The organism is Massilia sp. X63 (assembly GCF_041023745.1).
Taxonomy (GTDB): domain Bacteria; phylum Pseudomonadota; class Gammaproteobacteria; order Burkholderiales; family Burkholderiaceae_D; genus Telluria.
Map to the genome: position 1 here is coordinate 1 of NZ_JBFTEF010000007.1, position 56,109 is coordinate 56,109.

The 56,109-nt window shown below is 67.4% G+C and carries 50 protein-coding genes, 9 tRNA genes and 1 pseudogene (1 of these 60 only partly in view); 22 read left to right on the forward strand and 38 right to left on the reverse strand.

Annotation, left to right across the window (positions count from 1 at the left end):
* The 7 genes and pseudogenes from AB3347_RS14910 to AB3347_RS14940 all read right to left on the reverse strand — a co-directional run.
* Positions 1-490: Clp protease N-terminal domain-containing protein (locus tag AB3347_RS14910; protein ID WP_369092594.1), on the reverse strand; the 490-nt coding region annotated here is incomplete at its 3' end.
* Between the two features lie 157 nt (positions 491-647).
* A pseudogene (locus tag AB3347_RS14915) lies at positions 648-836 on the reverse strand (YiaA/YiaB family inner membrane protein); the annotation flags it as partial.
* A gap of 94 nt (positions 837-930) precedes the next feature.
* Positions 931-1,305: a fluoride efflux transporter CrcB gene (gene crcB, locus AB3347_RS14920; protein ID WP_369092595.1), complete on the reverse strand. Its 375-nt coding sequence runs from the start codon at positions 1,303-1,305 to the stop codon at positions 931-933.
* A complete protein-coding gene (gene moaE, locus AB3347_RS14925) occupies positions 1,302-1,796 on the reverse strand; it encodes a molybdopterin synthase catalytic subunit MoaE (protein ID WP_369092596.1) in 495 nt (164 codons plus the stop codon). Before moaE ends, crcB begins: the two co-directional genes overlap by 4 nt.
* Complete coding sequence (locus AB3347_RS14930; protein ID WP_369092597.1) at positions 1,793-4,552, reverse strand: DUF349 domain-containing protein; 2,760 nt, start codon at positions 4,550-4,552, stop codon at positions 1,793-1,795. The genes moaE and AB3347_RS14930 overlap by 4 nt, the downstream gene beginning before the upstream one ends.
* Before the next feature lie 65 nt (positions 4,553-4,617).
* Positions 4,618-5,199 carry a hypothetical protein gene (locus AB3347_RS14935; protein WP_369092598.1) on the reverse strand — a complete coding sequence of 194 codons (582 nt, stop codon included), beginning with the start codon at positions 5,197-5,199 and terminating at the stop codon, positions 4,618-4,620.
* Positions 5,200-5,424: 225 nt separating this feature from the next.
* A complete protein-coding gene (locus AB3347_RS14940; protein ID WP_369092599.1) occupies positions 5,425-6,681 on the reverse strand; it encodes a winged helix-turn-helix domain-containing protein in 1,257 nt (418 codons plus the stop codon).
* Between the two features lie 111 nt (positions 6,682-6,792).
* Here AB3347_RS14940 and AB3347_RS14945 point away from each other — a divergent pair, with 111 nt between their 5' ends.
* The 10 genes from AB3347_RS14945 to AB3347_RS14990 all read left to right on the forward strand — a co-directional run bounded on the left by AB3347_RS14945 (position 6,793) and on the right by AB3347_RS14990 (position 17,499).
* The gene (locus AB3347_RS14945) at positions 6,793-8,046 is read left to right on the forward strand and encodes an exonuclease SbcCD subunit D C-terminal domain-containing protein (protein ID WP_369092600.1); all 1,254 of its coding nucleotides are present in this window, start codon (positions 6,793-6,795) and stop codon (positions 8,044-8,046) included.
* A complete protein-coding gene (locus AB3347_RS14950; RefSeq protein ID WP_369092601.1) occupies positions 8,043-11,828 on the forward strand; it encodes an AAA family ATPase in 3,786 nt (1,261 codons plus the stop codon). The genes AB3347_RS14945 and AB3347_RS14950 overlap by 4 nt, the downstream gene beginning before the upstream one ends.
* 118 nt (positions 11,829-11,946) lie before the next feature.
* Positions 11,947-12,279 (forward strand): energy transducer TonB, encoded by a 333-nt coding sequence (locus AB3347_RS14955; RefSeq protein ID WP_369092602.1) that lies wholly within the window; start codon positions 11,947-11,949, stop codon positions 12,277-12,279.
* Between the two features lie 66 nt (positions 12,280-12,345).
* On the forward strand, positions 12,346-12,555 hold the full coding sequence (locus AB3347_RS14960; RefSeq protein WP_369092603.1) for a hypothetical protein: 210 nt from the start codon (positions 12,346-12,348) through the stop codon (positions 12,553-12,555).
* Positions 12,555-13,703 (forward strand): methyltransferase, encoded by a 1,149-nt coding sequence (locus tag AB3347_RS14965; RefSeq protein ID WP_369092604.1) that lies wholly within the window; start codon positions 12,555-12,557, stop codon positions 13,701-13,703. The genes AB3347_RS14960 and AB3347_RS14965 overlap by 1 nt, the downstream gene beginning before the upstream one ends.
* Before the next feature lie 76 nt (positions 13,704-13,779).
* A tRNA-Met gene (locus AB3347_RS14970) sits at positions 13,780-13,856 on the forward strand.
* Positions 13,857-13,933: 77 nt separating this feature from the next.
* Positions 13,934-14,176, forward strand: a complete 243-nt coding sequence (locus AB3347_RS14975; protein ID WP_369092605.1) for a hypothetical protein — start codon at positions 13,934-13,936, stop codon at positions 14,174-14,176.
* A gap of 34 nt (positions 14,177-14,210) precedes the next feature.
* A complete protein-coding gene (dbpA, locus tag AB3347_RS14980) occupies positions 14,211-15,620 on the forward strand; it encodes an ATP-dependent RNA helicase DbpA (RefSeq protein ID WP_369092606.1) in 1,410 nt (469 codons plus the stop codon).
* A gap of 167 nt (positions 15,621-15,787) precedes the next feature.
* Positions 15,788-16,936 carry a PEGA domain-containing protein gene (locus tag AB3347_RS14985; protein WP_369092607.1) on the forward strand — a complete coding sequence of 383 codons (1,149 nt, stop codon included), beginning with the start codon at positions 15,788-15,790 and terminating at the stop codon, positions 16,934-16,936.
* Positions 16,933-17,499: a TssQ family T6SS-associated lipoprotein gene (locus AB3347_RS14990; RefSeq protein ID WP_369092608.1), complete on the forward strand. Its 567-nt coding sequence runs from the start codon at positions 16,933-16,935 to the stop codon at positions 17,497-17,499. Before AB3347_RS14985 ends, AB3347_RS14990 begins: the two co-directional genes overlap by 4 nt.
* Positions 17,500-17,504: 5 nt before the next feature.
* On the opposite strand, the gene AB3347_RS14995 is transcribed toward AB3347_RS14990, so the two are convergent.
* The 3 genes from AB3347_RS14995 to earP form a co-directional block, all read right to left on the reverse strand.
* A complete protein-coding gene (locus AB3347_RS14995; RefSeq protein WP_369092609.1) occupies positions 17,505-19,103 on the reverse strand; it encodes an amidase in 1,599 nt (532 codons plus the stop codon).
* 135 nt (positions 19,104-19,238) lie between these two features.
* The gene (locus AB3347_RS15000) at positions 19,239-19,814 is read right to left on the reverse strand and encodes an elongation factor P (protein WP_369092610.1); all 576 of its coding nucleotides are present in this window, start codon (positions 19,812-19,814) and stop codon (positions 19,239-19,241) included.
* A 109-nt stretch (positions 19,815-19,923) separates the two neighbouring features.
* Positions 19,924-21,120, reverse strand: a complete 1,197-nt coding sequence (earP, locus tag AB3347_RS15005; protein WP_369092611.1) for an elongation factor P maturation arginine rhamnosyltransferase EarP — start codon at positions 21,118-21,120, stop codon at positions 19,924-19,926.
* A gap of 392 nt (positions 21,121-21,512) precedes the next feature.
* On the opposite strand from earP, the gene AB3347_RS15010 reads away from it, so the two are divergent.
* The 3 genes from AB3347_RS15010 to AB3347_RS15020 all read left to right on the forward strand — a co-directional run bounded on the left by AB3347_RS15010 (position 21,513) and on the right by AB3347_RS15020 (position 24,643).
* A complete protein-coding gene (locus AB3347_RS15010) occupies positions 21,513-22,340 on the forward strand; it encodes a hypothetical protein (protein ID WP_369092612.1) in 828 nt (275 codons plus the stop codon).
* Positions 22,341-22,407: 67 nt separating this feature from the next.
* Positions 22,408-22,677, forward strand: a complete 270-nt coding sequence (locus AB3347_RS15015; protein ID WP_369092613.1) for a hypothetical protein — start codon at positions 22,408-22,410, stop codon at positions 22,675-22,677.
* A gap of 31 nt (positions 22,678-22,708) precedes the next feature.
* Entirely contained in the window at positions 22,709-24,643 is a 1,935-nt protein-coding gene (locus AB3347_RS15020) for a S8 family serine peptidase (protein WP_369092614.1), read from the forward strand.
* 77 nt (positions 24,644-24,720) lie between these two features.
* On the opposite strand, the gene AB3347_RS15025 is transcribed toward AB3347_RS15020, so the two are convergent.
* The 13 genes from AB3347_RS15025 to apbC all read right to left on the reverse strand — a co-directional run bounded on the left by AB3347_RS15025 (position 24,721) and on the right by apbC (position 33,584).
* Positions 24,721-24,796 (reverse strand) — tRNA-Glu (locus AB3347_RS15025).
* A 93-nt stretch (positions 24,797-24,889) separates the two neighbouring features.
* Positions 24,890-24,965, reverse strand: a tRNA-Glu gene (locus AB3347_RS15030).
* Positions 24,966-25,033: 68 nt separating this feature from the next.
* A tRNA-Glu gene (locus AB3347_RS15035) sits at positions 25,034-25,109 on the reverse strand.
* A 37-nt stretch (positions 25,110-25,146) separates the two neighbouring features.
* A tRNA-Ala gene (locus AB3347_RS15040) sits at positions 25,147-25,222 on the reverse strand.
* An 85-nt stretch (positions 25,223-25,307) separates the two neighbouring features.
* A tRNA-Glu gene (locus tag AB3347_RS15045) sits at positions 25,308-25,383 on the reverse strand.
* Between the two features lie 25 nt (positions 25,384-25,408).
* Positions 25,409-25,484 (reverse strand) — tRNA-Ala (locus AB3347_RS15050).
* Positions 25,485-25,571: 87 nt separating this feature from the next.
* Positions 25,572-25,647, reverse strand: a tRNA-Glu gene (locus AB3347_RS15055).
* 28 nt (positions 25,648-25,675) lie between these two features.
* Positions 25,676-25,751, reverse strand: a tRNA-Ala gene (locus AB3347_RS15060).
* A gap of 90 nt (positions 25,752-25,841) precedes the next feature.
* Positions 25,842-27,233, reverse strand: a complete 1,392-nt coding sequence (gene gltX / locus AB3347_RS15065; RefSeq protein WP_369092615.1) for a glutamate--tRNA ligase — start codon at positions 27,231-27,233, stop codon at positions 25,842-25,844.
* A gap of 95 nt (positions 27,234-27,328) precedes the next feature.
* A complete protein-coding gene (locus AB3347_RS15070; RefSeq protein WP_369092616.1) occupies positions 27,329-28,684 on the reverse strand; it encodes an aminotransferase class I/II-fold pyridoxal phosphate-dependent enzyme in 1,356 nt (451 codons plus the stop codon).
* Between the two features lie 39 nt (positions 28,685-28,723).
* Complete coding sequence (locus AB3347_RS15075; RefSeq protein WP_369092617.1) at positions 28,724-31,315, reverse strand: putative bifunctional diguanylate cyclase/phosphodiesterase; 2,592 nt, start codon at positions 31,313-31,315, stop codon at positions 28,724-28,726.
* Positions 31,316-31,451: 136 nt separating this feature from the next.
* Positions 31,452-32,471 carry an RNA methyltransferase gene (locus tag AB3347_RS15080; RefSeq protein ID WP_369092618.1) on the reverse strand — a complete coding sequence of 340 codons (1,020 nt, stop codon included), beginning with the start codon at positions 32,469-32,471 and terminating at the stop codon, positions 31,452-31,454.
* Between the two features lie 24 nt (positions 32,472-32,495).
* Positions 32,496-33,584: an iron-sulfur cluster carrier protein ApbC gene (gene apbC / locus AB3347_RS15085; RefSeq protein WP_369092619.1), complete on the reverse strand. Its 1,089-nt coding sequence runs from the start codon at positions 33,582-33,584 to the stop codon at positions 32,496-32,498.
* Positions 33,585-33,740: 156 nt separating this feature from the next.
* Here apbC and metG point away from each other — a divergent pair, with 156 nt between their 5' ends.
* From metG to AB3347_RS15115, 6 genes are all read left to right on the forward strand, one after another.
* Positions 33,741-35,903 (forward strand): methionine--tRNA ligase, encoded by a 2,163-nt coding sequence (gene metG / locus AB3347_RS15090; protein WP_369092620.1) that lies wholly within the window; start codon positions 33,741-33,743, stop codon positions 35,901-35,903.
* 297 nt (positions 35,904-36,200) lie between these two features.
* Positions 36,201-37,517 (forward strand): hypothetical protein, encoded by a 1,317-nt coding sequence (locus AB3347_RS15095; RefSeq protein ID WP_369092621.1) that lies wholly within the window; start codon positions 36,201-36,203, stop codon positions 37,515-37,517.
* Between the two features lie 79 nt (positions 37,518-37,596).
* Positions 37,597-37,806 (forward strand): DUF3460 family protein, encoded by a 210-nt coding sequence (locus AB3347_RS15100; RefSeq protein WP_369092622.1) that lies wholly within the window; start codon positions 37,597-37,599, stop codon positions 37,804-37,806.
* Between the two features lie 19 nt (positions 37,807-37,825).
* Positions 37,826-38,734, forward strand: a complete 909-nt coding sequence (locus AB3347_RS15105) for a ScpA family protein (RefSeq protein WP_369092623.1) — start codon at positions 37,826-37,828, stop codon at positions 38,732-38,734.
* A 40-nt stretch (positions 38,735-38,774) separates the two neighbouring features.
* Positions 38,775-39,614 carry a pantoate--beta-alanine ligase gene (gene panC / locus AB3347_RS15110; RefSeq protein ID WP_369092624.1) on the forward strand — a complete coding sequence of 280 codons (840 nt, stop codon included), beginning with the start codon at positions 38,775-38,777 and terminating at the stop codon, positions 39,612-39,614.
* 134 nt (positions 39,615-39,748) lie between these two features.
* On the forward strand, positions 39,749-40,522 hold the full coding sequence (locus AB3347_RS15115) for a flagellar brake protein (RefSeq protein ID WP_369092625.1): 774 nt from the start codon (positions 39,749-39,751) through the stop codon (positions 40,520-40,522).
* A 25-nt stretch (positions 40,523-40,547) separates the two neighbouring features.
* Here AB3347_RS15115 and AB3347_RS15120 read toward each other — a convergent pair whose 3' ends face one another.
* The 15 genes from AB3347_RS15120 to flhD form a co-directional block, all read right to left on the reverse strand.
* Entirely contained in the window at positions 40,548-41,753 is a 1,206-nt protein-coding gene (locus tag AB3347_RS15120; RefSeq protein ID WP_369092626.1) for an EAL and HDOD domain-containing protein, read from the reverse strand.
* 57 nt (positions 41,754-41,810) lie between these two features.
* Positions 41,811-42,461, reverse strand: coding sequence for a protein phosphatase CheZ (cheZ, locus tag AB3347_RS15125; protein ID WP_369092627.1), 651 nt, complete (start codon positions 42,459-42,461; stop codon positions 41,811-41,813).
* 1 nt (position 42,462) lies between these two features.
* The gene (gene cheY, locus AB3347_RS15130) at positions 42,463-42,861 is read right to left on the reverse strand and encodes a chemotaxis response regulator CheY (RefSeq protein ID WP_005666673.1); all 399 of its coding nucleotides are present in this window, start codon (positions 42,859-42,861) and stop codon (positions 42,463-42,465) included.
* Positions 42,862-42,982: 121 nt separating this feature from the next.
* Complete coding sequence (locus tag AB3347_RS15135) at positions 42,983-44,044, reverse strand: chemotaxis response regulator protein-glutamate methylesterase (protein WP_369092628.1); 1,062 nt, start codon at positions 44,042-44,044, stop codon at positions 42,983-42,985.
* 38 nt (positions 44,045-44,082) lie between these two features.
* Positions 44,083-44,676 (reverse strand): chemoreceptor glutamine deamidase CheD, encoded by a 594-nt coding sequence (gene cheD, locus AB3347_RS15140; protein WP_369092629.1) that lies wholly within the window; start codon positions 44,674-44,676, stop codon positions 44,083-44,085.
* A gap of 10 nt (positions 44,677-44,686) precedes the next feature.
* A complete protein-coding gene (locus AB3347_RS15145) occupies positions 44,687-45,553 on the reverse strand; it encodes a CheR family methyltransferase (protein WP_369092630.1) in 867 nt (288 codons plus the stop codon).
* Between the two features lie 90 nt (positions 45,554-45,643).
* A complete protein-coding gene (locus AB3347_RS15150; protein WP_369092631.1) occupies positions 45,644-46,156 on the reverse strand; it encodes a chemotaxis protein CheW in 513 nt (170 codons plus the stop codon).
* Positions 46,157-46,184: 28 nt separating this feature from the next.
* Positions 46,185-48,353 (reverse strand): chemotaxis protein CheA, encoded by a 2,169-nt coding sequence (cheA, locus tag AB3347_RS15155; protein ID WP_369092632.1) that lies wholly within the window; start codon positions 48,351-48,353, stop codon positions 46,185-46,187.
* 36 nt (positions 48,354-48,389) lie between these two features.
* Entirely contained in the window at positions 48,390-48,755 is a 366-nt protein-coding gene (locus tag AB3347_RS15160) for a response regulator (RefSeq protein ID WP_369092633.1), read from the reverse strand.
* 100 nt (positions 48,756-48,855) lie between these two features.
* Entirely contained in the window at positions 48,856-49,404 is a 549-nt protein-coding gene (locus AB3347_RS15165; RefSeq protein ID WP_369092634.1) for a chemotaxis protein, read from the reverse strand.
* Between the two features lie 19 nt (positions 49,405-49,423).
* A complete protein-coding gene (gene motB / locus AB3347_RS15170) occupies positions 49,424-50,374 on the reverse strand; it encodes a flagellar motor protein MotB (protein ID WP_369092635.1) in 951 nt (316 codons plus the stop codon).
* A gap of 45 nt (positions 50,375-50,419) precedes the next feature.
* Entirely contained in the window at positions 50,420-51,274 is an 855-nt protein-coding gene (gene motA, locus AB3347_RS15175; protein ID WP_369092636.1) for a flagellar motor stator protein MotA, read from the reverse strand.
* Positions 51,275-51,407: 133 nt separating this feature from the next.
* A complete protein-coding gene (locus tag AB3347_RS15180; RefSeq protein ID WP_369092637.1) occupies positions 51,408-52,154 on the reverse strand; it encodes a class I SAM-dependent methyltransferase in 747 nt (248 codons plus the stop codon).
* Between the two features lie 24 nt (positions 52,155-52,178).
* Entirely contained in the window at positions 52,179-52,760 is a 582-nt protein-coding gene (gene flhC, locus AB3347_RS15185) for a flagellar transcriptional regulator FlhC (protein ID WP_369092638.1), read from the reverse strand.
* 61 nt (positions 52,761-52,821) lie between these two features.
* Positions 52,822-53,139 (reverse strand): flagellar transcriptional regulator FlhD, encoded by a 318-nt coding sequence (gene flhD, locus AB3347_RS15190; RefSeq protein WP_369092639.1) that lies wholly within the window; start codon positions 53,137-53,139, stop codon positions 52,822-52,824.
* A 594-nt stretch (positions 53,140-53,733) separates the two neighbouring features.
* Between flhD and kynB the strand changes: the two genes are divergently transcribed.
* The 3 genes in view from kynB to kynA are tightly spaced (at most 8 nt apart) and all read left to right on the forward strand, a layout consistent with a single transcriptional unit that may run on beyond the window.
* Positions 53,734-54,381: an arylformamidase gene (gene kynB, locus AB3347_RS15195; RefSeq protein WP_369092640.1), complete on the forward strand. Its 648-nt coding sequence runs from the start codon at positions 53,734-53,736 to the stop codon at positions 54,379-54,381.
* Positions 54,378-55,634: a kynureninase gene (gene kynU, locus AB3347_RS15200; RefSeq protein WP_369092641.1), complete on the forward strand. Its 1,257-nt coding sequence runs from the start codon at positions 54,378-54,380 to the stop codon at positions 55,632-55,634. The genes kynB and kynU overlap by 4 nt, the downstream gene beginning before the upstream one ends.
* Before the next feature lie 8 nt (positions 55,635-55,642).
* Positions 55,643-56,109, forward strand: partial view of a tryptophan 2,3-dioxygenase gene (kynA, locus tag AB3347_RS15205; RefSeq protein WP_369092642.1) — the 5' portion only. 376 nt of this gene lie beyond the right edge of the window; the window shows 467 of its 843 coding nt (coding positions 1-467); its start codon is at positions 55,643-55,645; the stop codon falls past the right edge of the window.

Genomic DNA, 56,109 nt, shown 5'->3' on the forward strand with positions numbered 1-56,109 from the left:
ATTTCTTGAGCGCTTCGCGCTGGCCTTCGGCATCCTGCGAGTTCACCGATTCGCCGCCGCGCACCGCCTGGATCGCCGATTCGAGGGCTTTCCTCGCCAGGCCGTGCTCGCGCGCCAGGCGGCCGGCATCCGACTTGTCCTCGGTGAGCGCCAGCAGGATCATCTCGGAGGCCAGGAACTGGTCGCCGCGCTTCTGCGACTCGCGGTCGGCCAGGTTCAGCAGGGCCACCAGTTCGCGCCCCACCTGCACGTCGCCGCCGGTACCCATCACCTTGGGCAGGCGCTCGAGCGCCGATTTCAGCGCGTTCGCCAGTCCGCCGACGTTGACGCCGGCGCGCTGCAGCAGCGAACGGGCGCCGCCGTCGTCCTGGTTCAGCAGGGCGACCAGCAGGTGCACCGGATCGATGTATTGGTTATCGTTGCCGACCGCCAGGCTCTGGGCATCCGCCAGCGCTTCTTGAAGCTTGGTCGTCAGTTTGTCTTGCCGCATGGTTTTGCTCCCTAGTGGTGTCCTTAACTGAGTAACAAGATAGGGGCCACTGTCCGCTTTTCAAGATGTGCAATGCAGCCCATTATCGGTCCCTTCCGGCGGAACGGGTCATTCCATGACGGCCTTCGACCCGGACTCGGGCGCGCAGGCTGCCGAGGTCGCGCACGGTCTTCTGCAGCGACACCGCGGCAAACAGGCCGAACAGGAGGAGCGTGAGGTAATAGCCCTTTTCGTTCAGCTGCATCCGGGCATTCCAGAGACCGATCAGGTAAGCGCTGCCGCCGATCAGGAGCGCGCCCCCGGAGGCGCCGACGAAAGCGGCGGTCGGGCGTTGAACAGTTTGCATGGCTGCTTCCTTCAAGGGTTGATCCAGCCGCAAACGTATCACGCCAGGCGCAAGCCGCAATCGCGCTATGTGCGGGTAGCGGCAGGCGATACCGCTAGCCGCGCAAGGCGCGCCATGTGGCGAAACCGGCCACGCAGAACAGGATCGAGCCCAGCAGGTGCAAGGCGGTATGCAGCAGCGCCCAGCCGTACTCGCCGCGCTGGAGCAGCAGCACCGATTCGCCGGAAAAGCTGGAGAAGGTGGTCAGGCCGCCGAGGAAGCCGGTGATCGCGAACAGGCGCCATGCGGGCGCGATGCCCGGATGGTCGGTGAAGAAACCCAGCGCCAGCCCGACCAGGTAGCCGCCGAGCAGGTTGGCCGCGAGCGTGCCGAGCTGCACGTAGGCGTGCAGGCTGCCCAGCCAGATGCTCAGCCACCAGCGCAGCCAGGCGCCGCTCGCGGCACCGAGGCCGACCGCCAGCCAGTTCAAGCGCCCCGCTCCGGGCGCGCCCACTTCAGTTTGGCGGAATCGTCGCTGCTCCGGGCGTCGACCCAGCGCGCGCCGTCCGGGGTCTGTTCTTTCTTCCAGAACGGAGCGTCGGTCTTGAGGTAGTCCATGATGAACTCGCAGGCCGCGAAGGCTTCGCCGCGATGGGCCGAACTGCAGGCCACCAGCACGATCTGGTCGAGCGGCGACAGCGGACCGACGCGGTGGATGACCAGCACGCCATACAGGGGCCAGCGCGCCCTGGCCTGGGCCACGATGTCTTCCAGCGCCCGCTCTGTCATGCCGGGATAGTGCTCCAGCTCCATCTCGGACACCTGCGCGCCCTCGTTCAGGTCGCGCACGGTGCCCACGAAGCTGACCACGGCGCCGACCCGGCCGTCGCCGGCGCGCAGGGCCGCGAGTTCGCGCGACAGGTCGAAGTCCGCCTGCTGCACGCGGATGAGGGTGGCGCCGGTGGTGGCGGGTGCATTCATCGGCCGTCCTTCGCGTGGCGCATCAAGAGGTGCTCGATGCGGGTTTCGGTGCGCGCATCGGCCAGCGCCGGCAGCGCCAGCAGCTCGCGCACGCCATTGGCGCTGCCCTCGTGCCCGGCTTTCTGTCCCGGCTTGTGTCCGGACTTGAGCGAGCTTTGCAGCACCTCAACCTGCAGCTTGAGGCGCTCGCGCGCGAATTCGGCGCCGCTGTCGATGCCGGCCGCAATCTCCAGCCGCAGCAGATCGTGCAGCAGGCGCTCGCGGTTCGCTTCCAGCCGGCGGGCGTAGTGCGCCCGGCCGTCGGAGTGGCCGCCCTCCAGCGCCGCCAGGGCCGCCTCGAAGCGGGCGTGCAGCACCGGCTCGTAGCCGCCTTCGAGCGGCAGCAGCGCCTCCCAGCGCGCGCGCCAGTCGGACGGGTTGGTGTGGGCGTCCGGGTTGACGATGGCGGCCTCCAGGGCCTGGATCAGGCGCAGCTTGTCGCGCACCGCGCCGGCCAGCGCCAGCCCGGCGGCGCGGCGCGCCACGTCGGCATGGTGCTGTACCGCCGCCACCGCGGCGTGGTAACGCTTCTCGACCCGTGCCTCGTGGGCGCGCGGCACCGGGCCGATTGCCGCCCACTCGGCGGCGGCCTCGCGCAGCAGCCTGCCGGCGGTAGCGGGCGTGGCCTCCGGCGCGGCCGCTTCCAGGCGCGCCGAAATCGCTTCTTTGGCCGCTTCGTGCGCGCGGCGCTCGGCGTCGGCCGCATGGGCGTGTTCCTTGCGGCTGGCGAACAGCGCGTCGCAGGCGGCGCGGAAACGCTGCCACAGCGCTTGTTCGGCCTTGCGCTCGAGCGGCAGCGCGCGCGCATGTTCCTGCCAGCGCGCCTGCAGCTCGCGCAAGGCGTCGACCGCATGGCGGTCGTGCGGATCGAGCGCCAGCGCTTCTTCGATCAATTGCTCGCGCACGCCCATCTCGCCCTTGCGCTGCTCTTCCAGCGGACGCTGCAGGGTATTGAGCGCATCGGTGAACAGCTGGTCGAGGCGCTTCCTGTCCTTGCGGTCGATCGCGCCCAGGTGGCTCCAGGCGGTGCGCAGGCGCTGCACGGTGCCGGACACGTGCTTCCAGTCGGCCTCGCCGGACTGCAGGCGCGCGATCTCGGCCTGGGCCTCGTCGACCAGGGCCTGGCCGCGCGCGGCGTTGGCGTGGCGTTCGTCGGCCAGATGGCGGAAATGGGCGGCAGCCGGCGCGTAGGCCGCGGTACAGGCGGCGTCGAAGCGCTCCCACAGCGCGCGCGGCGCGGCGCCGGACAGGCTGTCGAGCGCCTTCCAGCGTTCGCGCATGCTGCCCACCTTCTTGGCCAGCTCGCCCATCGCCAGGTTCTGGGCCGGCAGCGTTTCCACCGCCTTGATGAGCTCTTCGCGCGAGACGTTGCCGCCCCAGCGCGCCCAGTCGGACAGTCGCTTGAGCTCGGCGCGCACGTGGTTCAAGCGGTCCGCCTGGGCCGGACTCAGGCGCATGCCCTTGTCCTTGCTTTCCTTCAGCGACTTGTCGAGTTCGGCGGCGGTGCCGAGCGAGCCCTGCTGCAGGGCCGCTTCCATCGCGTCGAGGCGGTCGAGGAACTGCTGGTCGGCGCCCTTGGGCTGGGCCTGCTGGGCCTTCTGCGCTTTCGGCGCCGCGGCCGCGGCATGGTCGGCGCCGCCATCGGCGGCAGCATGGGCGGCAGCAGCGGCGGCAGCGGCGGGCCGGCGCGGCTCCTGCCGGGGCTTGCGGACTTCGGCAGCCGCTGGCTGCGGCAGGCCGGCCAGCAGCGCGTCGAAGCCTTGCTGCAGCGCTGCACCGGCGCCGTTGGCCGGCATGGCAGGCAGGCGCTGCCATTCCTTGCGCAACACATCGGCCTTCAGTTCCGTGATCGGCTGGGCTTCCCATTGCGCCAGCGCAGCTTCGCGCGCGCCGAGCGCCGCCCGGTCCTGTTCGATGGTGGCCAGGCTGGCGTTCAGGCGCGCCTGCTCGGTGGCGAACTCGGCCACCAGGCTGCGCGGCAGCGAAGCGTGGCCCGGTGCAACCAGGGCGGCGGCCTGCTCGCGCGACAGGGCCTCGAGGCGCTCGGCGAAGGCGGCCGGGTCGAGCCCGGCGACGTCGAGCTGGCGCAGCGCCGCCAGGCGGTCGATCATGGCGCGCTGCAGCTGCACCTGATCTTCCAGGCGTTTGCCGAGTTCGCTACGGACGGCATCGAATTCGGGCGCCAGTTCGGGCGCGGTGATGACCGCCCATTTGCGGTCGAGTTCGGCGACGTGGTTCGGGGTGAGCAGCGTGTCCTGCAGCAGCGCCCTGGCGTGCGCCAGGGCTTCCTGGCCGCGCCGCAGCTCGGCTTCGTGGTGGCGGATCGCGTCCAGGCGCGACTGCATCAGCTTGGCGACGCGGCGGTCGGTATTGCGCATCGCCGTGTGCACGCGCTCGAGCTGCGCGCGGCTGTGGACCAGCTCGGCCGCGGCCAGGCGCAGTTCGGAGAATTCGGAAGAAAGGAGAAAGGCGACGGCAGCGTCCTCGTCGCCGTTCAGTCCCTTGAGCTGTTCGGCCTGCTGCTCGCGCGGCGTCGGCGCGCCGCCGGTCCGGCCTTCCGGCGCATTGCCGGATGACCGCCCGCCCTGCGCGGACTGGGCTGGTCCGGCGTCGCGGGCGCCTGCCTGCTGCCCGCCGGACGGCCGGTCTTCCGGTTGCTCACCGGAAGCGCCGGCCGGCTTGTCGCCACCCTGCCGCTTGAAAAGGAATTCGAACATGATGAAATCGCACTTCCAAAACTCCCATCATAGCAAAGAACCATGGTGGCGCTCGTCCGGCGCGCTTAGTGCGTGGCGTAATGCGGCGCGCTTGCCGCCGTGCTTTGCCGGAGGGAATTGCCGGCCGCGGCGCCGGCCTGGACCGGCCCGGCCGGATAGCCGCGGTTCTCGTTCTGCCACGCGTCCTGGACCAGCATCCGGTTGGCGATCGCGAACCAGACTTCGCTCGGCACATGGATGCGCGCCAGCGGGAACAGCTCGCGCTCCTCGCGCTCCAGGCGCTCGAGCAGCAGGTTGCAGCAGCGCGCGATTGCGGCGCCGAAGCCGGGATCGTTCACGGCCGCTGCCGCATGGGCGTCGGCGCGCGCCCCGATCGCCGCCAGGGTCAGGCCATCGAGTTCCGCCAGCAAGCCGGCGCCGGCCCCGGCGCGCCGCAGGGCGGGCACCACGAACTTGTCCAGCTTGCGCCAGTAGCAATTGTCGAAGGCCACGCGCAAGGCATCGCAGGCCAGTTCCAGGTCGCGCGGGGTGGGAGTGGCTTGCTGCCGGATACCCGGCTGCCAGCGTTCCAGCAGGGACTGCAGGCCGATACGCGCGCTGGCCTGTTCGATGGACAAGGCGACCAGCGTATAGGTTGACGTCAGCATTGTGTCTCCTCTCAGGATGGCTTCGCCGGCGCGCGGGCCTGGCGGGGGCCGCGAAGCGTTGGCTGGGGAAGCTCTTTTGTCGGGGTCAGGCTGGCAGTTGTGTTGTTATGGCCAGCCGCTGGGACTTCGTAGTGTAGAGAGATGCCCCCACCGGGGCTTGAGGTGGCGCAAACCCGACCGGGTGGACATTGGAGACTTTTTAAGTGTTCTGATGTCAAAAAACGTTTAGGCAGGCGCGTCCGCTTCCGCTCCCCCCAGCAGCATGCCGAGCCGCTGGCCGATGCTGTCCGGCACCACATCCGACACGCTCACGCACGGGCAGCCGTGCCAGTCGGCGCAGCGCTGCACCGCGGCCGCCACGTCGGCCAGCAGGCGCTCGCTGGCGCGCACCCCTGGCTCCAGGTGCACGCTGCGCAGCGCGAAACTGCCGGCCTTGCGGTGGGCCTTGGCGTCGATGCGCCCGACCAGTGCGCCGCGGCGCAGGATCGGCAAGGTGAAGTAGCCGTAGCGCCGCTTTTCCGCCGGGGTATAGCACTCGAGCTTGTAATCGAAGCCGAACAGCTCGAGCGCGCGGCGCCGGTCCCAGACGATCGGGTCGAACGGCGACAGCAGGGTCGTCAGGCGCGGCGCCAGCCGGCCGGCCGCGGCCTGGCGCGCCAGGTCCGCATGCTCCGGGTGGATGTAGACGGGCTCGTCCCAGCCCGCGACCCGCGCGCGCAGCAGCAGGCCCTGCTCCGCCAGCTCGGCCGGGTCCGGATGCGGGCGCCGGGTGCGGTGGTAGTCGGGAATCCAGGACGCCTTGGCCAGCCCGAGGGCGCGCACCGCGTGCAGCACGAAGCTGCGCCGTACCTCGTCCAGGGGCGGCGTCAAGCCGTCGTGCCAGCCCGGGTGCACGCGCTCGGCCAGGTCATAGATGCGCTGGAAATTGTGGCGCCGCGCGATCATCAGCTCGCCGGCGGTGAACAGCACCTCCAGGCTGCGCTTCTCGGGCTTCCATTCCCACCAGCCGCCGCTTTTCCCATCGCTGCGTTCGAAATCGGACGAGCGCACCGGCCCGTTGGCGCGCACGTGCTCGCGCAGGGCCGCCACCTCGGCGGCGCGCTCGCGCATCCATGTGGCCGAATACTTCCAGCCCATGGCCTCCGGGTCGAGCATGCGATGCCGGTACAGGCCGTAATCCTCGATCGGCAGGAAGCAGGCCTCGTGCGCCCAGTATTCGAACAAATGGCCCTCGGCCAGCAGTTCGTCGAGCCAGTCGGGCCGGTAGTCGCCCAGGCGGCTCCACAGCACCAGGTAGGGGCTGCGCGCGACCACGCTGATGGTATCGATCTGCAACATGCCCATGCGCCGGATCGCGGCCAGCACGTCCAGCTTGGTGGCGCGGCGCCGGCGCGGCGCCAGCATGTCCTGCGCCGCCAGGTGCAGGGCGCGGGCCGCCCCGATGCTCAATTCGATCTCGCCGGCACGATTGATTTCGCTCATGCCTTTATTGTAATAGCAAACCAATACTACTGTAAAAAAACACAGTCATTTTCTGGGCGACACGGCCAGTCTGCGCTATAGTTGCCACCGATCCGACTTTCCATTCTTACCATGCGGCTGCTTCATACTTCCGACTGGCACCTGGGCCAGACCCTGCACAATTTCGACCGGACCTACGAGCACGCCTGCTTCCTCGAGTGGCTGGTGGAAACGCTCGCGGCGGAGAGCATCGACGTGCTCCTGATCGCCGGCGACATCTTCGACAACGCCAACCCCTCGGCCGCCGCACACCGCCAGCTGTACCGCTTCCTGCAGCAGGCCCGCAGCCGGGTGCCGCACCTGCAGGTGGTCGTGATCGCCGGCAACCACGATTCGCCGGGCCGGCTGGAAGCGCCCACGCCCCTGCTCGAGGCGCACGGCACCATCGTGGTCGGCAACGTCGCACGCACGCAAGACGGCGGCATCGACCTCGATCGCCTCCTGGTGCCGCTGCGCGGGCGCGACGGCAAGGTGGAAGCCTGGTGCCTGGCGGTCCCCTTCCTGCGCCCGGGCGACGTGCCGCGCGCGCTGCTCGACGACGCCGACGCGGGGCTCGATCCCTACCTGCACGGCACCGCCCTGCTCTACCGCCAGGCCTTCGCGCTGGCGCAGTCGCGCTGCACCGGCAGCGAAGCCATCATCGCCATGGGCCACTGCCACATGGTCGGCGGCGAGTCCTCGCAAGATTCCGAGCGCCGCATCGTGATCGGCGGCACCGAAGCCCTGCCGGCCTCGATGTTCGACCCGCAAGTGGCCTACGTGGCGCTCGGCCACCTGCACCTGGCGCAGCGCGTCGGCGGCCACGAACACCGGCGCTATTGCGGCAGTCCGCTGCCACTGTCCTTCTCCGAAGTCGGCTACCAGCACCAGGTGCTGCGCATCGAGCTCGACGGACCGGACACGCGCTCGGTGACGCCGCTGCACGTGCCGCGCGCGGTGCAGCTGCTGCGCGTGCCGGCCCAGCCGGCGCCGCTCGACGAGGTGCTGGCGGCGCTCGAAGCCCTGGCGCTGCCGGATGCCCCGCTGCACCAGCAGCCCTTCCTCGAAGTGCGCGTGCTGCTCGAGGGGCCCGAGCCGGGCCTGCGCTCGCGCATCGAGGCGGCCCTGAACGGCAAGCCGGTGCGCCTGGCCAAGATCGAACCGACGCGCCGCCATGCCGCGCCCGAGAGCGCGGACACGGCCCTGAGCCTCGACCAGCTGGCCCAGCTGCAGCCCGACGACATCTTCCGCCGCCTGTGGGCGCAGCGCTACGGCGACGAGGCCCCACCCGAGCAGCTGGCCGCCTTCGCCGAGCTCACCACGACCCTGGGAGGAGACGCAGCATGAGGATCCTGCGCATCAGCGGCAAGAACCTGGCCTCGCTGGCCGGCGAGTTCCTGGTCGACTTCGAAGCCGAACCGCTGGCCTCGAGCGGCCTGTTCGCCATCAGCGGCCCCACCGGCGCCGGAAAAAGCACCCTGCTCGACGCCCTTTGCCTGGCGCTGTACGACGCCACCCCGCGCCTGCTCAAGCGCGCCGGCAGCCAGCTGCCCGACGTCGGCGGCGACACCATCTCGGCGCTCGACCCGCGCACCCTGCTACGGCGCGGCGCCGCCGAAGGCTGGGCCGAGGTCGACTTTGCCGGCAACGACGACATCCGCTACCGCGCGCGCTGGAGCGTGCGGCGCGCCTACAACAAGCCAAGCGGCGCCCTGCAGCCCTCGAAGATGACGCTGCACCGCCTGCCCGAACTGGCGCCGCTGGGCGGCACCAAGACCGAGGTCGCGCAAGAAATCGTCGGGCGCATCGGCCTGTCCTTCGAACAATTCACGCGCGCCGTGCTGCTGGCGCAGAACGAATTCTCGGCCTTCCTCAAGACCGACGAGAACGAGCGCGGCGAACTGCTCGAAACCCTCACCGGCACCACGATCTACAGCGACATTTCCAAACGCGCGTTCGAGCGCTACCGCGCCGAGCAGGAGCGCACCCGGACGCTGGCCGCCCGGCTGGCCGACCAGGCCCCGCTGCCGCCCGAAGAACGCGAAAAACTCGAAGCCGAACGCGTCAACGCCGAACTGGCGCTGGAAGCGGTGGATGCGCGCCGTTCGGCCCTCGAAGGCGAACTGCGCTGGCACCAGGAGGCCGCCAAGCTGGAACGCAGCGAAGCCCAGGCCGGCGAGGCGCTGGCGGCGGCGCAAGCGGCCCAACACGAAGCGTCCGGCCGGCGCCAGCGCCTGGCCACGCTCGACGCGGTGCAGCCGGCGCGTCCGCTGGCGGCCGAGATCCTGCGCCTGCAGGAAGAACACAAGACGGTGCTTGCTTCGACCGGCCAGCTCGAAACGGCGCTGGCGGCTTCGCAAGAGGCGCGCCGCCAGGCGGTGCTCGACGTCGATGCGGCGCTGGCCGCCGTCGACGCGGCCGAGGCCGCCTTGCGCAGCGCCGCGCCCCAGCTCGACGGCGCCAAGGCGCTCGACGCCGCCATCACCGCGCTGGCGCCGTCGCACGCGCAAGCCCAGAACACGCTGGAAGCCGCGCGCGCCGAGGCGCGCCAGGCGCGCGCCGTGCACACTACCAAGGCAGCCGAGCACGAGGCCGCCAAGGCCCAGCGCGAGCGCGCCGCCGGCTGGCTGGCCGCCCACGCGCGGCTGGAACCGATGGCGGCGCAATGGCCGCGCTGGGACAAGCTGTTGGCCCAGGCCGCGCAGTCCGTAGCCGCCGATGCCGCTGCCGCCGCGGCGCTGGCCAGCGCCAGGCGCCAGGCCGCACAGGCTGCCGAGAACGAACAGGCCGCCACGCTGTCCCTGGCCGATGCCGGCGCCCGCCTCGCGGCCCTCGACACCGCCCGGCGCGAAGCGATGGCGGTGCTGGAAGCCAGCGATCCGCAAGCTCTCGACCACGAACGCCAGGCGCTCGATGCGCGTCGTGAACGGCTCGGCGCGGCCGAACAAGCCTGGACGGCGCTGGTCAGCACGCGCCAGGAATTCGCCGACACCGCCGGCGAGCTCGACCGTGTAGACACGGCGCGCGCCGCCGCCGGCCGCCTGCTCGACGAAGCACGCGCCGCGGCGCCCGCCCTGGACGCGGCCATGCGCCAGGCCGAGAAATCGCTGGCCGCGGCCGAACTGGCCTGCGCCGCCGGCGTGGAAGAATTGCGCGCCACCCTGCACGACGAGGCACCCTGCCCGGTGTGCGGCTCGCACCAGCACCCCTACCGCGACGACGGCCGCGAGGACATGCTGCGCAGCATGCTGGCGAACTTGCGCGGCGAAGTCGCCGCATGCCGGGCGCGCGTGCGCGACAACGAGGCGGTACAGGCGGCCCAGGCCGCCACCCTTGCCGCGTCCAGCGAGCGCCTGGCCGGCCTGCAGCGCGAGCGCAGCACCCTGCGCAAGCTGCTCGACGAACTCGAAGCGGAATGGACCGCGCAGCCGCTGGCGGCCGAGGTGCCGGGCGCGGATGCCGGCGACGAGCAGCGCCGCGCCTGGTTTGCCGAAGCGCGCGACGGCCTGCGCGCCGCCTTCGCGGCGCTCGACGGCCGGGCCGCGGCGCTGCGTCGTGCGGCGCAGGCGCGCGACACCGCCCAGGCCGCCTACGACAAGGCCCAGCAGGAGCATGCGCGCCTGCGCCAGGCCGCCGACAGTGCGCGTGAAGCCGGTGCGCGCCTGCAGGCCGAGCTGCGCGCCGTGTCTGTCCAGCAAGAGGCGATCGCCGCGCAACTGGCGGCCGTGCTGGGCGAGCTCGACCCGGTGCTGTGCGATGCCGGTGGCGACGCCTGGCAGGATGCCTGGCGTCGCGAGCCGGCCGCCTGGCGCGAAGCGCGCAGCCGCGAAGCCGCGCAATGGCAGGAGCACACCGCCCTGCAAACCCGCAGCGCCGCCGCGCTCGCCACGCTGGACGCCGAGGTGAGCGGCGCCCTTGATCGCATCGCGCAAGCCGACCGCCACGGCGCCGGGGTGGCCGCCGAATTCAAGCGCATCGACACCGAACTGACCGACAAGCGTGCCCAGCGCCTCGCACTGTGGAACGGCCGTCCCGTGCTGGAAGTCGAGCAGGAATTGCAGGCCGCACTGGGCGGCGCGCGCAAGCACCTGTCCGCGCGCCAGGCCGCCGCGGACGAAACGGCCCAGCGCGAAGCCAGCGCCCGCACGGCGCTGGCGCAGCTGAGTGCGCAGATTGCCGGGCTCGACAGTGCGGGAGCGAAAGCCGCATCCGCCCTTGCCGACTGGCTGGAGGACTACCGCAAGTCGGCCTTCGTCAAGGGCCTCGACCCGGTCGAGGACACCGCCGATCTCGGCCGCCTGCTGGCGGTCGGCGGCGCCTGGATGGCGCAGGAACGCACGGCGCTGGGCGCGCTCGACGCCGCTCTCGCCAGCGCCGGCGCGGTACTGGCCGAACGGCGCGCCCAGCGCGTCCTGCACGCGGAGGCCACGCCCGAAAGCGGGCTGAGCGCGGAGACGGTGGCGGCCGCCGTCGACGCCCTCACGGCCGAGCGCCGCGCCGCCCACGACCTGGCCACCGAACTGCGCATGCGGCTGGGGCAGGACGACACCCGCCGCGTACAGGCCCAGGCCGTGCTGGCCGAAGTCGAACGCCAGCAGCTCGAAGAGCAGCGCTGGGGCAAGCTGTCTGAACTGATCGGCTCCGCCGACGGCAAGAAGTTCCGCAACTATGCCCAGCAATTCACGCTCGACGTGCTGCTCGGCTATGCCAACGCCCACCTCGGGCAGCTGGCGCGCCGCTACCGCCTGGAGCGCGTCAGCCACAACGGCGCGCCCTCGCTGGCGCTGATGGTGCGCGACCAGGACATGGGTGGCGAAGTGCGCTCGGTCAATTCGCTCTCGGGCGGCGAATCCTTCCTGGTGTCGCTGGCGCTGGCGCTGGGCCTGGCCTCGCTGTCCTCGAACCGGGTGCGGGTCGAATCGCTGTTCATCGACGAAGGCTTCGGCAGCCTCGACAGCGAGACCCTGGGCGTGGCGATGGACGCGCTCGACGCCCTGCAGTCGCTCGGCCGCAAGGTGGGCGTGATCTCGCACGTGCAGGAAATGACCGAACGCATCGCCACCAAGGTGCTGGTGCGCCCGGGCGGAGGCGGCAGCAGCGCGGTGGTGGTCGACGCCGTTTGTGCGTAAATTTATGCGTAAGTTTGTGCGTAAATTCGTGCGTAAAGCAGCCTTCCCTTAAGCGATCTTCGTCAAACGTGGCGCGGCCCGCAGCCTGGATACTGTAGGCCCGTCCAAGGAGACTGCCATGCCACGCCTGCCGTACCTGCTCGCATCCGTCCTGTTGTTCGCCGCCGCAGGCATCCCGGCCGCCGCCGCGGCGGCGGCACCGGTCCGCCCCGACCATCCCTCTGCCGAGCCCGGCAACTGCCCCCGTCCGGACTACCCCGCCGAGGCAAAGTCGCGCGGCGAGCAAGGCATCACCACCCTCGGCATGCTGGTCGGAACCGACGGCGCGGTGCGCCGCATCGAGGTGCTCGGCCCCAGCGGCAGCGCGGTACTCGACACGGCGGCGCAGGAAAGCATGGCACGCTGCCGCTTCAAGCCTGCAGTGCTGCACGGGCAGCCCGTCGAGCGCTGAGGCCGAGCGCCACCGCAGCGGCGGGCTCCGGTACAATGCGCGCTTTGTTTTGACACGCACACGACCATGAAACCTGCCCGCTTCCTCACTTTCAAATGCGCCAAGTGCGCCAAACCGGTCAAGGTGAGCCTGCAGAAGGTCTCGGCCTGCTCGCACATCCAGCCTTACCTGGGCGTCTGCGAATGCGGCGAGCCCAAGCGCCACGCCACCGGCAGCCCGGACGCCGTCAAGTCCTACCTCGAATCGGCCGACGGCAACTGGCACCACCATCACTGATGAGCCACGCGATGGGTGAGATCAGCTGGGTCGAAGGCGGCGCCGAGCGCAGTGCGCAGTGGCGTTCGGAAAGCGGCTGGCCGGCGCCGAAGAAGGTGGTGGTCGCCGACGACACCATGAACGCCGACACCGCCTACCGGCTGGCGCTGGACGGCACCGCCCTGCTCTGGCGCGGCGACTTCCAGAACGCGCGCCAGCTCTTGAGTGCGCTGGTGCGCCGCATCGAGCACAAGAGCGATCGTGCGCGCCGTGCCAAGGCAAAGGCCCCCGCCACCCCGGCCGAACTGTTCCACCGCCATCGCCTGCAGCAACTGCAGCGCGCCCGCACCCTGGCCATGCTGCTGATTCCCTTCGAGGCCGGCCACACGATCCCGCTGCGCCGCGCGCCCGACGTGCACGAGGCCTGCGCCGAAGCCTACGGGCCGTCCAACGCGCCCTATGTCGCCTCGCTGCGTGAACTGCTGGGCCTGATCGGCGCACACGAATGGCGCCGCAAGGGCGTGCGCATCCCCGCCCTCGACGCCAGCATCCACCCGTGGTACGGCGTGTTCTCGCCGGTGCGCGGCGAATACGTCGAGCTGGTGGCGCAGGCCCCGCTGCCCGCTGGAGCGAAGCTGGCCTTCGACATCGGCGCCGGCACCGGCGTGCTGTCGGCGGTGCTGGCGCGACGCGGCGTACAGCGCGTGATCGCCACCGACATGGATGCCCGCGCCCTCGGCTGCGCGCGCGAGAACATCGCCCGCCTCGGCCTGGCGGCCCAGGTCGAGGTGGTCCAGGCCGACCTGTTCCCCGACGGCCACGCTGCGCTGGTCGTCTGCAACCCGCCCTGGCTGCCCGGCAAGCCCAGCTCGGCCATCGAGTATGCGATCTACGATCCCGACAGCCGCATGCTCAAGGGCTTCCTCGGCGGCCTGGCGGCACACCTGGCGCCGGGCGGCGAAGGCTGGCTGATCCTGTCGGACCTGGCCGAGCACCTGGGCCTGCGCTCGCGCGAGCAATTGCTCGGTTGGATCAGCGATGCTGGGCTGGAAGTCATTGCGCGCCACGACGTGCGGCCGACCCATGGCAAGGCGAGCGACCCGGACGATCCGCTGCATGCGGCACGCTCGCGCGAAGTCACCTCGCTGTGGCGCCTGCGCGCAGCCTGATTCGATGGCCGCCTGCCCCGCGCTCAATTCCTGGATTGCGCAGGCCGGCGATCCGCGCTATAATCTTTTTCTCAGACGCGGGGTGGAGCAGTCTGGCAGCTCGTCGGGCTCATAACCCGAAGGTCACAGGTTCAAATCCTGTCCCCGCAACCAAATACCGTACAAAAGCCCGACTCTTGCAGCCGGGCTTTTGTTTTCTGCGTCTAGCCAAGGCGGCGCAGCAGATGCTGATGAGAGACAAGAAAGACAACGCGACGATCGATCTGCCGGGTTTCGAACCCGCCGCACCGCCCGTACCCGTTGTCGACACCAAGCGCGCTGCCCCACGGCCGCGCCGCAGTTCCCTGAAGCAGGAACAGCTCGATCTGCTCGGCGAGCTGGAAGAAACCGACATCACCGGCTTGCCTGCCTGGCGCCGCGACGACAATCTCGACCTGACCGGCTTGCCGGTCTGGGCACCGGCCTCGGCGTAGTCCGCTCAGGGCCAACCCTTTTGGCTGGACTAGCATGCATACCCAACCCTTCACCTCGCTGCCGCTGGCGCCGCGTTTCCTCGCCAACCTCGCCGCCCTCGGCTACCACGGGATGACGCCGATCCAGGCCGCCTCGCTGCCGGCCGTGCTCGAGGGGCGCGACCTGATCGCCCAGGCCAAGACCGGTAGCGGCAAGACCGCCGCCTTCGGCATCGGCGTGCTGCACAAACTGAATCCCGCCTGGTTCGCAGTGCAGGGCCTGGTGCTGTGCCCGACGCGCGAACTGGCCGACCAGGTCGCGAACGAACTGCGGCGCCTGGCGCGCGGCGTCGGCAACGTCAAGATCCTCACCCTCACCGGCGGCGTCGCCATGCGCCCGCAGATCGCTTCGCTCGAGCACGGCGCCCACATCGTGGTCGGCACCCCGGGCCGCATCCGCGACCACCTCGGCCGCCACACCCTCGACCTGTCGAAGGTCCAGACCCTGGTGCTGGACGAAGCCGACCGCATGACCGACATGGGCTTCTACGACGAGATCGCCGGGATCGTGAGCGCCTGCCCGCAGCGCCGCCAGACCCTGCTGTTCTCGGCCACCTATCCGGACGACATCCGCTTCGCCACCGCCGGCTTCCTGAACGAGCCGCTCGAAGTGGCGGTCGAAAGCCAGCACAGCGCCGAGAAGATCGAGCAGCGCTTCTACGAGATCGGTTTCGAGGGCCGCGACCAGGCCGTGGCGCGCCTGCTCAAGCACTACCAGCCGGTCTCCACCCTCGCCTTCTGCAACACCAAGGCGCATTGCCGCGAACTGGCCGACGAGCTGCGCGCGCAAGGCTTCTCGGCGCTGGCGCTGTACGGCGAGCTGGAACAATGGGAGCGCGACGAGATCCTGATCCTGTTCGCCAACCGCAGCTGCTCGGTGCTGGTCGCGACCGACGTCGCCGCGCGCGGCCTCGACATCGCCAACCTCGACACCGTGATCAACGCCGACGTCTCGAAGGACCCGGAAGTGCACGTGCACCGCATCGGCCGTACCGGCCGCGGCAATGAAGCCGGCCTGGCGCTCACCCTGTGTGCGCCGAACGAAAAGAAATGGGTGCGCCTGATCGAGGAATACCAGGACGCCCCGGCCGCCTGGCACAAGCTCGACGAGCTGGGCGACCATCCGGAAGCCGCCGCCCCGGCCCCGATGCTGACCCTGCACATTGCCGGCGGCAAGAAGGCCAAGCTGCGCCCGGGCGACATCCTGGGCGCCCTGACCGGGGACGCCGGCTTGAGCAAAGAGCAAGTGGGCAAGATCAACGTCGGCGAGTTCGCCAGCTACGTGGCGCTGGACCGCCACATCGCCCACGCGGCGGTGGCGAAACTGAGCGACCGCCAGGCCCCGGGGCCGGAATTCGGCGCCATCAAGGGCCGCTACTTCAAGATGCGCTTCCTCGAAGCCTGAGCGGGAGCGGCTCCGTTGTAACGGATTTGTAACGGAGTTGTAACAGCGGCGCACGGTTGGCTCGACAGCACCGCCGGCGCGGCAAATCTGGCATTATTTGTCAAAATACAAATACCGCGCTGGGGCATCCATGACACATTCGGCGTGTCGCGGCGCGGCTTGACGCCATGATGACCAGCACACCCGTAACCCAGCAACAGCAGACCGACGGCCGGACCGTGCGCGAGGTGGTCGAGTTCAACCAGGAACTCGTCAACGAGGTCTGGTGCCGGCGGATCTTCCGCCAGATCCTGCAGTCGCTCGAACTGCAGTACGCCATGCAGATGCCGCACCGACCCATCAGCCCCGACACGGTGCTGGTGCTCGATTCGGGCGACCCGATGCTGCTGCCGTCTCCCGACGTCGGCGCGACCTGGGCGGAAGCAGGCGACCTGCACGACCTGGCGGCCGTGGTCCACTATGCCATCACCCGCGAATATCCGCCCGCAGGCCCGCTGCAGGGCCGCGTCCCGGGCGAGGATTACAGCGACAGTTTCGTGACCGCGGTCGACCGCTGCCTGTCGCCGGACCCGCAGCAGCGTCCGCGCACCATCGAACAGCTGCGCAACCTGCTCGGCATCGTGCCGCTCGGCCCGGCCACTCCGTCGCCGGCGACGCCGGCGACGGCGCCGCAGCATGCGCAGGCGGCGCAGGCAGCCTACTTCGCCCCGGGCGATCCGGACGCGTCCTTCCTCAAAGAGCCCGCCGAGCGCAGCGAAGCGGGCAAGCTGAAGCGCTGGCTGTCGCTGGTGGCCGCCGCCACCGTGCTGCTGGCTGCGCTCGGCGCCCTGCTGGCCTTGCTGCACCAGGCCGATTCGCGCGACACGGTCATGCTGGCCCTGCCCGACGAGCCCACGTCGGTCCAGGACGCGCCCGCCGCGTCGACGCCCGCCCTGCCCGAAAACGGCGCAGCCGGCACCGATCCCGGCCAGCTCGCCGCGGCCGCGCCCGACGCCTTGCCGGATGCGGCGCCGGGCGCGATGCCGGCGGACGGCGCGCATCCCGCCCCGGCGGCGAGCCAGGCGCTGCCGCAGCCCGCCTTGCGGACTGCCGCCGGCGCCACCTACAAGCTGCTCATCAAGCCCTGGGCCATGGTGCAGGTCGACGGCGTCGACCACGGCGCCAGCCCGCCGCTCAAGCGCCTGAACCTGGCGCCCGGCCAGCACACGATCCGCATCGTCAACCCGAACTTCCCCGAGCACACCGTGACGGTGAACGCCGTCAAGGGCGCGTCCTCGGTGATCGAACTGGATTTTACTGAGGAGGAAACGCCATGACCCTGCTGGCAAGAAGCATCCGGCAGGCCAGCCTGCGCGCGTGCGCCCTGGGCGCCGTGCTGCTGCTGGGCGGCTGCGCGCAACTAAAGCCGCAACTCGACGCCCTGTTCGGCGAGCGCGAGCCGACGCGCCCCCATCCGCGCGCGGAAGAACGTTCGCGTCCCCGCGCCGAGCGCGCCGAGCGCGCGGAGCGTGCCGAGCGCAGCGAGCGGCCGGCGCCGCGCCAGGAACGTCCGTCCGCCGATCGCGACGACATCGCCCTGCGCGAAGGCATCGCGCTGTACCACGACGGCAACTTCAATGGCGCGATCAAGCGGCTGGGCTCGAGCGACATGAACGGTGGCTCGGTACGCAACCGCGTGACGGCGCTCAAGTACCTGGCCTTCAGCTATTGCGTCACCAACCGCCCGACGCCCTGCCGCCAGGCATTCGAACGCGCGCTGCGCCTCGACGCCGCCTTCGACCTGGCGCCCGGCGAACAGGGCCACCCGCTATGGGGGCCGCAATTCGCCAGGGCCAAGCAAGGAAGCGGACGCGAGGGCGCCCGCCTCGGCGCCAAGTAATCGCCTTAGAGCTTGACGTTGATGGTCGCCGGGTACAGCGGCGCGCGGCGCCGCTTCGATGCCTGCTCGTAGGCATAGGCCATGCCGATCAGGGAAGCTTCGCTCCAGGCGCCGCCGACGAAGGAAATTCCCACCGGCAGGCCGCGCGTGAAGCCGGCCGGCACGGTGATGTGCGGATAGCCCGCCACCGCGGCCGGGCTCGAGAAGCTGCCGCCGTAGTGGTCGCCGTTGATGTAGTCGGTCAGCCAGGCCGGGCCGCCGGTGGGCGCCACCAGCGCGTCGAGCCTGTGCTCCTTCATCACCTGGTCGATGCCTTCCTCGCGCGAATAGCGCAGGTCGTTGGCCAGGGCTTCGCGGTACTCGCGCGCATCCAGCCCCTGCTTGGCCTGGGCCGCGATCAGGTGCTCCTGCTTGAAGTAGGGCATTTCGCGCGCCGCATTCTTCTCGTTGAACGCGATCACGTCGGCCATGTTCCTGACCGGCGCATGCGGCGCATAGTTCTTCAGGTAGGCCTCCAGTCCCGGCGCGAATTCGTACAGCAGCACTTGCAGCTCGCTCTCGTTGTACTTGTCGGTATTCGGCAGCTTGACGTCCACCAGGGTCGCGCCCTGCTCCTTCAGCACCGCCAGTTCCTTCTCGATGATCGCGTCGACCGTGTCGTTGCTGCCGAAGAAGTTGCGGGCCACGCCGATGCGCTTGCCCTTCAGGCCGTCGGGACGCAGCGCCGCCGCGTAGTCGGCGAGATGGTTCTTGCTGTCGACGCTTGCCTTGTCGTCGGCGTCCGGACCGGCCATCGCGGCCAGCATCAGCGCTGCATCCGCCACGCTGCGGGTCATCGGGCCGGCCGTGTCCTGCGAATGGGCGATCGGGATGATGCCGCTGCGGCTGAGCAGGCCCAGGGTCGGCTTGATGCCGACGATGCCGCACGAGGAAGCGGGCGAGACGATCGAGCCGTCGGTCTCGGTGCCGACGGTGAGCGTGGCCAGCGCGGCCGCAGCGGCGGCGCCCGAGCCCGAGCTGGAGCCGCTGGTGTTGCGGTCGAGCGCATATGGATTCTTGGTCTGGCCGCCACGGCCGCTCCAGCCGCTGACCGACTTGGTCGAGCGCATGTTGGCCCACTCGGACAGGTTGGTCTTGCCGATGATGACGGCGCCGGCATTGCGCAGCAGCGTGACGATATGCGCGTCCTTGACCGCACGCACGCCGTCGAGGGCCAGCGAACCGGCGCTGGTGCTCATGCGGTCGGCGGTGGCGATATTGTCCTTCAGCAGGACCGGAATGCCGTGCAGCGGGCCGCGGACCTTGCCGCTGGCGCGCTCGCGGTCCATCTCGGCGGCGATCTTGAGTGCGTCCGGATTGGTTTCGATGACCGCGTTCAGGCGCGGCCCGGCCTTGTCGATGGCGGCGATGCGCGCCAGGTATTGCTGCGCCAGGGATTTCGCGCTCAGCTTGCCGGCGGCCATCTGGGCCTGCTGCTCGCGCACGCCCGCGTCGAGTATGCTGCCGGCGCCCGGCGCCGCCGCCAGTGCCGCCCCGCTGCCGGCCGCCGCACCCGCGACGGCGCCCGCCGCCACGCCCAGTCGTACGAAATCCCTGCGATCCATCCTGTCTCCCGCTGTTTTAGTGAAAGCACTAGGATAGCAGTGCAGCAAGATTTTTCGACATCGCATGAAAGCTGTGGACGAAAAAAAACGCTGCCCGAAGGCAGCGTTTCTTCTACATCGAAAACCGCGGCAAGCTTAGTTGCGCACGACTTTCTTGTATTCGTTGGTGCGGGTGTCGATTTCGATGACGTCGTCGGTGCTGACGAACAGCGGCACCATCACGGTGTGCTGCTTGTCTTCGATGGCGTTCTCGATCTTGGCTTCCTTCAGGACGTTGCCCGAGGTGTTGCCCTTGACGGCCGGCTCCGAGTACACGACCAGGCGTGCGATGGTGGTCGGCAGTTCCACCGAGATCGCCTTGCCGTCATAGAACACGGCTTCGCATTCCATACCGTCTTTCAGGTAGTTGATTGCATCGCCCATGTTTTCTTCTTCGATTTCGTACTGGTTGTACTCTTCGTCCATGAAGACGTACAGCGGATCGGCGAAGTACGAGTAGGTCACCGGCTTCTTGTCCAGCACGACCACGTCGAACTTGTCGTCGCCGCGGAACACGTTTTCCAGAGGAGCATTGGTCAGAAGATTCTTCATCTTCCACTTGTAGGTGAAGCCCGTGCGGCTCGAACCGTTCACGTCCGAACGCAGCACGATGAACGGCTTGTCTTCGACCATAATGATGTTGCCAACACGGATTTCTTTAGCGAATTTCATAGTAGTTTTACGTAAAAAGTAAGTTGCATTAAATCAGCGGTGGCCATGAGCGAAGAAGCTTTGGAGCCTACGTTTGATCGTGTGTAATTCGTTACAGACTAACCGCGCATTATACCGGATTTTCCGCGGCCAACCTCAGGGCACGGGCAAATTCCAGCAGGTTCGTCGTCAAATCGCCATGGGCGAGCATGTCATCGCGCCATTCTTCCGCGCGAATGGCAATGCGCGGCAGCGCGGCCTGCAGGTCGGCCCATGCGGCCGCCATCGAATCGATGTCGATCGCACCATTCCACGCCAGCGAAAATCTGGCGAGCGCATCCAGTTCGCCATGTTCGCTTGCGGCATAGCGGCCGAGAAAAGCACGCAGCTTCTTGTGATGCAGGCCTTCGTCCTGCGGATAGATATGCCAGACGAACGGCCGCCCGGCCCACTGCGCGCGCACGAAGGAATCCTCGCCGCGCACGAAGTTCAGGTCGCAGGCCCACAGCAGGCGGTCGTAGTCGGGCTGCGGCACGAAGGGCAGCACCCGCAAGGTCAGCGCGCCGCGCGTCGCCGTGCTGCCGGCGCGCGCCCCGGCGCCCAGGAATGCCTCGACCGATGCAGGTGCGACCCCCTCCGGCACCAGGCAGGTCACCGGGCGCCCGCCCTCGGCCCAACTGCGCAGCAAGGCGTCCACCGGCGCGTGCGGATAGCAGAACAGCGACACCTTCAGCGCATCCATTTCCGCCGCATCGACACCGAAGCGGCCCAGGAATGCGGCCATCGCCGCGCGGTCACCCTGGAAGGCGGCACGCTCCTGTCCCAGTCCGGCTTCGTGCAGCAGGCCGCCGGTCTGCGCCGTAAAACCGGGGAAGAAGAAGTGCTTGGTCAGCTTCAGGCGCGGGTGCATGGACGGCAAGCGGTGGCAGCCCTCCACCCACTCTTCGGCCGTCAAGCCTTCGAGATTGAACCATACCGGGCGCGGCGTGCGCCGAGCCATGGCCTCGACGTAGCCTGGCGGAATGTCGACCGCGAAGAATTCGATCACGATGTCGGCGACCTCTCCCGGCGCGAAACTGCCCTCCTGGCTGCGCCAGTGGCGCACCAGCACGCCGTCGACCTGCTGCGCCTCGGCCGCCACGTCCACCGCCGGGCAGATGCGGCGGAAACTGACCAGATCGTCCACCCACAGGGTCACGCGCACTTCGTGTTCGCGCCACAACTGGCGCGCCAGGCGCCAGCAGATGCCGATGTCGCCATAGTTGTCGACGACCTTGCAGAAGATCGCAAGGGTGGGTGCAGTGTGGGAGGCGGCAGGAAAGCTCATGCGGGAAAGGGGCGCGTCGGAAGCGCGCTATTTTACCCGATCCGCTGCCCGCTTTCCCTGCGAAAAGCGGCATTCCCGTATGCTGCCGGCCTGCCGTTTGCAACCGTCATTCGCAGGTTTTCTGCGCCATCGCAAGCAATTCCGTGACATGGGCCGCGCGACCCGACGCCCTCCAAACTTCACCCGGCCGCTCCAGTCCAATGCCTACCTGTAGGAAGCCGGCCGCAGGAATCCGGCCCCCTACGCTCCGTTCGCGCGCCGACCTTACCGTCGCGCGAATGCCATGTACGCAACCGTCCGCGCCAGGCGCGTAAGGGCGCCGGCGCCGCCTGCACGCTGCAGCGACGCCGAACTGGTGCGGGCGGCGGCCAACACACCTGAAGGAGTTGAACATGAGTGAATACCAGCAATACGGCATCGGTCAAGGACAACTGGCGCCCCAGGGCTTCCTGGGCGGGATGTTCGGGGCGCCGCTGGGCGGCGCCATCGGGCGCGGCATCGGCAGCATCTTCAACAACCCGAACCTGGGCAGCCGCATCGGCCAGATCGCCGGCGGCATCGGCGGCGGCCTGCTGCCTTTCGGGGCCGACCCGAGCGCGGCCTATGGCGGCCAGCCGCAACTGCAACAGCTCCAGCAACTACAACAACTACAACAACTCCAGCAACTGCAGCAGCAACAGCAGCAACAGCAGCAGATGGGCCAGCTGGCGCCGCAGGGCTTCGTGGGTAACCTGTTCAGCCAGTTCGGCAAGCCGGCCGGCGGCCTGATCGGCGACCTGACCGGCAACTCGACCATCGGCAACGTGGCCGGCAGCGTGCTGTCGGGCCTGGGCGGCCTGCTGCCCTTCGGCGCCGACGCCCAGGGCGCCGGCATCCAGCAGCATCCGGCGATCCAGCAGCTGCAGCAGCTGCAGGTCCAGCAACAGCAATTGCAACAGGCGCTGCAGCAGATCCAGCAGCAGGCGGCAATCCTGCAACAGCAGCTGGCAGCCGAACAGCAGCAGGCCCAGATGGCGCCGCAAGGCTGGTTCGGCAACATGGTCAAGCGCGTCGCCCAGCCGGTCGGCGGCTTCATCGGCGGCCAGCTAGGTAACCAGCAACTGGGCAGCACCATCGGCGGCATCGCCGGCCAGCTCGGCGGCATGCTGCCGTTCTCGGCCGATCCGTGGACGAGCTACGCCCAGCAGGCGCAGCTCGGGGCGCAGCAGACCCTGCACTGATACCCCGCCACGCTGCCGAACCCGCGCGCCTCCTTCCGGGGAGGCGCTTCACCGAGGAGGTTTGTTTATGCCGAGCTCCGCCAGCGGCTCATTCCAGGGCGGCGCGGTCAGCCGCTACATCGTGCGCGCCGTGGCCGACGACGCCGCACTGAAACACTTTATCGACAGCCTCGGCGCCCTTCCCGCCGTTCGCCTGGTCGACATGATCGGACCGCGTGCCGGGCCGCCGCATACCGTCGTAATCGAGACCGATCCCGACACTGCCGAGCAGCTCCGGCGCCGCAACCTCAACCAGTTAACGATCGAACCGGACCAGCCGCTGTCGCTATTCAGCTAGCGCATCCGCAACGACCAGAAAAGGAAACACCATGCCAAAGACTCCCCATGGCGCAGGCGAGCAGCCGGGGCAGCCGCCTGACGGCCCCGCCGATACCCGTTCCGGCGCCGACGAATCCGCATCCATGCGCGCGGGCGGCCGCGCCGTGGCCGAGCGCAAGAAAAAATACCTGGTGGCGCCGCGCCCCCTGCCGGCCGCCGCCGGCTTCCTGACGCCGGCGGCCCTGATGCCGTCCATGGCCGCACCCTTGTCGCTGTCTTCCGTGCAGCAGGCGCTGCAGGGCCTGGGCGACATCGACATCGTCGACACCGTCGGTGGACGGGCCGGCGTCGCCACGGCCAGCTTCGGCGCCGGCGCCGCCCTTGGCGGCCCCGCCTTCGGCGGCCAGGACGGCGGCGTGCTGGTGGCGCGCATGACCGACCAGAAGGCGAGAGAACTGCACCAGCGCGGCCAGGGCCGCCTGATCGTGGAACGCGACCAGCACCTGCAGCTGCTCGACCCGATGCTGCGCCGCCCCGACCTGGTGTCCTCGCTCACGCCCTACACCGGGCCGGCGGTCGATGTCGTCGTAGCCGTGCTCGGCAAGGATGGCGCCCCGCTTGCCGACGCCGAAGTCTCGCTGTTCGGCGGCCTGCTGCCGAGCACCGCCGTCACCGGTCCCGACGGCAGCGCGCGCCTGCGCCTGTACGGCGAAGACACGCATACGATCAGCGGCCTGTACGTGAAGCCGCGCGCCGACTACTGGAGCTTCTACCAGCGCGACCCCGACCTGAGCGCCGACCAGGCCAACCTCGTCACGCTGCGTGCGCTGGCCGACTGGCCCGCCCTGCGCGACCTGCCGCGCCAGAACGCGCTCGGCTGGGGCGCGCGCGCCATGCGGCTCGACCAGGTGCCGCAGCCCTTCCGCGGCCAGGGCATCCGGATCGCCGTCATCGATTCCGGCGTGGCCACCTCGCACGGCAATCTCAACCGCATTCGCTCCGGCTTCGACGTCATCAACAAGGCGGCCGACCCCAACACCTGGAACACCGATACCCTCGGCCACGGCTCGCATTGCGCCGGCGTGATCGGCGCGGCCGATCCCAGCTGGGGTATCCGGGGCTTCGCGCCGGACGCCGAAATCCATGTGTGCAAGCTGTTCCCCGGGGGCCAGATCAGCCAGCTGATCGATGCACTCGAGTACTGCATCGAGAACCAGATCGATGTCGTCAACCTGAGCCTGGGCGGCAGCGCACCCTCGGAAGCCCTGGAGCGCCAGATCGTGCGCGCCAAGCAGGCCGGCGTCGCCTGCATCGCGGCGGCCGGCAATTCGGGCGGCCCGGTCCAGTATCCTGCCTCCTCGCCCCACGTTCTGGCCGTGGCCGCGATCGGCAAGGCCGATGAATTTCCGCCAGACAGCTACCACACCGAGACCCTCGGCCAGGACATCGACATGCAAGGCTTCTTCACGGCGCGCTTCAGCTGCGCCGGGCCGCAGGTCGATGTGTGCGCACCGGGTGTCGCCATCGTGTCGTCGGTGCCGCCAAATAATTTTGCGGCCTGGGACGGCACCTCGATGGCGGCGCCGCACGTGACCGGCCTGGCGGCGCTGGTGCTGGCGCACCGCCCGGAGTTCCAGGGCGTGCTGCGCGCGCGCTCGGCGGAACGGGTCGAACGCCTGTTCCAGGTGCTGCGCCTGAGCGCACGGCCGGTGACGCTGGGAGACCCGGCGCACGTCGGCTACGGCATGCCGGATGCGCTGGTGGCGCTGGGCCTGTCGATGCTCCCGGGCCAGCAGGTCGGGCAATGGCAGTTGCCGGCAACCGCTGCCGCGATGGCCTCGAGCCTGATGGCGGGCGACGCCAACGGCATCCGCTATCCGGGCGGCTTTGCGGGCCTGCAGGGGGCAAGTATGCAAAGCGTGTCGGGCATGCCGGGATTTGCGTGCGGACTGGGATTGGGAGGCATGCATCCCTCCGGCTGGTAAATCGGGGGAAATACGACGCGCAAATGAAAAAACCGGAGCACCATGCGCACTGCGCTGGTCTGCTCCGGTTCTCTGACTGGCGTCCCCACGGGGATTCGAACCCCGGTACTCACCGTGAAAGGGTGATGTCCTAGGCCTCTAGACGATAGGGACAAAACTGTGCATCAACATGCTTCACATTGACCAGCGAAATAGAAAACCGGAGCACCTCTCCGCGCAAGCGCGTTGGTCTACTCCGGTTTAAGCTGGCGTCCCCACGGGGATTCGAACCCCGGTACTCACCGTGAAAGGGTGATGTCCTAGGCCTCTAGACGATGGGGACCTAAAACTTCCAAACTACCGTTCTACCTTGCAGCGCTCCGCATCCTGCAGCGCATTGCCAAAAAATCTTGGCGTCCCCACGGGGATTCGAACCCCGGTACTCACCGTGAAAGGGTGATGTCCTAGGCCTCTAGACGATGGGGACCCTGGACTGCTACGATCGTTGGCTGTCGTTTCCTACGTGGTGGAGGTAAGCGGGATCGAACCGCTGACCTCTTGCATGCCATGCAAGCGCTCTCCCAGCTGAGCTATACCCCCTACGGGAAAACAACATCCTAACACACTGCTTTTTCTTCGACCACTTCCGCCGAGGCTTCCGCGATCCAGTCATTCCGCCAGTGCTTGGCGTCCCCACGGGGATTCGAACCCCGGTACTCACCGTGAAAGGGTGATGTCCTAGGCCTCTAGACGATAGGGACCCGGAACGACTGTACTACTAAAACTTGGTGGAGGTAAGCGGGATCGAACCGCTGACCTCTTGCATGCCATGCAAGCGCTCTCCCAGCTGAGCTATACCCCCCAAGGGAAGACAACATTCTAACATGCCGCCGTCTTTTCGACCACAGCTGTTGTTGCAGCTGGGATCCGGTCCTTCCTGCCAGTTTCCTGGCGTCCCCACGGGGATTCGAACCCCGGTACTCACCGTGAAAGGGTGATGTCCTAGGCCTCTAGACGATAGGGACCGGGAACAACCGTACTACACTTCAGAGGTGGTGGAGGTAAGCGGGATCGAACCGCTGACCTCTTGCATGCCATGCAAGCGCTCTCCCAGCTGAGCTATACCCCCGCATCGCTGAAGTGCGCGCATTATAGCGGACGCTGTTGCATTTCGCAAAGCGGGAGTTGAACTAAGTTGCGACTTATTTTCAGCACGCGCTTACAGGACCTTGCCGATGCGCGCCAGCACGACATCGCGGCCGAACAGTTCCAGCACCGCATCGATGGCCGGCGTCTGCAGCTGGCCGGTGACGATCAGGCGCAGCGGCATGGCGATCTGCGGCATCTTCAGGCCGTGCGCGGCAAGCACTTCCTTGAACAGGGCGGCGATCGAAGCCTTGCTCCACTCGACGTCCTTGCAGCGCTCGGCAAACGCCGCCAGTGCCGGGCGCACCGCGTCGGTCAGGTGCTGGGCCAGCAGCGCCGCGTCCGGCTGCGGGTCGCGGTAGAACAGCATCGCGGCATCGGCCAGCTCGTTGATGGTGTTGGCGCGGTCTTTCACCAGGGCGATCGCGGCCGGCAGCGCAGGCGCGCCGTCGAAGCGTGCTCCTTCGCGCTCCAGCACCGGGCGCGCCAGCGCGGCCAGGCGCTCGTTGTCGGCCTGCTTGATGTAATGGTTGTTCAGCCAGGCCAGCTTTTCCGGATTGAACTGCGCCGCCGACGCGGTCAGGTGCTCCAGGTTGAACCATTCGACGAACTGCTCCATCGAGAATATCTCGTCGTCGCCGTGGCTCCAGCCCAGGCGCGCCAGGTAGTTCAGCATGGCTTCCGGCAGGTAGCCCTGCTCCGGGTACTGCATCACGCTCACCGCGCCGTGGCGCTTGGAGAGCTTCTGGCCGTCCGCGCCCAGGATCATCGGCAGGTGGCCGTACTGCGGCAGCTCGGCGCCGAGCGCCTGCAGGATGTTGATCTGGCGCGGCGTGTTGTTCACGTGGTCGTCGCCGCGCAGCACGTGGGTGATCTTCATGTCCCAGTCGTCCACCGACACGCAGAAGTTGTAGGTCGGGGTGCCGTCCGGACGCGCGATGATCAGGTCGTCCAGTTCCTTGTTGGCGATGGTGATCGGGCCCTTGACCACGTCGTTCCAGGTCACTTCGCCATCCAGCGGGTTCTTGAAGCGCACCACCGGCTTGACGCCGGCCGGCACTTCCGGCAGGGTCTTGCCCGGCTCCGGACGCCAGGTGCCGTCGTAGCGCGGCTTCTCGCCGCTTGCCCTCATGCGCTCGCGCATCGCCTCGACTTCTTCCGGCGAGCAGTAGCACAGGTAGGCCGTGCCCTGCTCCAGCATCGACTGGATGACTTCGCGGTAGCGGTCCATGCGCTGCATCTGGTAGAACGGGCCTTCGTCGTGCGACAGGCCGAGCCACTGCATGCCGTCCAGGATCGCCTGCACGGCTTCCGGCGTCGAACGCTCGAGGTCGGTGTCTTCGATGCGCAGGATGAAGGTGCCGCCGAAGTGGCGCGCATAGGCCCAGGAGTACAGCGCGGTGCGGGCGCCGCCCAGGTGGAGGTAGCCGGTCGGGCTGGGAGCAAAACGGGTGCGGACGGTCATGGCTGGATGCAAAAAAGGTAAAGGAGTTATTTTACCCCGTCGCCATCGGCGCGCGCACCATGCACCGAGCCGCCGTCCGCCCGCGCTTGCTGCAGCTAGGCCTGCCCGGATGCCCGCAGCACCGGCCGCGGCGCCTCCAGTGCGCGCCGTACCGCCGCCGCCAGCAGCGGCGCGGCGCGCCGGACCTGGGCCGGCGTGTGCTGCGCCATCAACTGCAGCCGCAGCCGCGCCGCACCCAGCGGCACGCCCGGGAATTCCATCGGATTGACGAACACCCGCTCGCGCGCCAGCAGCATGCCGGCGATCCGCGCGGCCGCCTCGCTGCCGGTCCACAGCGGAACGATCGGCGAGGGGCTGCCCATGCAGCGCATGCCTTCCTCCTGCAGCAGCGCGCGCAGCGCCACCGCGTTGCGCATCAGGTCCGCGCGCAGGCCCTCCCCTTCGCCGCCGGTCGCGATGCGCAGGCACTCCAGCACCGTGGCCGCCTGCACCGGCGAGAGCGCGTTCGAGAACATGTGCGGACCCGCGAACAGCTGCAGCTGGCGCCGCACGCTGCGCTCCGAGCAGGCGACGAAGCCACCGTTGGAGGCAAAGGTCTTGGAAAACGCGCCCATCACGATGTCGATCTTGCCGAGCATGCCCTGAGCCCCGATCGCGCCGCTGCCGCCCGGCCCCATCGACCCGAGGTCGTGCGCCACGTCGACCATCAGCGTGGCGCCGTATTCGCGGCACAGGTATTGCGTCAGGGGCAGGTCGGGACTGTCGGCGTCCATGCTGAACAGTCCTTCGGTGACGACCAGGATGGCGCCGTTGGCGTCCACCGCGCGGATGCCGGCCAGCAACTCGCGCAGGTGGTCGCAGTCGAGGTGCCGGAACACCGTCACGTTGCGGGTCGCGGCCGCCGCACCCTGGCGCAGCGAGGCGTGCGCCAGGGCGTCGATCACGACATGGTCGCCGGGATGGGCGAGCGCCGTGACGGCGCCGAAGGCCGCGCCCCAGCCGGTCGGGAACAGCACCACCTGCTGGCAGTGCAGCAGCGCGCCGATCGCTTCTTCCAGCGCCGCCGAATAGCGGCTGTTACCGAGCAGGATAGCTGAACCGGCGCTGTGCGGCCCGGACTCCGCCAGCACCTGCATGGCCCGGTCGATCACGGCCGGGTGGCTGGCCAGCGACAGGTAATCCTGCGAGGCGAAGTTGATGCCCTGGGCGGCGGCCAGGCCGTCGCCCTCCACGGTCGCCAGCGGCGCCGGCGGCCCCTCCAAAGTGCGGCCATAGGGCCAGACCCCATGGCGCGTGCGCAGCGCGCACCACTCCTCGAGCGGCGCGCTGCGGCGCAGCAGGTCCGGGCCGCGCGGCTGGCGGAACAGGGCGACGTTGCCGCCCAGCGCGCCCGACGCGGCCAGCGCGTCGAGGTCGTGGGCGGGATCAAAGGGAATCGGTTCGTTGAGCAAGGCATCCTCCGGCAAGAGATGAAAGGGATGGAGCGGTGTTCACGCCGGCTCGAGCGGCGCCGGCTCGGCCTGGCGCGCCAGCATTGCCGCCAGCTCGGCGGGGGGAAGCGGGCGCGCGAACAAGTAACCCTGGGCCGTGTTGCAGCCCATGGCGCACAGGTCGGCCAACTGCTCGGGCGTCTCGACCGCCTCGGCGATCACGTCCAGGCCGAGGCGGTGCGCCATCGCCACTATGGCTTCGGCGATCGCGTACGAGCGCGCGCCGCTTCTGCCGCATCCAGCGCCCGCAGCCGCACCCGCCACTGCACCCAGGCGGCGCACGAACAGCCCATCCATCTTGAGGATGTCGACGGGCAGCTCGGACAGGTAGTTCAGGCTCGAATAGCCGGTGCCGAAATCGTCGATCGACACCAGCACGCCGGCCTGGCGCAGGCCGCTCATCAGGGCGCAGTTGGCGGCCAGGTCTTCGATCAGCATGCCCTCGGTGATCTCGAGGTCGAGGCAATGCGCCGGCATCCCGGTCTCGGCGAGGATCGCCAGCACCCGCCCCGGCAGCCCAGGTTCCTTGAGCTGGCGCGCCGACAGGTTGACCGCGGTCTTGATTTCCGGGAGCCCGGCCGCGCGCCAGGCGCGGTTCTGCGCGCAGGCGGTGCGCAGCGCCCAGTCCCCGATCGGGACGATCATGCCGGTTTCCTCGGCCAACGGGATGAAGCGACTGGGCGCGACGCAGCCGTAGACGGGATGCTGCCAGCGCAGCAGCGCCTCGACGCCCACCACGCACCTGGTGGCCAGGTCGATCTGCGGCTGGTACTCGAGGAACAGCTGGCCCTGCACCAGCGCCTCGCGCAGGCCGTTCTTCAGCGCCAGACGCTCGCTCTGCGGCTGCACGGTGTCGCCGGAATACACCTGCACGCTGTTCTCGCCCCAGCGCTTGGCGCCGCGCATGGCGATGTCGGCGCGCTTGAGCAGCGCATCGAGGTCGCAGTCCGCCGCCGGGTACAGGGCCACGCCCACCGCCAGCGTGACAAAGCACGCGCGGCCCGCCACGCTCAGCGGCAGGCCGAAGCGGTCGAGGATCTTCTCGGCCACCACCTGGGCGTCGGATTCGAAGCCCAGGTCTTCCAGCAGTACGACGAATTCGTCGCCACCCCAGCGCGCCACGGTATCGGAATCGCGCAGGCAGCACCGGATCGCGGCGCCGGCCTGGCTCAGCAGGTCGTCGCCTGCCTCGTAGCCGAGTTCATCGTTGATCTCCTTGAAGCGGTTGATATTCAGGAGCAGCAGCGCCACCAGGCGGCGGTTGCGATTGGCGCGGTCCATCGAATGGCGCAGGCGGTCGCGCAACAGGTTCCGGTTGAGCAGGCCGGTAAGCTGGTCGCACTGGGCGCCGTGGAGCAGGCGCGCGACGGCGGCCCGCGGGCCGTCCGCGCTGCCACCCGCGCTGCCGCAGCCGGCGCCCTCCCCTTCCGGCCTGGACACCACCGGCAGGTGCTCATCCTCGTCATGGCACTGCACCCGGTTGCGCCCGAGCGACTTGGCCGCATACAGCGCCTCGTCGGCGCGCGCGATGGCCTGCGCCGCGGCCTCGCCGGGCCGGTATTCAGCCACCCCGACCGACACCGTCAGGCTGATTTCCGGCGCGCCTTCGCCGCCGTCCCTGCAGCCCAGCTCGGCGATCACGCGCCGCACCCGCTCGGCCAGCACCATGGCGTCCGGCGCCGGGGTCTCGGGCAGCATCAGCAGGAACTCTTCGCCGCCATAGCGCCCGAAGGCGTCGCTGCCGCGGATCTGGCCCTGCACCGCCTTGGCGAAACTGCGCAGCACCGTGTCGCCGGCCGCATGGCCATAGGTATCGTTGATGCGCTTGAAGAAGTCGATGTCGAACAGGCACAGGCAGAACGGGCGGCGGTTGCGGTCGCTGCGCTCCTTTTCCCTCTCGATCAGGCCGAGCAGGAACCGGCGGTTGTGGCTGCCGGTGAGCTCGTCGCGGATCGCCAGCTCGTTGATGGTCGCCAGGGCGCCCTGCAGCTTGACGAAGCCTTCGGTCTTGGTCAGTTCGAACAGCAGCACGAACACCAGCACCACCACGTACAGGCCCAGGTTGCAGATCAGGTGCAGCAAGGGCATGTCGAGCACCGGGGCGCCCGCGGCCGCCCGGCCGAAGGCCGGCAGGGCCCAGATCAGGGAAGCCGCGGTGCAGCTCATGGCCAGCCAGCACACGCCGCTGAGCACCCCGCCGAGGAACATCGCCACCACCGGCGCGGTGATCAGCCAGCTGGAGGTCGGCGCCCCGATGCCGCCAAGGTGCCAGGTCAGCCAGGTGAAATTGAAGAACAGCGCACACAGGAACAGTTCGCGCGCCAGGGCGATGCTGCCGCTCAGGCGCAGCACGGGCGGCGCCATCAGCATGACCAGGCAGCAGGCCAGGATCTCGACCGCGGCCAGCCTGAGCCCGAGCAGCCAGTAGGCCAGCGCGTACAGCGGGCCGGCGGTGGCCGCCATCAGCGCCGCGTTGACCACGTTCTCGGCGCGTGCGAGCACGGCGGCGTCCTGCCGCAACCTGGCCGGTACGAACAGGTGGGCCGCGTCCAGGTAACGCCCGCGCCACCGCTGTCTGCTGTCGTCGCTCATCGGTATCCCTGCGCCACACTTCAAATTCTGAGTGTAGGCAGTAAATTTCCGCTGAACTTTATTTTCGGACAGAAAGATGCCGGAAAGATGGCATCGGCGCCCTTGCGTGGCGCCGTGTTATGTCGACAATCGCGGCCTAGGCGCGGCGCACAAGGATGGTCCGGCCGGCCCGCGCCCGCAACTGGCCGCAGCCGCCGTCGACGTCCTGCCCGGCCGAGTCGCGCAGCTTGGTCAGCACGCCGCGCGCGTGCAGGCTTGCCGCGATCGCGCGGGCGCGCTCCCAGCTGGGCCGCCGGTAGGCCAGCTCGGGCACGGTGTTATAGGGGATCATGTTGAGGATCGCGTACTTGCCGCGCAACAGGGACACGATGCCGTCCATCTCGTCCGGGCCGTCGTTGACGCCTTCGAGCAAGGTCCATTGGTACTGGATCGGGTAGCCGGTCAGGCGCGCATAGCGCTCGCCATGCTCGACCAGCTCCTGCGGCGTGAGGCGCGGCGCGCGCGGCAGCAGTCCGGCGCGCAGCGCGGACTTGGTGGTGTGCAGCGACAGGGCCACCGCCGGTTTGACACGGGCTTCCAGCAGGCGCGCGAAGGCGCGCGGGTCGCCCACGGTGGAAAACACCAGGTTCTTGTGGGCGATGCCGGCCTCGGTGCCAAGCAGCTCGATCGCTTCCAGCACATTGTCGAGGTTGTGGGCCGGCTCGCCCATGCCCATGAAGACCACTTTCTTCACCGGCCGGCGCGAACGCGCCAGCACCACCTGGGCGACGATCTCGCCGCTGCTCACCTGGCGCAGCAGGCCGTCGCGCCCGGTCATGCAAAAAGTGCAACCCACCGCGCAGCCGACCTGGCTCGAGACGCACACCCCGTCGCGCGGCAGCAGCACCGCTTCGACCATCTGGCCATCGCTCAAGCCCACCAGCAGGCGCTCGGAGCCGTCTGCGCCGGGGTGGCTGGACACCAGCCGCACCAGGCCGGCCAGTTCGGCGTCGAGCTGGGGCAGCGCTTCGCGCACCGGCTTCGGCAGGAAATCGGAGGCCGGGCGGCGCCCGCGTTCGTGCGCCGCGCCCTGCACCCAGTCGCGCAGCACGCGCTCCTGGTGCAGCGGCAGCGCGCCCAGCAGGGCCAGGCGCTCACGGATCGCCCTGATGCGCACGGTTTTTTACCGCTTGGTAAAAAATCAGTCGTTCTTGACGACGATGCTCGGGAACTTGCTGGTCATGTCCTTGGCCTTCTCGGCCACCTTGACCGCGACCTTGCGCGCAATCTCCTTGTAGATCCCCGCGACCGGGCCGTCCGGATCGGCGACCACGGTCGGGCGGCCGGAATCGGTCTGCTCGCGGATCGACAGGGTCAGCGGCAGCTTGCCGAGGAAATCGACGCCGAAGTCGGCGCACATCTTCTCGCCGCCGCCCGCCCCGAAGATCGCCTCGGTATGGCCGCAGTTCGAGCAGATATGGGTGCTCATGTTCTCGACCACGCCGATGATCGGGATGCCGACCTTCTCGAACATCTTGAGGCCCTTGCGCGCGTCCAGCAGGGCGATGTCCTGCGGGGTGGTGACGATCACGGCGCCGGTGACCGGCACTTTCTGCGACAGGGTCAGCTGGATGTCGCCGGTGCCGGGCGGCATGTCGACGATCAGGTAATCGAGGTCGCGCCAGTTGGTCTGCTCGAGCAGCTGCTGCAGCGCGCCGGTGACCATCGGGCCGCGCCACACCATCGGCTCGTCCGGATCGATCATGAAGCCGATCGAGGACACCTGCACGCCGTGGTTCTCGAGCGGTTCCATGGTCTTGCCGTCGCGGCTTTCGGGACGTGCGTTAATCCCCAGCATCATCGGCTGCGAAGGGCCGTAGATGTCGGCGTCGAGGATGCCGACGCTGGCGCCCTCGGCGCTGAGCGCCAGCGCCAGGTTGACGGCGGTGGTCGACTTGCCGACGCCGCCCTTGCCCGACGCGACCGCGATGATGTTCTTCACGTTCGGCATGACCTTCAGGCCGCGCTGGACCGCGTGCGACAGGATCTTGCTGTGGACCTTGACGCTCACATTGCCGACGCCCGGCAGCGCCTTCAGGCCGGCCACGACGCTGTCGCGGATGCCGGCCACCTGGCTGGCGGCCGGATAGCCCAGTTCGACGTCGAGCGAGACGTCGTTGCCGCTGAGCTGGATGTTCTTGATCGATTTGGAAGAGACGAAATCCTTCCCGGTGTTAGGATCGATGACCGCCGACAGTGCTGCCTTGACATCGTTCTCAGTGATGCTCATGTGTTTCTCCAGGTTATAGGGGCGAAGTGTAGCGCAAAATGCCGCACGCTTCTTGTTGCTTTGGCAAACCCGGCGCGCAGCGGGGCACCAGCCCATGCGCATCGGCGCCTTCCGCTGTTAAAATGCTTCTTTTCACAAACCTGAAGCGCTTCGACCATGACCCGCAAGCTGTTCGTCACCACTGCCCTGCCCTACGCCAACGCTGCCTTCCATATCGGCCACATGATGGAATACATCCAGGCCGACATCTGGGTCCGGTTCCAGCGAATGCAGCGCGACAATGGACAGCAGCGCCAGGTGCACTTCGTCTGCGCCGACGACACCCACGGCACGCCGATCATGATCGCCGCCGAGAAGGAAGGCATCACGCCGCAGGAATTCGTGGCCAAGATCGCCGCCGGCCGCCCGCAGTACCTGAACGGCTTCCACATCGCCTTCGATAACTGGTACTCCACCGATTCGCCGGAAAACGTCGAACTGTCGCACGGCATCTACCGCAAGCTCCGCGACGAAGGCCTGATCGTCACCAGGACCGTCGACCGCTTCTACGACCCGGTCAAGGGCATGTTCCTGGCCGACCGCAACATCAAGGGCGAATGCCCGACCTGCCACGCCAAGGACCAGTACGGCGACAATTGCGAAGTCTGCGGCGCCGCCTACCAGCCGACCGAGCTGATCAATCCGTTCTCGGTGTTCACCGGCTCGACCCCGATCCTGAAGCCGTCGGAACAGTATTTCTTCAAGCTGTCCGACCCGCGCTGCTACGCATTTCTCAAGGAATGGCTGAACACCCCGGGCCGCCTGCAGCCAGAGATGGTGAACAAGGTCTCGGAATGGCTGGGCGAGTCCGGCGAAAAGCTGGCCGACTGGGACATCTCGCGCGACGCGCCCTACTTCGGCATCCCGATTCCCGATGCGCCGGGCAAGTTCTTCTATGTGTGGCTGGACGCGCCGGTCGGCTACCTGGCATCGCTGAAGAACTATTTTTCAAAGAAGGGCATCGACTACGAGGCCTTCCTGAACGACCCGCAAGCCGAGCAGGTCCACTTCATCGGCAAGGACATCGTGTCCTTCCACCTGCTGTTCTGGCCGGCGATGCTGAATTTCTCGCAGCACCCGATCATCGACAAGCTGAAGGTCGCGGTGCACGGCCACCTGACCGTCAACAACGAAAAGATGTCGAAGTCGCGCGGCACCGGCATCTCGCCGCTGCGCTACCTCGAGCTGGGCATGAACCCGGAATGGCTGCGCTACTACCTGGCCTTCAAGCTCAATAGCAAGGTGGAAGACCTGGACTTCAACGGCGAGGACTTCGTCGCCCGCGTCAACAGCGACCTGATCGGCAAGTACATCAACATCGCCAGCCGCTGCGCCGGCTTCATCGCCAAGAAATTCGACGGCAAGCTGGCCGACACCTTGTCCGACAACGCCAAGGGCTGGATCTGCAAGGCCCTGATGAACGAGGGCGCCGAGCGCCAGGCCAGCATCGCAGCCAGCTTCGAAGCGCGCGAGTACGGCCGTGCGATGCGCGAGATCATGGAGATCACCGACGTCGTCAACCAGTACGTGGACGAGAACAAGCCCTGGCTGCTGGCCAAGGATGAAACGAAGCTGGCCGAACTGCACGACGTCTGCACCACCGCGCTGATCCTGTTCCGCCAGCTCTCGATCATGCTGTCGCCGGTGCTGCCGCAGGTGGCCGCGCGCGTCGCCGAGTTCCTGGGCGACGGCGAGCTGAGCTGGCTGGACACCCACGGCGCCGCCGTCTACGAAACCATGCTGGGCCGTACCATCGGCGCCTACAGCCACCTGATGCAACGCGTGGACGCCAAGATGGTCGAGAACCTGTTCGACAAGCCGGCCGCGCCAGCCCTCGCCGCTCCTGCCGCCACCGCGGCCGTCGACGCTTCGACCGCAGCGGCGCCGGCCGCCGAATCGGCAGCCCCTGCGGCAGCCGACGCCATCGAAGCACTGGCGCCGGAAATCTCGATCGACGATTTCACGAAAATCGACCTGCGCGTGGCCAGGATCGTCAACTGCGAACACGTCGAAGGCGCCGGCAAGCTGCTGCGCCTGACCCTGGACGTGGGCGAAGGCCGCTACCGCAACGTGTTCTCGGGCATCAAGTCGGCCTACAAGCCGGAAGACCTGGTCGGCAAGCTGACCGTCATGGTCGCCAACCTGGCGCCGCGCAAGATGAAGTTCGGCGTGTCGGAAGGCATGGTGCTGTGTGCTTCCGCGGCCGACGAAAAGGCGAATCCGGGGCTATACCTGCTGGATCCGATGCCGGGGGCGCAGCCGGGGATGCGGATTCGCTGACACCGTTCGACCCAACTGGGCCCCGGCCTTCGCCGGGGCGACGATTGGCGGGAGCGGTCCACGGACGATCTTCCGCCCTGCAGCCCCAGGACCGTCGCCCCGGTGCACGCGGGAACAATGCCACGGGCATTCTTCCCCCAAGTTCGCGGCCTCCCACCACCGCCTCCTGTACCCCTCCCAAAATCAAACCCACGCCCATGCACAGCGTTATAATGGCATGTTCTTTCTGAAACTCGCGCCCCTACGGCCCTCGCCGGCAGGCCTTCTTCAGACCATTACAAATAGGTAGATAACAAGATGACCGAATTGACTCCTCTCCGCCACATCCCCCAGGCCAACGTGTTCCGCAAGGGCGATGTCTTCGTCCTGTTCGGCGAACTGTTCGGCCGTGGCTATGTGAACGGCCTGATCGATGAGGCGCGCGAGGCCGGCATGACCATCGTCGGCATCACCGTCGGCCGCCGCGACGAATCGGGCGCCCTGCGCGCCCTGACCGCGGAAGAGCACGCCGAGGCGGAAGAGAAGCTGGGCGGCAAGATCGTCAACGTGCCGCTGATGGCCGGTTTCGACATGGATGCGCCGGAAGGCGAACAGAACCCGACCGAAATGCTGTCCGGGATTACCCTGAAGAGCTGGCAAGAAGACAAGCTGGACTGGGACAAGATCGAGCGCTGCCGCCAGGCCGGCGTGGCCCGCTTCACCAGTAGCGCCGCCCAGGTGATGGGCGAGATCGACAAGCTGATCCCGGAAGGCGCGAATGTCTTCTTCGCCCATACCATGGCCGGCGGCATCCCCAAGATCAAGGCCTTCCTGGCCATCGCCAACCGCATCTATAAAGGCCGCGGCGAGCGCTTCATGTCCTCGCGCGCCCTGCTCGACAGCGATCTGGGCAAGCTGATCCTGATGAACTTCGACGAAGTCACCGCCAACACCCTCAAATACCTGATCGACGCATCGAGCGCGATCCGCGAGCGCGTGACCAGGGCCGGCGGCGAAGTGCGCTACACCGCCTACGGCTACCACGGCACCGAGATCCTGATCCAGGGCGAATACACCTGGCAGACCTACACCAACTACACCCAGGGCTACGCCAAGATGCGCCTGGAGTCGATCGCCCAGGCGGCCTGGAACCAGGGCGTGTACGCCACCGTGTTCAACTGCCCGGAAATCCGCACCAACTCGTCGGACATCTTCGTGGGCGTCGAGCTGTCGCTGTTCCCCCTGCTGATCGCCCTGAAGAAGGAAGGCGGCGGCGCATGGGCCGAGCAGCAATGGGCGATCTGCCAGGACCTGCTGGGCGAAGGCACTTCGCTGCAGTCGCTGCTCGACACCATCGAGCGCTACAACAACGACGCCACCAGCGCCCACTTCCGCAACTTCGAAGCCTGGCCGATGGACAACACCCCGGAACTGGCCGACGTCATGATCGGCACCTCGGAAGCCATCACCGCCCTGCACAAGGACAAGAAGGCCCTGATCACCGACCACCTGTCGGGCCTGGTGCTGGAAGGCGCCGGTCCGCTGATGTTCCACGGCGCGTCGGAAAAAATCGCGCCGGTGCTGTGGCTCAACCACGACATCATCGCCCGCCAGCTGAACGAACTGCACAAGTAAACTTGACCAGGACGCGCCGGGGCGGAAGAATCTGCCCCGCAATGCTTGCGCGTCCGTTCATCACTTCATTCTGGAAACCATGTTCTTCAAGAAACAACACTCGCTGTACGAATCCGAGCACACCAAGTTCATCAAGGAACTGAAAGCCAAGACCCCGGGCATGGAAGAGCGCCAGGTCGAAGGCCGCTCCCTGCTGTGGGACAAGGCCCCGCTCTCGCTGGACGAGCAGGAGCGCATCAAGGCCTCGGGCCTGCGCCAGCAAGCCTACCCGTACCAGACCAAGGTCTGAGGCCGGGGAAAGCGCCTCCATGCTGCCCGAGTTGGGCGCGCCGCAGTTGCCAGATGCGGCGCCGGCCGATCCCCCGCAGGATGGGGCGCCTCCCGGACCTGACGGGGGCGCACACGACGCCCACCTGGACGCCGCCGCCGATGCGGCCGAGGCGGCCATCGCGCGCCTGTATGGCGAGCCGCTGACGCGCCTGCCGAACGACCTGTACATCCCGCCGGATGCGCTCGAGGTCTTCCTCGACGCCTTCGAAGGTCCGCTCGACCTGCTGCTCTACCTGATCCGCAAGCAGAACTTCAACATCCTCGACATCCCGATGGCGCAGGTGACCCTGCAATACCTGGAGTATGTCGAGCAGATCCGCCAGCGCAACCTGGAGCTGGCCGCCGAGTACCTGCTGATGGCGGCCATGCTGATCGAGATCAAGTCGCGCATGTTGCTCCCCAAACGGCACGAGGAGCTGGTCGAGGATGTGGGCGACCCGCGCGCGGAACTGGTGCGGCGCCTGCTCGACTACGAACAGATCAAGTCGGCCGCGCTCGCGCTCGGCGCCCTGCCCCAGGAGGGCCGCGACTTCGTGCGCCCGCAGCTGGTCGTCGAACAGGGCCTGGCCCCCAGCCTGCCGGATGTCGATCCCTGGGACCTGCAGCGCGCCTGGCTCGATGTGCTGCGCCGCGCCAAGCTGACCCAGCACCACCGGATCGGCCGCCAGGAACTGTCGGTGCGCGAGCACATGTCGGCCATCCTGCGGGTCCTGCAGTCGCAGCGCTTCGTCGAATTTTCCGAACTCTTCGCCGGGCAGCACACGGTTCCGATTGTGGTTGTACACTTTGTCGCCATGCTCGAACTGGCGAAGGAAACCTTGATCGAGATCACGCAGGCCGAGCCCTTCGCGCCGATCTATGTGCGCCTGGCCTATTCCCCGGCTTGAATGCCGCTTACCTTTACTTGCATCGCTGCATTAAACACCCATGAAAATCATCTCCTCCATCGACGAACTGCGCGACCAGCTGCGCGGCCAGCTGCGCACCGCCTTCGTGCCGACGATGGGCAACCTGCACGAGGGCCATCTGTCGCTGATGCGCCTGGCGCGCAGGCACGGCGACCCGGTGGTCGCGTCCATCTTCGTCAACCGCCTGCAGTTCGGCCCGAACGAGGATTTCGACAAATACCCGCGCACCTTCCAGGCCGACGTCGAGAAGCTGGAAAAGGAAGGCGTCTACGTGCTGTTCGCGCCGACCGAGAAGGACATGTACCCGGAGCCGCAGGAATACCGCGTGCGCCCGCCCGACGGCCTCGGCAACACCCTGGAAGGCGAGTTCCGCCCCGGCTTCTTCGACGGCGTGTGCACCGTGGTGACCAAGCTGTTCTCCTGCGTGCAGCCGCGCGTCGCCGTGTTCGGCAAGAAGGATTACCAGCAGCTGATGATCGTGCGTAACATGGCGCGCCAGTTCGCGCTGCCGACCGAGATCATCGGCGCCGAAACCTTCCGCGCCGAGGACGGCCTGGCGCTGTCCTCGCGCAACGGCTACCTGTCGAGCGAGGAACGGCTCGAAGCCCCGGTGCTGTACCAGCAGCTCAACGCCGTCGCCGAGGCGATGCGCGCCGGCAGCCCCGATCCGGCCCAGGTCGAACGCCGGGCCATGGAGCACCTGGCCGCGCGCGGCTGGAAGCCGGACTATGTCTCGATCCGCAAACGCATCGACCTGCAGGCCCCTGGCGCGGCCGACCTGGAAGCGGGCGCCCCGCTGGTGGTGCTGGCAGCAGCCAAGCTGGGCAACACGCGCCTGATCGACAATCTCGAGATCTGAGCATAGCAAAAGACTATCTTTACTTGCAAAATTGCAATAACGGGAAGACTGGCCTTATACTTGACCGACCTGCGCGGGAACCGGCCTCACCGCCGGCCGCGCGCCACGACGTGAACCCGCAAGGATCTGTTGCCATGAACGACACCTCCGCTCCCCTCAATCGCAAGGGTCCGCCGAAGCCGACCGATGCGCTCCACCGCATCGGCAGCACGGCCCAACCGCACGAAATGCGCGATCCCTTCGACATCGGCGAAGCCCTGGCGGCGCTGTCGCTGTCGGGCGAACCGGTCACGGTGTTCCCGTCGGGGTGGGTCGAACCGCTGCTGGCGCGTATCGAGTCGGTCGACCCTGAACTGCCGCATTTCGTGCTCGACTTCACCGGCAGCGAGCGCCCGCCCGCGGGCAAGGCCACGCTGGTCGCTTCGCTGGGCGGCAACGCCAAGCTGCAGTTCGAGCTCGACCAGTCCTGGAAGCCGGCGCCCGACAACACGATGCACGTGCGCGCCGAATTTCCGCCCTCCTGCCTGGTGCTGAACCGGCGCGCCGCGCGCCGTGTCGAGACCCCGGTGGGCGTCAACTACATGGCCAGTTTCCGCCTGAACGGCGTCTACACGGAGCTTCCGCTGTACGACTTCTCGCAGGGTGGCGTGGGCCTGCGCGCGACGCCGGGACAGCTCTTCGGCCTGCACGTGGGAAGGAAGCTGGAAGGCGTGCGACTGGAACTGGGGCCGAACCTGGTGATCATGGCCGACCTGGAGGTGCGCCTGCTGCGCCCCTTCCGCACCTTCCTGCTCGGCGACCAGGTGCAGGTGGGATGCAGCTTCGCCAGCATTTCGATGCAGATGCAGCAGACCCTGGAGCGTTTCGTCACTACCGGGACGCCGGAGCGCCGGGCTGCGGCGCGCTAGGCGCCTGGACCACCTGTAGCCTGTTTCAGGCCGCCACCGACTGTGCCCAGGCCAGCGCCGACAGGTGCGCCTTGTTCACCTCGAACGGACTGATGCCGAGCGAATCGGCCAGCGCCGCCACCAGGTTCGAATTCAGCTCGCAGGCCTCGGCCAGCGCCAGGTAGGGCCCGTAGCGGCCCTCGCGGCCGGTCAGCGCCCGCACCACCTCTTCCGGCAGCGGCACCGTCTCCAGCACCTCGTGCATCGGCAGTCCCAGCAGGCGATCCAGCAACGAGAACATGCCGGCAACGAACAGGTTTTCCGATTCGCCGCGCAGCGCCGTCGCGCCCAGCAGCTCGGCCAGGCGGCCGCGCACCACTGCGGTTTCCATCAGCACCGGCGAATAGCCGCTGCTGCTGGCGGTCGCCAGCAGCAGCACCAGCCAGCGATACAGCGGCGCATAGCCCATCAGGGCGATCGCCTGGCGCAGCGACTGCACTTCGCGGGCGGCGCCGAAGCCGGCCGAATTGATGTAGCGCAACAACTTGTAGGTGAGCGCCGGATCGCGCTTGAGCACGTTCTCGATCCTGGGCACGTCCTCGTTGTTCTGCACCATCTGCATCAGTTGCAGGATCACGCTCTGGGTCGGATTCATGCCCTTGACCGGGTTGCCGGTGCGTGGTGTCAGGTGCAGCTTGCCCACGAAGGCGTCCAGCCCGAGCGCAGCGCAGGCGTCGAAATCGGCCCAGGTCGCGACCGGGCGGCCCACCATGCGCATCGCCGCGTGCTTGGCGGCGGCATAGGTGCGGGCCTGGGCGGCGACGTCGCTGCCGGCGAACTGCACCTCGACGTAGGAAGCATAGGGCGAAAGGTTGCGGCCCAGCAGATTCAGGTCGGCGCCGCGGATCGACACGCCGACGCCGCCCACCCGCACCGCCTGCACCGCCGAGCGCACGTCCGGGTCGGTCAGCCTGCGGATATTCAGGGTGAGCACGGTGCGCTCCGGCGGCAGCGCGTGCAGCGCATCGAGCGAGAGCATCTCGGGCACCGCGTCGAGGAACAGGATCTTGTCGCGCAGCAGCCAGCCGTGCTCCGGATGGTTGACGTGTTCGGCGACGAAGCCGACCAGGTCTTCCAGCTCCCGGTCGCTGGCGACCTTGCCGTCATGGTGCTGCCACGACAGTTCGTAGCCGATGACCCGCTGCTTCGGGTCGAGCAGCGGCTCACGAACGATAAAATTGGTTTGATGCATGGGCGCGGAGAGAAAACTGAAGTGGGTACGCAGCCCGGACGCCGTGCGGCGGACCGCTCAAAAACCGAGACTGTCGAGCAGGTCGTCGACCTGGCCCTGGTCGGCCACGACTTCGCTCTTGCCTTCCGGGTTGATCTGGGGACCGTTGAGCAGGCCGTTGTCGATCTCGCGCCGGATCTCGCTCGGGGCGAAATCGATCAGCACCTGCACCAGCTGCTGTTCGAGGTTCTGGGCAATGCCGGTGATGCGGCCGATCACCTGGCCGGTCAGGTCCTGGAAGTCCTGGGCCATCATGATGTCCATCAACTGGCCGCGGGTGGCGGCAGCGCCCGCGCGCGACTCGTCCAGGCCGGCGATGGTGCGCTGGGCCAGCGCACGCCATTCCTGCTCCGAGGCGCCCTTGTCGAGCAAGGCCTGCCAGGCGCCGGCCAGCTCGCTCGAGCGGGTCTCGATCGCGTCCTGCACGGGGCCGGCGGCGTCGGTGGCGTCGAGCACGCGCTTGGCCGCCTGTTCCGACAGGCGCGCCACGTAGTCGAGGCGGTCGCGCGCATCGGGAATGTCGCTCGCTGCTTTCTCGATCAGCTTGTCGAGGCCGAGACCGCGCAGGCTGTCGTGCAGCGCGCGCGTCATGTGGCCGATCCGGCTCAGCACCTCTTCATGAGGTTCATGCACCTGGGCCTCGGCCTGGGCCGCGGTCTGCTCATGCATGTCAGGCTCCGGCCTTGTCGAGTTTTTCGAAAATCTTGTTGAGCTTCTCGTCCAGGGTGGCGGCCGTGAACGGCTTGACCACGTAGCCGCTGGCGCCTGCCTGCGCGGCCGCGATGATGTTTTCCTTCTTGGCTTCGGCGGTCACCATCAGCACCGGCAGCTTGGCCAGGGCCGGATCGGCACGGATGTTCTGCAGCATGGTCAGGCCGTCCATGTTCGGCATGTTCCAGTCCGACACCACGAAGTCGAACGACTCGCTGCGCAGCTTGGCCAGCGCCATCACGCCGTCTTCGGCTTCGTCGACATTGGCATAACCCAGTTCTTTCAACAGATTCCGGACGATGCGTCGCATCGTCGAGAAATCGTCAACAACCAGAAAACGCATCTTTGGATCAGCCATGAATTACTCCGTTTTGAAACTTGTACTTTGGTTTATTGGATGAAGACCGCATAACAGCCTCCAGAATAGCATTTTTGTTGCCGTACGGCGATAAAATGGCAGCGAACCCACCCCGTTCGGATCAAACACGCAACGCCCGGTCGCCCTGCGAGGCCAGGTGCTCGAGCACCATGCGCGGCAGCGCCTGCAGGCTGCCCACCTCATGGGCGGCGCCCAGCGCGATCGCCTCGCGCGGCATGCCGAACACCACGCAGCTGGCCTCGTCCTGGGCAAAATTGTGCGCGCCCGCCTGGCGCATGTCCAGCATGCCGGCGGCGCCGTCCTTGCCCATGCCGGTCAGGATAACACCGACGGCATTCTTGCCCGCCGCCTGGGCCGCGCTGCGGAACAGCACGTCCACCGAGGGCCGGTGCCGGTTGACCGGCGGGCTTTGCTCGATCCGGGTCATGTAGTTGGCGCCGGAGCGGGTCAGCAGCAGGTGCGAGTGCCCGGGCGCGATGTAGGCGTGGCCCGGGAGCACGCGCTCGTTGCCGGCGGACTCGGTCACGCTGATCTTGCACAGCGAATCGAGGCGCTTGGCGAAGGAACTGGTGAAGCCTTCCGGCATGTGCTGGGCGATCAGGATGCCGGGGCAGTCCGAAGGCATCTGCATCAGGAACTCGCGGATCGCTTCGGTGCCGCCGGTGGAAGCGCCGATGATGATCAGTTTTTCCGACGAGATCAGCGGGCTGCGCAGGGCCGACAGCTGCGGCGCCGGCGTCGCGCCCGGCACCATGCGCTTGATGCGGGCGCGCGAGGCGGCGCGGATCTTGTCGGCGATGAGCTCGGTGTATTCGCGCATCCCGGTCTGGATCGAGATCTTCGGCTTGGTCACGAAGTCGACCGCGCCCAGTTCCAGCGCGCGCATCGTGATCTCGGAGCCGCGCTCGGTCAGCGAAGACACCATCAGCACCGGCATCGGGCGCAGGCGCATCAGTTTTTCCAGGAAGTCCAGGCCGTCCATCTTCGGCATCTCGACGTCGAGGGTCAGCACGTCGGGGTTGTGGCGCTTGATCAGCTCGCGCGCGACCAGGGGGTCGGGCGCCGTGGCCACCACCTCCATGTCGGGCTGGGAGTTGACGATTTCGCTCATCACGCTGCGGATCAGCGCGGAGTCGTCGACGATCAGTACCTTGATTGTCATGCGTCGTCCTTTTCAGGTCTTGGTGCTGGTCATCACGCTCAGAAGAGGTCGATGTCGCCGCCGACCGGTTCGACCTTGAGTCGTTTGGCGTAATCGAGCTCGCGTTTTGCCAGCGTATCGTTTTGGGTCTGCATCAGCTTCTTCACCAGCACCTTGCCGGTCTTGGGGAAGAAGTACACCTTGCGCGGATAGACGTCGTTCAGGTCCGACGCCAGCACCGGGATGCGTTCGGTTTTCAGGAAGCTCATGACGAAGCTGGCGTTGCGCTCGCCCACGTTCATCGCCGTGAAGCCGCGCAGCACGGCGCCGCCGCCGAACACCTTGGCTTCCAGGTTCTCGCGCCGCGCGCCGGCCTTGAGCAGGTCGTTGATCAGGATCTCCATGGCGAAGCTGCCGTAGCGCATCGAGGCCGACACCGGGCTGTTGGCGTCGCCGCCGTCCGGCAGCATGAAATGGTTCATGCCGCCCAGGCCGGTGATGCGGTCGCGGATGCAGGCCGACACGCAGGAGCCGAGCACGGTCACGATCAGCATGTTCCTGCCGGTGTAGTAGTACTCGCCCGGCAGGATCTTGGCGGCGTCGCAGTCGAAGGTGCGGTCGTAGTAGACGTTGGTGGCGAACTGGTTGTTCATGGTCGACGTCTCAGGGCGATTGGCGGCCTGCCGCCTGGTGGAGTTCGTACACCGTCTTGCCGCGCAGGCGCAGCGCATCCGACACGTACAGGAAGTTTTCGGAGTGCCCGGCAAACAGCAGGGCATGCGGCTTCATCAGGGGCACGAAGCGCGCCAGGATCTTGCGCTGGGTATCCTTGTCGAAGTAGATCATCACGTTGCGGCAGAAGATGGCGTCGAACTGCCCCTCCACCGGCCACTCGTTCGCCAGCAGGTTGAGCTGGCGGAAGCTCACCAGCTGGCGCAGCTCCGGGCGCACCCGCGCCATGCCCTCGTTGGCGCCCTTCCCTTTCAGGAAGAAGCGCTGGAGCCGCGCCAGGCCCGCCTTTTCGGCGCGCTCCATCGGGTAGACCCCGGCCGCGGCCACGGCCAGCACGCTGGTGTCGATGTCGGTCGCGACGATCTGCACCGGCGGCGTGAGCGAATTGAAGGCCTCGCAGGCGGTCATGGCGATCGAGTACGGCTCTTCGCCGGTGGACGCCGCCGAGCACCAGATCGTGAGCGGCTTGCCGTCGCGGCGCTGCAGGCCCTGCAAGTGCTCGGCCAGCAAGGGAAAATGGTGGGCTTCGCGAAAAAACGAGGTCAGGTTGGTGGTCAGCGCATTGGTGAAGGCTTCCCACTCCGCCCCCATGCGGCCGCTTTCCAGCTCGTCGAGGTAGCGCGTGAAGGACTGGATGCCGGTCGCGCGCAGGCGTCGCGCCAGGCGGCTGTAGACCATCTCCTGCTTGCTGTCGGCCAGCGAGATGCCGGCGCGCTGGTAGATCAGCGCCCGGACCCGTTCGAAGTCACTGCGCGTGAAGTCGAATTCCTTGACCGTATCGGATCGTTGCTGCGGCACGTCGTTGCCTCTTCCTTGCTAATACTCTCTGCGTTACTCGTGCCGGCACTGCGCAGGGCGGTCGGCTTCGCCGGCCACCCTGCAGCTGCATTACGCTGCCAGCTTGTCCATCAGGCCCATCTCGCCGGACGACATCAGCTTGTCGATGTCGACCAGGATCAGCATGCGCTCGTCCACCGTGCCCAGGCCGATCATGTAGTCGGAGTTGAAGGCGGTGCCCATCTCCGGGGCCGGCTTGATCTGGTCCGGGGTGAGCGTGGTCACGTCCGACACGCTGTCCACCACCATGCCCATGATGCGGCCGCCGATGTTCAGGATGATCACCACGGTGAACTGGTCGTACACCGGGGTGCCCAGGTTGAACTTGATGCGCATGTCGACCACCGGGATGATGATGCCACGCAGGTTGATCACGCCCTTGATGAATTCCGGTGCATTGGCGATGCGGGTCACCGCTTCGTAGCCGCGGATCTCCTGCACCTTGAGGATATCGATGCCGTATTCCTCGGAGCCGAGGGTAAAGGCCAGGAATTCGCTGCCGGCGCCCTCGTTGGCGCCGCCCGCGGCGCCTTCATGCAGCTTGTTGTTCAGTGCAGTAGACATGTTCACGTCCTCTTGGGTTGATGTTTTGTTAAAGACTGGACGAAGCGAGCGCATCGCCCAGCAACTGGCGCGAGGAGCGCACCAGCGCAGCCACGTCCAGGATCAGTGCGACGCCGCCGTCGCCCAGGATGGTGGCGCCGGAGATGCCGGCCACCTTGCGGTAATTCGCTTCCAGGTTCTTGACCACCACCTGCTGCTGGCCCACCAGTTCGTCCACGAACAGCGCGGCCTTCCTGCCCTCGGTCTCGAGGATCACCACGATGCCTTCGGACGGATCGGTGATGCGCGGGGTGATGTCGAACATCTGGTACAGCGGGATCAGGGGCAGGTATTCGCCGCGCACCTTGAGCACGCGACCGCGTCCCACGATCTCGCGGATGTCCTGCGGCGCCGGCTGCAGCGACTCGACCACGAAGGACAGCGGCAGGATGTAGACCTCTTCGCCGCTGCGGATCGACATGCCGTCCAGGATGGCCAGGGTCAGCGGCAGCGAGATCGAGATCGTGGTGCCGAAACCGCGCGCCGAGCGGATGTCGACCGTGCCGCCCATCGAGGCGATGTTGCGCTTGACCACGTCCATGCCGACGCCGCGGCCGGACACGTCGGTCACCTGCTCGGCGGTCGAGAAGCCCGGCGCGAAGATCAGCTGCCAGACTTCCTCGTCGCTCATGTTGTCGCTCACGGCCAGTCCGTTCTGGGCCGCCTTGGCCAGGATGCGCTCGCGGTTCAGGCCCGCGCCGTCGTCCGAGACTTCGATCACGATGTTGCCGCCCTGGTGGCCGGCCGACAGGAACAGGCGCCCCGCGTCCGACTTGCCGCTGGCCAGGCGCGCGGCGGGCATCTCGATGCCGTGGTCGATCGAGTTGCGCACCAGGTGGGTCAGCGGATCGACGATGCGCTCGATCAGGCCCTTGTCCAGTTCGGTTGCGGCGCCGTTGGTGATGAAGTCGACCTTCTTGCCCAGCTTGCCGGCGAGGTCGCGCACCATGCGCGGGAAACGCGAGAACACGAAGTCCATCGGCATCATGCGGATCGACATGACGGCTTCCTGCAGCTCGCGCGTGTTGCGGCCCAGCTGGCTGATCGAATTGAGCAGGCGCTCGTGCGCCATCGGGTCCAGGTTGCCGCTGCGCTGCTCCAGCATGGCATTGGTGATCACCAGTTCGCCGATCAGGTTGATCAGCTGGTCGACCTTCTCCACCGACACGCGGATCGAGGAAGATTCGGCATGCGGATCCTTCTTCGCCGCGGCTTTCTTCTCGGCCGTCTCGCTCGTTTCGAGGGGCTCCGGGCGCTGCGACGGCGCCGGCTGGGCCGGCGGCGCGTCGCCGATGCCGGCCAGCGCGCGGATCTGCTCGATCGGCTGGAAGAAGCCGTAGCCGCGCTCGTCGTCGGACAGCTCGACTTCGCCGGCGGCGCCGGCCTCGCCCTCGTCGTCGACGTCGAAGAAGCCGTAGCCCTGGCTGTCCTCGATGCGCTTGCGCTCGGCGGCCTCGATGGCGCGCTGCTCCGGGCTCAAGGGAGGGGCCTCGAAGATCTTCAGGTCTTCGGGATCGAGCACGAAGGAGCAGATCGCGATGATGTCGTCCAGGCTCTCGTGGGTCGTGATGACGATGGCGCTGCGACCGCCGTCGAGCGGCGTGACCTTCACCCGGCCCATCAGGCCGAGTTCGTCCACCAGGGCGCTGATGTCGCGCTGCTCGACCACCGGCAGTTCGATCTTGTAGCGGTGCGCGCCTTCGGTTGGGTGATGGGCCTTGCTCTCCGCCGTCAGGTAGGACGGCGCCACCACCGCGGCCTGCGGCACCAGGCCTTCGGCCAGGTCGTGCAGCACCATGCGCACGTTGGCGACCGCTTCCTGGTCGACCGCGCCGCCGTGGCGGTGGCCGTCGAGCTGCATCTTGAGGATGTCCTTGGCCGCCAGGAAGGCGTCCACATGCTTGCTGGTGAGCGCCATCTCGCCCTTGCGGATACGGTCCAGCAGCGACTCGAGCACGTGCGTGACCCCGCTCATGTCGGTCAGGCCGAAGGTCGAGGCGCCGCCCTTGACCGAATGCGCGGTGCGGAAGATGGCGTTCAGGTCCTCCGGGTCGGGCGCGGCCACGTCGACGCCCAGCAGCAGCCGCTCCATTTCGGCGAGCAGTTCCTCTGCCTCGTCGAAGAAGACCTGGTAAAACTGGCTGATGTCGATCGTCATGGTGAAATCCGTTCTGATGCCCGATGCGTCATGGCCTTAGCCGATGACTTTTTTCACGACCTCGATGAGGCGCTGCGGATCGAAGGGCTTGACCAGCCAGCCGTTGGCGCCGGCGGCGCGGCCCTTGGCCTTCATCTCGTCGGACGATTCGGTGGTCAGCATCAGGATCGGGGTCTTGGCGTAGGTCGGCAGCGTGCGCAGGGTCTTGATCAGGGCCAGGCCGTCCATGCGCGGCATGTTCTGGTCGGTCAGGACCAGGTCCACGCTCTGCTGCTTCGCCTTGTCGAGGCCATCCTGGCCGTCCACGGCTTCCACCACGTTGTAGCCAGCCGCCTTCAGGCTGAAGGCCACCATCTGGCGCAGCGAACTGGAATCGTCGACCGCGAGAATCGTTTTTGCCATGTTTTGCTCCTGCTATCTTGAATCCGGACTGTGCCGGTTGAATGTTAAGTGCTGAATGCCAACTTGTACTATCGCTTGTTCCGTGTCGCCGCCGGCGCACTCAGAAGAGTTCGATGTCCCCGCTTTCGAGGTGGCGCTGCTCCACCGACTTGCGCAGCATGCTGCGCAGCTCGAGCGACTGGATCGCCAGCGCCATGCTGACCTTGCCCAGGCGTTCGACGATCTCGTCGCTGTCGGTCTCGGGCGCGATCTCGGCGCCGTGCTCGCTGAGCGTGCCGAGGAAGTCGCGCAGGCCGGTGACGCGGCGCAGGGTGCGGTCGATCAGCTGGCTGGTCATGTCCTGGAACTGCATGCTGGTGATGGCCGAGTTCACGTGCTGGCCGATCTCGCCCGACATGTCCGCCAGGTTGGCGCTGTCTTCCGCGCTCGGCGTGCCGCCGGCCAGCAGGCGGTTGATGGCCTCCTGGCGCGCGCCGACCGCCGTGTGGATCGCCATGAAGCTGCTGGTCAGCTTGTCGATGGCTTCCTCCAGCAGCAGCTCGGTCTGCAGCAGGTCGGTCTCGACCTCGGTGAGGTGGCGGCGTCCGTGGATGGCCACGCCCGACAGCAGGCGCTTCACGTGCGATCCCAGTATCTTTTTTCTTTTCATTCCAGTCTCCAGTCCTGGATTATCTTGCTGCGGCGGCGGGTGCGCCGCCGGCCGTCACGACCGCTTCGGCCGCCGCGGTGGGCTGCTGCGCCGGCACCTCGAGCGAAGCGGCGTCGCGCTGGACGGCTTCCTCGGTGCGCTTGTTCATCACGATGATGCTGATGCGCCGGTTGATCGGGTTGAACGGATCGGTGCGGTCGAGCGGCGCGGCCGAGGCCAGGCCCACCACGCGCAGCACCTTGTCGTCGCCCAGGCCGCCGCGCACCAGTTCGCGCCGCGAGGCGTTGGCGCGGTCGGCCGACAGTTCCCAGTTGCTGTAGCCGGCGTCGCTCGGGTACGGGGTCGAGTCGGTGTGGCCGGACAGGCCGATCTTGTTCGGCACCTCGTTGAGCACCATGCCGATCACGTTCAGGATGTCCTTGGTATAGGGCTGCAGCTCGGCCTTGGCCAGCGCGAACATCGGGCGGTTCTGCTCGTCCACGATCTGGATGCGCAGGCCTTCGCTGGTGATATCGAGCAGCAGCTGGTTCTTGTACTTCTTGAGCAGCGGGTTGACCTCGATGACCGACTCGATCTTCGACTTGAGCGACTGCAGGCGGTCGGCTTCGGCCTTCGCCACCTGGGCCTTGGCCGCTTCCAGGTTGTAGGTCTTCGAACTCGGGTCGATGTCGCCCTTCTTGACCTGGCCGTTGCGGCGGGTCAGGTCGGTGCCGCCGCCCTTGATCACCGACGAGGAGTCGCCGGCGCCCGAGCCGCCCGCCATCGCCACCTTGAGCGGCGTCTTGAAGTATTCGGAGATGCCTTCCAGGTCGCCCTTGGCGGTCGAGCCGAGCAGCCACATGAGCAGGAAGAAGGCCATCATGGCGGTCACGAAGTCGGCGTAGGCGATCTTCCAGGCGCCGCCGTGGTGGCCGCCCTGCACCTTCTTGATGCGCTTGACGACGATGGGGCGCATGCCTTCGTCAGCCATGCCCGCCTCGCGTGTCTACCTGTGTGCTGGAAACCGGCATCGGTCTTACTTCTTCTTCTTGATGTGTTCTTCGAGTTCGGCGAAACTCGGGCGCTCGGTCGAGTACAGCACCTTGCGGCCGAACTCCACGGCCAGCGCCGGTGCATAGCCGTTCAGGCTGGCCAGCAGCGTGACCTTCACGCACTGGAACATCTTGGTCGATTCTTCCAGCTTCTGTTCCAGCACGCTCGCGAGCGGACTCACGAAGGCATAGGCCAGCAGGATGCCGAGGAAGGTGCCGACCAGCGCCTTGGCGATCAGGATGCCCAGCTCGGCCGGCGGCAGGCCCACCGATTCCATCGTGTGGACCACGCCCATCACCGCCGCCACGATACCGAAGGCCGGCAGGCCGTCGCCGATCTTGGCGATCACGTGGGCCGGGATCGCACCCTCGTGGTGGTGGGTCTCGATCTCGTTGTCCATCAGGTTTTCGATCTGCATCGCGTCCATGTTCCCGGACACCATCAGGCGCAGGTAATCGGTCATGAACTCGACGATGTGGTGGTCGGCCAGCACCGCCGGATACTTGGAGAACAGCGGCGAGGCTTCCGGCGCCTCGATGTCGCCTTCGATCGACATCAGGCCTTCCTTGCGCACCTTCGAGAGCACGTCGAACTGCAGCGCCATCAGCTCCATGTACATGTCCTTGGTGTACTGCGACCCCTTGAACACGCTCGGCAGGGCCTTCATGGTCGCCTTCACCGACTTCATGGTATTACCGACGAAGAACGCGCCCAGGGCTGCACCGCCGATCATCACAAGTTCGACCGGCTGCCACAGCGAAGCCAGGTGGCCGCCGGCCCAGGCGAAGCCGCCGAACACACAGGCGCAGACGACGAGGTAACCGAGAATGACTAACAAGGGAATTCCGCTCCAGGTACGCCGGGCTGGTGCTCCGGCTGTCTTAAATAAGTGATTTCAAGCAAAGTTGACGCAGGGAACCACTCTAGCGGGAGAACGGCCCATCGGCAAGCAAAAAGGCCGGTTTTGTCGCCTAAAAGTGCCACAAGTACAGGGCAGGACCACCCTCTGTGGGATAGACGGTACGGTCGGGCAAACGATCGTCGATGACGAATTCATAACTCAGCAGCACGGAGCCGGGTCGCATCTCGCGCGCCGCCTTGCGCCATAGCGCCCCCATGGCGGCTGGCGACAGGTAGGCGAACACGACATCGTATTGCGCGAAATCCAGATTTTCGTAATCGCCGCGCAGGAAGCGCGCCCCGCTTCCCGCGAGCCGCGCGCGCAGCCGGCTGAGCAGCCAGGGCAGCGGGGCCAGCTCGATGCCGCTGGCCTGCACGCCGGGCCGGCGCGCCAGATGCAGCACCAGCCCGCCCAGCCCGCTGCCGATGTCGATCGCCCGCAGCGGCGCCCGCGCCGGCAGCAGGCCGACCACCGCTGCCCACACGCGCCGGTTGGACGGGTAGTACGGCACCTGGGTGCGGTAGGTGGACCAGTACAGCAGCAACAGGAACAGGAAGATCGCCAGGAACACCAGCGGCGGGATCGCCAGCTGCGCCGCGCCGAGCAGCGCGAGGGGAAAGCAGAATTGAATCGGGCGCCACCAGCTGGCCAGGCCGCGCCACCAGCCCAGGGTGGCGGCGAGCAGGCCCTGGATCAGGGCCACGGCCAGGTAGGACATCGGGATGCCGGCGCTGGCCAGCAGCCAGGTGACGGCCAGGCTCAAGGGAAAGGCGGCGGCCTGCAGCAGCAGCGCGGCGACGGCCGGCTTCAGCGACATGCGGGCATCAGGGACATGCGGGCTTCACTTGCCCTGGCTGGCAGCGGTGGCGGCGGCAGCGGCGGCCGCCGCGTCCTTGGCGTCTTTCGCCTTGCGGGTCTTGCCGGCGCGCGAAGGCATATGGCACAGGCCGCACAGGTAGCCGGCGTTCAGGTCGAGGGCATTCACGACGAACTTGCCCTGGCACTTGCCGCACGGAGCCAGCACCAGCATGCCGCTCTGGAAGAAGCGCACCAGGGTCCAGGCGCGCGTCAGCGACAGCAGCGGCTCTTCGCCCGGCTCGGGCGGCATCTGTTCGAGGTAGAGCTGGTAGGCCTTCATCACGGCCTGGATGCCGCTGGCGCCGGCATGTTCGACCAGGAAGTTATGGATATTGATGAAGAGCGAGGAATGGATATTCGGTTGCCAGGTCAGGAACCAGTCGGTCGAGAAGGGCAACATGCCCTTGGGCGGAGAGACGCCCTTGAGTTCCTTGTAGAGCTTGAGCAGGCGCTCGCGCGAGAGCGAGACTTCGGTTTCGAGCAGCTGGAGGCGCGCTCCCAGGTTGATCAGTTCGATCGCAAGCTGGATTTCCTGCGCTTCCGATACGACACTTTTCTTGCTCATCCCTGCTCCCGCTCCGATATTACCTTGCCATGCAGCCCCGAGGGGGCCGCTCAGCGGGATTTTATACGATCTCTTCGACCGCTTGGCCGGCCATCAGGATCGCAGCGTGCGATTGGGCCAGGCTGCGGTCCTTGGTGTGGCTGGTCAGCATCGACAGGATGGCGGTGTCGTCGAAGCGGAAACGGGCCAGCATCATGTTGCCGCTTGCCAGCTTCAGGATCTGGGCGTTGCTCATGCTTTCGATCAGTTCGGCGATGTCGGCGGAGATGCCGAGACGGAAGATGGCGGTGACCTTGTCTGCGCGGATCATCTGCTGGGCCAGCATCAGGTAGCTCAGGTTAGCGTCGCGAATTTCAGCCATCATGTCGTTCATCGTCATTTCCATCTCTCCGTCATCCGTTTTCCCGGCAAACAATGTGTTGCCGTTGAGATAGATTCTGACCGTGAGGAAACTTTTTCGGTATTGGACGAACTCTGTATTTTTCGTCCGCGAAATGACGGCAAGACCCGTAGGAGTTTGTCTGACAAACCCTGTTGGATCACTCTGGCGCCCCTATGAAAACGGGGCTGTGGGAGGTGCTGGAAACCAGCTGAATTGTGCTCGCTCGACGGGACGTCTGTCGTGCGTTTGATACGGTTTACGTCAAGCTTCAGGGAAACTTTAGGGTTTTCGCAAAATATTTTTCACGCTTCCCCGGCCTCTCCACTCCTTTAACGGCGCCCTTTTCAGCAACTTGAGGGTTTCTTGAAAATATTTTTCAAGACCTTTTATCGCGCTTCTGGTAGGGGTAACGGCAGGGGTTCCGGGAACTTTAGCGTTCTTGACGAAAATTTTTAAAAATTTTTTAGCTCTTCAGAAAGTTGGCATCAAGCCAACAAAGCAGGACGGCAGCCGCTGGAACTTGCTACACTGCGAGGCTGGAAATAACTTCAGGCTTCAACGATCCGCTATCTGCACTCAGCAAAGGCAAGCATGGAATCTTTACGACTCTGGGACATCAGCCCGACGATCTCGGCTGCCATCCCGGTCTGGCCCGGCGATACGCCCTTCGAGGCCGCGCCCACCTGGCAGATCCAGGACGGCTGCCCGGTCCGGGTCAGCCGCATGACGATGACGACCCACCTCGGCGCCCATACCGACGCCCCCAGCCACTACGACCCGGCCGGCAGCGCCATCGACCAGGTCGACCTGCGTCCCTACATCGGACCCTGCCGCGTGATCCACTGCATCGGCGTGGCCGCGGTCGAGCCGGGCCACCTCGCAGGCAAGCTCGATGGCGCGCCGGCACGGGTGCTGCTGCGTACTTACGCCAGCGCGCCGCAGGATGCCTGGGACCCGGCCTTCCCCGCCATTACCCCGGCCGCCATCGCGCTGCTGGCCAGCCGCGGCGCGATCCTGGTGGGCACCGACGCCCCCTCGCTCGACCCGCAGGATTCCAAGACCCTGGACGCCCACCATGCCGTACGGGCCAGCCGCATGGCCATCCTGGAAGGCATCGTGCTGGACCAGATCCCCGAGGGCGACTACGAACTGGTCGCCCTGCCCCTGAAATTCGCAGGCATGGACGCCAGCCCGGTGCGCGCCATCCTGCGGGAACTGCCAAGCAAGGAAAGCGCATGAGCACCCCGATGACCCGTGAAGACTGCCTCGCCCGCGACGCGCGCGACCCGCTGCACGCCCTGCGCGAGCGCTTCGACCTGCCCGAGGGCGTGATCTACCTCGACGGCAATTCGCTCGGCGCCCGCCCGAAGGCCGCGCTGGCGCGCGCCCAGGAAGTGGTTGCGCGCGAATGGGGGCAAGACCTGATCAAGAGCTGGAACACGGCCGGCTGGTTCGACCTGCCCAAGCGCCTCGGTGACCGCCTCGCCCCGCTGATCGGCGCACGCCAAGGCGAAGTCGTGGTCACCGACACCACCTCGCTCAACCTGTTCAAGGCGCTGGCCGCGGCCCTGCAGCTGCAGGCCCAGGGGCCGGCAGCCTCCCGCCGCACGCTCGTCACCGAACGCAGCAACTTCCCCACCGATATCTACATGGCCGAAGGCCTGGCCCAGTGGCTACGGCAGGGCTACCGGGTGCGCCTGGTCGATTCCGTGGACGAGATTCCGGCCGCGCTCGACGCCGACTGCGCGGTGCTGATGCTCACCCACGTCAACTACCGCACCGGCTACCAGCACGACATGGTCGGCCTCACCCGCCAGGCCCACGCCGCCGGCGCCCTGGCGGTCTGGGACCTGGCCCACTCGGCCGGCGCGGTGCCGCTCGACCTGCACGCGGCGGAGGCCGACTTCGCGGTCGGCTGCACCTATAAATACCTGAACGGCGGCCCCGGCGCACCGGCCTTCATCTGGGTCCCGCAACGCCACCAGGCGGCCTTTTCCCATCCGCTCACCGGCTGGTGGAGCCATGCCCGGCCGTTCGCGATGTCGCACGGTTTCGAGGCATGCGAAGGCATCGGACGCGCCCTGTGCGGCACCCAGCCGGTGCTCTCGCTGGCGCTGGTCGAGTGTGGGCTGGAAGTGTTCGAAGCGACCACGATGGCCGCGCTGCGCGAGAAATCGCTGCTGCTGACCGACCTGTTCATCGAGCTGGTCGAGTCGCGCTGCGGCGGCCACCCGCTCGGCCTGGTGACGCCGCGCGACCATGCGCGGCGCGGCAGCCACGTCAGCTTCACCCACCCACACGGCTATGCGGTGATGCAGGCCCTGATCGCGCGCGGCGTGATCGGCGACTACCGCGAGCCGGAGATCATGCGCTTCGGCTTCACCCCGCTCTACACCAGCTTCGCCGACGTGTGGGACGCGGTGGCGATCCTGAAGGACATCCTCGACCGCCGGGACTACGACGCGGCGCTCGAACGCAGCGCAGTCACCTAGGAGCCATCGTGAACGACAAGGCACAAACCACGCCGGAATGGCATGGCGCGAAACTGGACTTCAAGGAGTCCATGAGCTACGGCGACTACCTGGGCCTGGATAGCATCCTGTCGGCCCAGCACCCGCTCTCGCCCAACCACAACGAGATGCTGTTCATCATCCAGCACCAGACCAGCGAGCTGTGGATCAAGCTGATGCTGCACGAGCTGCAGGCGGTGCGCCGCCACATCCGGGAAGGCAACCTGCCGCCGGCCTTCAAGATGCTGGCGCGGGTGGCGCGCATCATGGACCAACTGGTGCACGCCTGGGACGTGCTGGCGACCATGACGCCGCCCGAGTACACCGCGATCCGGCCCTACCTGGGCGCGTCCTCGGGCTTCCAGTCCTTCCAGTACCGCGAGCTCGAATTCATCCTCGGGAACAAGAACCCCAACCTGCTCGCGGTGCACGAGAAGTCGCCCGAGGCGCACGCCAT

What these genes read in the sequence shown, in the direction of transcription:
- moaE (WP_369092596.1), bottom strand. Translation starts at nt 1,796, where the DNA reads ATGAATGCACCCGCCACCACCGGCGCCACCCTCATCCGCGTGCAGCAG.
- AB3347_RS14930 (WP_369092597.1), bottom strand. Translation starts at nt 4,552, where the DNA reads ATGTTCGAATTCCTTTTCAAGCGGCAGGGTGGCGACAAGCCGGCCGGC.
- AB3347_RS14935 (WP_369092598.1), bottom strand. Translation starts at nt 5,199, where the DNA reads ATGCTGACGTCAACCTATACGCTGGTCGCCTTGTCCATCGAACAGGCC.
- AB3347_RS14940 (WP_369092599.1), bottom strand. Translation starts at nt 6,681, where the DNA reads ATGAGCGAAATCAATCGTGCCGGCGAGATCGAATTGAGCATCGGGGCG.
- AB3347_RS14945 (WP_369092600.1), top strand. Translation starts at nt 6,793, where the DNA reads ATGCGGCTGCTTCATACTTCCGACTGGCACCTGGGCCAGACCCTGCAC.
- AB3347_RS14950 (WP_369092601.1), top strand. Translation starts at nt 8,043, where the DNA reads ATGAGGATCCTGCGCATCAGCGGCAAGAACCTGGCCTCGCTGGCCGGC.
- AB3347_RS14955 (WP_369092602.1), top strand. Translation starts at nt 11,947, where the DNA reads ATGCCACGCCTGCCGTACCTGCTCGCATCCGTCCTGTTGTTCGCCGCC.
- AB3347_RS14960 (WP_369092603.1), top strand. Translation starts at nt 12,346, where the DNA reads ATGAAACCTGCCCGCTTCCTCACTTTCAAATGCGCCAAGTGCGCCAAA.
- AB3347_RS14965 (WP_369092604.1), top strand. Translation starts at nt 12,555, where the DNA reads ATGAGCCACGCGATGGGTGAGATCAGCTGGGTCGAAGGCGGCGCCGAG.
- AB3347_RS14975 (WP_369092605.1), top strand. Translation starts at nt 13,934, where the DNA reads ATGAGAGACAAGAAAGACAACGCGACGATCGATCTGCCGGGTTTCGAA.
- dbpA (WP_369092606.1), top strand. Translation starts at nt 14,211, where the DNA reads ATGCATACCCAACCCTTCACCTCGCTGCCGCTGGCGCCGCGTTTCCTC.
- AB3347_RS14985 (WP_369092607.1), top strand. Translation starts at nt 15,788, where the DNA reads ATGATGACCAGCACACCCGTAACCCAGCAACAGCAGACCGACGGCCGG.
- AB3347_RS14990 (WP_369092608.1), top strand. Translation starts at nt 16,933, where the DNA reads ATGACCCTGCTGGCAAGAAGCATCCGGCAGGCCAGCCTGCGCGCGTGC.
- AB3347_RS14995 (WP_369092609.1), bottom strand. Translation starts at nt 19,103, where the DNA reads ATGGATCGCAGGGATTTCGTACGACTGGGCGTGGCGGCGGGCGCCGTC.
- AB3347_RS15000 (WP_369092610.1), bottom strand. Translation starts at nt 19,814, where the DNA reads ATGAAATTCGCTAAAGAAATCCGTGTTGGCAACATCATTATGGTCGAA.
- earP (WP_369092611.1), bottom strand. Translation starts at nt 21,120, where the DNA reads ATGAGCTTTCCTGCCGCCTCCCACACTGCACCCACCCTTGCGATCTTC.
- AB3347_RS15010 (WP_369092612.1), top strand. Translation starts at nt 21,513, where the DNA reads ATGAGTGAATACCAGCAATACGGCATCGGTCAAGGACAACTGGCGCCC.
- AB3347_RS15015 (WP_369092613.1), top strand. Translation starts at nt 22,408, where the DNA reads ATGCCGAGCTCCGCCAGCGGCTCATTCCAGGGCGGCGCGGTCAGCCGC.
- AB3347_RS15020 (WP_369092614.1), top strand. Translation starts at nt 22,709, where the DNA reads ATGCCAAAGACTCCCCATGGCGCAGGCGAGCAGCCGGGGCAGCCGCCT.
- gltX (WP_369092615.1), bottom strand. Translation starts at nt 27,233, where the DNA reads ATGACCGTCCGCACCCGTTTTGCTCCCAGCCCGACCGGCTACCTCCAC.
- AB3347_RS15075 (WP_369092617.1), bottom strand. Translation starts at nt 31,315, where the DNA reads ATGAGCGACGACAGCAGACAGCGGTGGCGCGGGCGTTACCTGGACGCG.
- apbC (WP_369092619.1), bottom strand. Translation starts at nt 33,584, where the DNA reads ATGAGCATCACTGAGAACGATGTCAAGGCAGCACTGTCGGCGGTCATC.
- metG (WP_369092620.1), top strand. Translation starts at nt 33,741, where the DNA reads ATGACCCGCAAGCTGTTCGTCACCACTGCCCTGCCCTACGCCAACGCT.
- AB3347_RS15095 (WP_369092621.1), top strand. Translation starts at nt 36,201, where the DNA reads ATGACCGAATTGACTCCTCTCCGCCACATCCCCCAGGCCAACGTGTTC.
- AB3347_RS15100 (WP_369092622.1), top strand. Translation starts at nt 37,597, where the DNA reads ATGTTCTTCAAGAAACAACACTCGCTGTACGAATCCGAGCACACCAAG.
- AB3347_RS15105 (WP_369092623.1), top strand. Translation starts at nt 37,826, where the DNA reads ATGCTGCCCGAGTTGGGCGCGCCGCAGTTGCCAGATGCGGCGCCGGCC.
- panC (WP_369092624.1), top strand. Translation starts at nt 38,775, where the DNA reads ATGAAAATCATCTCCTCCATCGACGAACTGCGCGACCAGCTGCGCGGC.
- AB3347_RS15115 (WP_369092625.1), top strand. Translation starts at nt 39,749, where the DNA reads ATGAACGACACCTCCGCTCCCCTCAATCGCAAGGGTCCGCCGAAGCCG.
- AB3347_RS15120 (WP_369092626.1), bottom strand. Translation starts at nt 41,753, where the DNA reads ATGCATCAAACCAATTTTATCGTTCGTGAGCCGCTGCTCGACCCGAAG.
- cheZ (WP_369092627.1), bottom strand. Translation starts at nt 42,461, where the DNA reads ATGCATGAGCAGACCGCGGCCCAGGCCGAGGCCCAGGTGCATGAACCT.
- cheY (WP_005666673.1), bottom strand. Translation starts at nt 42,861, where the DNA reads ATGGCTGATCCAAAGATGCGTTTTCTGGTTGTTGACGATTTCTCGACG.
- AB3347_RS15135 (WP_369092628.1), bottom strand. Translation starts at nt 44,044, where the DNA reads ATGACAATCAAGGTACTGATCGTCGACGACTCCGCGCTGATCCGCAGC.
- cheD (WP_369092629.1), bottom strand. Translation starts at nt 44,676, where the DNA reads ATGAACAACCAGTTCGCCACCAACGTCTACTACGACCGCACCTTCGAC.
- AB3347_RS15150 (WP_369092631.1), bottom strand. Translation starts at nt 46,156, where the DNA reads ATGTCTACTGCACTGAACAACAAGCTGCATGAAGGCGCCGCGGGCGGC.
- cheA (WP_369092632.1), bottom strand. Translation starts at nt 48,353, where the DNA reads ATGACGATCGACATCAGCCAGTTTTACCAGGTCTTCTTCGACGAGGCA.
- AB3347_RS15160 (WP_369092633.1), bottom strand. Translation starts at nt 48,755, where the DNA reads ATGGCAAAAACGATTCTCGCGGTCGACGATTCCAGTTCGCTGCGCCAG.
- AB3347_RS15165 (WP_369092634.1), bottom strand. Translation starts at nt 49,404, where the DNA reads ATGAAAAGAAAAAAGATACTGGGATCGCACGTGAAGCGCCTGCTGTCG.
- motB (WP_369092635.1), bottom strand. Translation starts at nt 50,374, where the DNA reads ATGGCTGACGAAGGCATGCGCCCCATCGTCGTCAAGCGCATCAAGAAG.
- AB3347_RS15180 (WP_369092637.1), bottom strand. Translation starts at nt 52,154, where the DNA reads ATGTCGCTGAAGCCGGCCGTCGCCGCGCTGCTGCTGCAGGCCGCCGCC.
- flhC (WP_369092638.1), bottom strand. Translation starts at nt 52,760, where the DNA reads ATGAGCAAGAAAAGTGTCGTATCGGAAGCGCAGGAAATCCAGCTTGCG.
- flhD (WP_369092639.1), bottom strand. Translation starts at nt 53,139, where the DNA reads ATGACGATGAACGACATGATGGCTGAAATTCGCGACGCTAACCTGAGC.
- kynB (WP_369092640.1), top strand. Translation starts at nt 53,734, where the DNA reads ATGGAATCTTTACGACTCTGGGACATCAGCCCGACGATCTCGGCTGCC.
- kynU (WP_369092641.1), top strand. Translation starts at nt 54,378, where the DNA reads ATGAGCACCCCGATGACCCGTGAAGACTGCCTCGCCCGCGACGCGCGC.